Origin of the sequence: Pseudomonas sp. GM78, assembly GCF_000282475.1 — a bacterium.
GTDB lineage: Bacteria > Pseudomonadota > Gammaproteobacteria > Pseudomonadales > Pseudomonadaceae > Aquipseudomonas.
In genome coordinates this window covers 1-57,227 of record NZ_AKJF01000101.1, presented here as the reverse complement: position 1 = coordinate 57,227, position 57,227 = coordinate 1, and the positions used below count along the sequence as shown (strand labels likewise).

Sequence of the window (57,227 nt, the reverse complement as noted above, 5' to 3'; positions counted from 1 at the left end):
CCCCGCCACAACGGCGGCAGTGCACCTCTTCGCGCACCATGCCGTAGGCACGGTCCTGACGGGTGGCCACGGCCTTGTCCAGCGGCGCCCAGAAACTCGGCCAGCCGGTGTGGCTGTCGAACTTGGTCGCCGATGAGAACAGCGGCAACTGGCAACCGGCACAGAGGAACGTGCCGTCGCGGTGCTCGTTGTTCAGCGGGCTGCTGTAAGCCCGTTCAGTGCCTTCTTCGCGGAGGATTTCATACTGTTCGTCGCTGAGGATGGCGTGCCATTCTCTGTCACTGTGGGTGACCTCGAACGCCTCGGCCGCGCTGGCATCACTGATCAGCGCAGTGCCTGTGGAGAATTTCGGCAACAGGCCGATCGCCAGGGCTGCAACGCCCAGCCCGCCGCTGGCGAAGAGGAATTGCCGGCGTGAAAAGCGTGGTGAAAGCATGGCCGTCTCCAAAAATTCCAGGGGTCTTTCATGGAGCACAGCCTAGTCTTGGCCTGATCGCCAAATCCTCACGGGAAGTTAAACAATTCGTGATAACTCGGGCCGCGAAAAACCCGCACAATGCGCTCATTGCGCCAAAGGATGAGCTGGATGGAACAGACCAAACGCGTCCTCGTGGTCGAGGATGACCTGCATATCGCCGACCTGATCTGCCTGCACCTGCGTGACGAGCAGTTCGAGGTGGTGCACAGCGCCGATGGCACTGAAGGCATGCGCCTGCTGCAGCAAGGCAACTGGGATGCGCTGATCCTCGACCTGATGCTGCCCGGTGTCGACGGCCTGGAAATCTGCCGCCGCGCCCGCGCCATGGCCCGCTACACGCCGATCATCATCACCAGCGCGCGCTCCAGTGAAGTGCACCGGATTCTCGGCTTGGAGCTCGGCGCCGACGATTACCTGGCCAAGCCGTTTTCCATGCTCGAACTGGTGGCCCGGGTCAAGGCGCTGCTGCGCCGGGTGGATGCCATGGCGCGCAACCTGAAGATGGACGCCGGCAGCCTGCTCATCGACGGCCTGGCCATCGACCCGATCACCCGCGAAGTGTCCCTCGATGGCCGGCGCCTGGACCTCACGCCCCGGGAGTTCGACTTGCTGTACTTTTTCGCCCGCCAGCCAGGCAAGGTGTTTTCGCGCATGGACCTGCTCAACGCCGTGTGGGGCTACAGCCACGAAGGCTACGAGCACACCGTCAACACCCACATCAATCGCCTGCGCGCCAAGATCGAGGCCGACCCGGCGCAACCGGTGCGCATCCTCACGGTCTGGGGCCGCGGCTACAAGTTCGCCACCGGGGAGGAATCGCCGCCATGAGGCTGACCCTGACACAGCGCCTGTCACTGGTGTTCGCCGTGCTGCTGCTGGTGTGCTGCGGCACCTCGGCGTGGCTGCAGGTGCGTTCCAACCAGATGCATGAACAGGAAGTGGTGCAAGGGCTGTCCCGGGACCTGGCACAGCACATTGCCCGCGACACGGTGTTGATGGACACCCAGGGCCTGATGCCCAATGCCGTGCGTGATCTGTTCAGCAAGCTGATGCAGGTCAACCCCAGTGTCGAGGTGTACCTGCTGGACACCGAGGGCAAGATTGTCGGCAGTGCCGCGCCCGAAGGCCGGATTCGGCGCGAGCGCGTCGACCTGGCGCCGATCCAGCGCCTGCTCCGGGGCGATGCCTTGCCGATTGCCGGTGACGATCCGCGCAGTGTCGATGCGCGCAAGGTGTTCAGCGCCGCGCCACTGAAGGTCGATGGCAAGGCCGTCGGTTATCTCTATGTAGTGCTGCTGGGTGAAGACCATGATCGCCTGGCCGAGCGCGGTGCCACCAGTGCGGCGCTCAATACCGCCCTGCTGTCCATCGGCCTGGTCGCGCTGCTGTGCCTGATTGCCGGCCTCACCGCCTTTGCGCTGATCACCCGGCCATTGCGCCGCCTCACCGAAACCGTCAGCCAGTTCGACATAGATGGCGTCCCCGTGACGCCGGCCCTGCCCGTCCCCCTGGAAAAAGCCGCCAGCCACGATGAGATCGCCGTACTCGACGCCGCGTTCCGGCAGATGCAGGCGCGCCTGGGCGAACAATGGCGCTCCTTGACCCGCCAGGACCAGGAGCGTCGCGAACTGGTGGCGAACATCTCCCACGACCTGCGCACGCCGCTGGCCTCCTTACACGGCTATCTGGAAACCCTGTCGCTCAAGGACGCCACGCTGTCCCCTGCCGACCGCCGTCGCTATCTCGGCATCGCCCTGGACCAGAGCCGCAAGGTCGGTGGTCTGGCGCAGTCGCTGCTGGAACTGGTGCGGCTGGAACATGGTTTTGTTCAGCCGGTGCTGGAGCGGTTTTCCCTGACCGACCTGGCCCAGGACATTTTCCAGAAATTCGAACTGACGGCTGAGGCGCGGCAGGTAGAGTTGAAGGCCACCTTCGCCCCTAACGTATCCGCAGCCTGCGCTGATCTGGGATTGATCGAGCGGGTGCTGACCAACCTGTTCGACAACGCATTGCGCCATACGCCGCCAGGTGGCGAGATCGAACTGGGTTTGCGTCCACAAGGGTCGTTCATTGAAGTGACGGTCAGCGACAGCGGCCCCGGTATCGCGCCTGAATTGCGCGAAGGTCTGTTTTTGCGGCCATTCAATATCGGCGGTGCACGACGTGATGGCGGGCTGGGGTTGCGGATCGTGCACCGCATCCTGCAATTGCATGGGCTTGAAATTCAGTTAATCGATGTGCCGGGGCGTGGGGCGACGTTTCGGTTTTCGTTGCCGATCGATGAACAGACCGCGTCGGGATTGGCGGTTCGGTCGATGAACCTCAATACACCACGGCAAGCCTGAATGGCTGTGGTGCCTGTCAGGACCCTATCAGTTCTGCTAGTAGCCAACGCTTGAAAAAGCTCCGAAGCTAAAGGTCCGGCTTTACCGACCCTGCACGGAGCTCAGCCAATGCCCATGTCACCTCGCGAAACCCTACTGTGTCGCTACCGCTACGACCCTCTGGACCGTTCGATAGACTGGGCGCCCGACCAACAGGCCAGCATTCAGCGCTTTCACTGCAAAAATCGCCTGGCCACCGAAATCCAGGGGGCGGCGAAGTGCAGCGTCTTGCAGCATGGTGACCAGGTGTTGGCGCAGCAGCGACACACGGGGGACAAAGTCGACACTGCCTTGCTGGCGACCGATCAACAGCGTTCGGTGTTGAATGCACTCGACGCGACGCAACCCCATGCCCTCGCCTACACTCCCTACGGCCATCGCCCTCTCGGAAACGGATTGCTCAGCCTGCTCGGCTTCAACGGCGAACGGCCGGACCCGGTCACCGGGCATTATCATTTGGGCAATGGCTATCGACAGTTCAACCCGACGTTGATGCGGTTTAACAGCCCGGATAGTTGGAGTCCGTTTAGGGAGGGTGGAGTCAATGCTTATATGTACTGTGGCGCAGATCCGATAAATCGGAGCGATCCGACCGGGCATTCTTTTTTGCGTCTATTGACACAAGTATCACTGGAACTAGCAAAACCAAAAAAGCCAGCAGAAACATTAGCGCTTGCAGCTGCTGGAGCTTTAACATTTTCAGGCGCGGCAGTCGGCATTGCAGGGGGGATCACTAACAACAAGGATATGTTAACAGGTGGATTAGTCGCTGCTGGAGCCTTCTTTACTCTTTCAACTATCGCTCAGTCTGTCTTAATGACTTTTAGGATATTCACTCGTCCGCCCAAGATACCACGTCGACTTTCGCAGCCCGCCCCCCCACCACCACCGAATTATGAATCAGTTATGGAACTTGACGTCCCACCACCGAATTATAGTTCAGCTATGGAAAATTACGGCCCACCACCGAGTTATGATTCAGTTAATTCGCCCTCGCAAACACCGACAAGACAACGTTCAGAAAAGTTTCCTGGAACCCTTAACAATTCGCTGCAAGGGTACATTAGTATTCGTCGATCTACGTAGACCTGTTTAGATTACCGTTGGCAGCAATGTTTACTGCCTCGATTATCTGGGCTTGTGCCACCCGGCGGTCATCAACATCAGCCGCCGGTTTGAGTTTCAGGTGCTCTGACAAGATCGAAAGTTGCGTTGACCTCACTATCGCTTCGCGAGCATGCTCGCGATGGACTTCAACGATAACGCTGGCAGCCTGACGCCCCGCGGTGTTCTGTCGTCCATCGCGAGCAGGCTCGCTCCTACAGAGAGGCAAAAAATTGACCAGCCGCCTGTTGCTCCGTGACAACCGCGCCCCGGTCCAATAGATTAGTCGGCCTGAAAAAGCCCCCCGGGCTTTCTCGCCTCTATTCAAGTTCAAAGAAGTAGTGAAATTTCAATGTCCGATTCCAACACCGCTGAATCCGTAGTCACCTTGTCGTCCAAAGCGGAATACGAAAACTCCATCAATCTTTCACAGCATGTGCCACAGGCCAAGACCATCAGCGAGATGGTCCTGGACGCTTTCCAGTCCACCCGCGAAAGCGAGCAGATCCGCGAGCTGCGCGCCGCGATCCGCCAGGCCCACGACAGCTTCGACGATGACAAGGCCTACGAACTGATGGGTGAGCTCAAGCAGCTCAAGGACGCCGAGGCCGCCGACATCGCCGCCCTAGAAGACCTGAGCAGCAAGTTCCCGATCAGCCGCATCCTGTCCAGCTTCAAGGACGACCCGGCGTTCCAGGAAATCGTCTACGGCCTGGCCCTGAAGGTGCTGAACCAGACCCACCAGGCCATCAGCAACCCGAGCGGCGGCAAGAGCAAAGCCGCCAAGGCGAAAAAAGAACTCGAAGTGTTCACCATCAGCAAGGACGGCATCAGCGTCACCTTGCCGTTGCGCACCCCGCGCTCGCGCCTGAACGTCGACCGTGAAGCCCTGGAGTTCCTCGGTTTCACCTTCGTTGGCGAAGGCGATGAAGCGGAGCTGGAAAGCGAAACGTTCCTGGACAACAACGGCACCGAACAGGCGATCAACCGCAAGAACATCATCACCGCGCTGCAACAACAGACCGCCTTCGATGGCTTCACTATCGCCGCGCAGTAACACGCCCGCGCCCCGAATGCTTCGCTAGTTCAAGCATCCCCCAAGCCCCGCCCTCGTGCGGGGCTTTTTATTGCCTGCGATTCAGGCAAGTCCGCGACTACTGTTCCAGTATCAAAACAACATCACACTTCCCTTAACCCTTGAGCACCATGGGTCCGCCTGCGGGGAGCGTCAACTCACTGTCCAGATCAGGACCTCAGTGGTGCAATTGCTGAGGCCTGTATGAACACACTTCCCCTGTACCGTCAGTTAGCCAACCACTACCTCGACGCGATCCGCAGCGGCACCTTGAAAACCGGCGAACGCTTTCCCTCCATCCGCCTCATGATGGAGAAGCACGCCGTCAGCCTGTCGACTGCGGTGCAAGTGTGCCGGGAGCTGGAGGGCCAGGGTGTGCTGGAGGCGCGCCCGCGCTCGGGCAACTACATCCGCCAGCCCGACACCCCGCCCCGCCCCATTCCCCTGGTGGTGCCGGATGCCGGTGCGTATGTGGGCATTCACCAACAGGTGTCGTCGGTGCTCAAGGCCAGCCAGCGCGCGACCATCAAGGTCAATTTCGCCAGCCCCTACTGCGCGCCGCAACTCTACCCGCTGAAAATCCTCCAGGACCACATGGCCAAGGCGTTGCGCCAGGACCCGCAGTTGCTGGGGAGGACCGGGCCAACCTGCGGCAACCTGGCACTGCGCAACATCCTCGCCCGCCGGGCCTTGACCTGCAAAACCCAGCTGAGTGCAGAGCAGATCGTGATCACCAACGGCGCATCTGAGGCCCTGAACCTGGCCCTGCGCGCCGTCACCCAACCGGGCGATACCGTCGCTGTCGAGTCGCCGACTTTCCACGGCCTGCTGCAGATTCTCGAAAGCCTGAGCCTGCGCGTGCGGGAGGTGCCGGCGACGGCGCACTGCGGGATCAATCTGATTGCCCTGGAGCAGATACTACGCGGCCCCGAGCGGATCCACGCCTTGATTGTCATGCCCAATCTGCAAAACCCGCTAGGCAGTATCATGCCCGACTCGCACAAGGCACGACTGGTGCAGCTGTGCTCCGAACACGGCACGGTGCTGATCGAAGACGACACCTATGGCGACCTGGTGGACACCGAGCAACCGCTGTCCACGCTCAAACACTGGGACCGCAGCGATAACCTGATTTACTGCGCCTCCCTGAACAAAACCCTAGCCCCCGGCGTGCGCCTGGGCTGGATCAGCGCCGGCAGGTGGCATGACCGCGTGGAGATGCTCAAGCACAGTCAATCGAGGGGCTGCGAGACGCTGTCGCAGTTGGCGGTCAGTGCCTTCATGAAGACCCCGTCCTACGAACGTTACCTGCGGCGGCTGAGGAAGACCCTTATGCAGCAGCGCCAGCAGATCAGCAGCGCGATCCTGCAGCATTTCCCCCCAGGTACTCGCGTCACTGAGCCTCGGGGCGGCACGCTGTTATGGGTGGAACTGCCATCCGGCTACTCATCGATGGGCTTGTTCCACGAGGCGTTGAAGAGGGGGATACAGATTTTGCCTGGGGATATCTTTTCCAACACCCCAGGGTTTGCTCATTGCCTGAGAATAGGCTGTGGCACGCCATTTTCGCCGCAGATCGAGCAGGCGCTGGCAACTTTGGGTCAGTTACTCGAACAGCCCTGATCAGGTCCTGAAGCGCGGCGCGCTGCAAGCCCCTCCCTTTCAAACACGGGAGGGGCTCATTGTGAAGCGCGCCCCCATTCAGGAAGGATTCGAGTCTCCTCTCCTGCTTAATTCGCGAATCTCTTTCGTGGCGAGTTGGCCACGCGGTTGCCAGAATTTATCAGGTTCCAGAACGTAGAACCTGCCCCGTTTCGCCAGAGTCCCGAGAACTTCCTGGAGTTTGGAACGGGTGACGCCGTTTTCCACGTCTTGCCAATCGTTGAACAAGACTTCGCTTTCGTTCGTGGAATAACCGGGTGCATACGCAAGCAAGGCGCCGTTTCGAGGGGTCAGGTAGTAGCGGGCATCAGGGACGTTATCCACTCTCAACTTGTCTATGACTGCGCGAATTTCACCGTGTGCAATGAAATTGCGGTACAGAGCTTTTTCATAATGAGTGCTGAAATTATGCGGGGTGTCGTCCAGCTTGTAGATTTGCTGCACCCCCATGACCTCGTATCCGGTGGGATACTTGTTGGAGGCTGGAAGGCTGGTGTTCATGACCCCGGAAAAGAGACGGCGATAAGCCTCACCGAGCACCACGCTGGAGCCGGTATCGTTCAACGGCTGAACAGCCACAAAAGTGTGAGTGGCTTCGTTCCTCAGAATCGCCCCCAGATAGGCTTTGCCGTGATAAACCCTTCTCAGGCGCCACACCTGGCGCGCAGCATCGTCCGGGTGCAAGCACAGGGGTCCCAGTGGCAATCGTTCATTATTGGATACGTACGATGATATTTGCCGGGGCTGCCAGTTGAAGATCGCACGCCCCGTGGAGGCCCATACCGGGCTGCTGACCAACACACTGAGATAACCGGCCGCTATGACTTTGCGGATGTATTGCGCGGGGTCCCCATCCTCTTGCAGGGTTTTCACATAGGCCCTCAACCCGCTGCCAAACTGCAGATCGCTGTCCAGGCGTACGGCCTCGTATTTGAGCAAGGCGCCATCGGCGCAAGACAGGTACAGCGGCTGGAACCTGAGTGCCTGCCCCGGAATACCGACGGCCGCCAAGGCTGTCGCCAATACCGACGGCGGAACAAAACTGTAGTACACATCGTGACTCGGCAGTTCATCAGGCTGTCGCGCCGGCGCGCACACATAGAGCCCCTGCACCGTATACCCGGTGGGCAGTACTCCATTGGGAAATACCCGGTCGAACGCAAACTTCAGCTCATCAGCTACGACCGGCAAACTTGTCACGAAATGGCCGCGACGCGACGACTTCAGGATCAAGCCATAGGACATATGTTCACGCCTGCCCGCACGCTCATGGGCGTAATGCACGGCATCATCCATATGTTCAAACGTCGGGCTCAATGTCCGATCAACCAAGGCAAATCGGGCAGTCTCGGGGCTGGAGTATCCAGACGTCAGCGGCTGCCAGCCGGCATGCAGTTTCTGGACAGGGCCCCAGAGGTTGGAACTCTCCAGTACATGCACTGCTGCGGCCTTGACCAACTGAGTGACGAATTCCGTGGGGGTGGCAGCGCCATTGCGAATTCGCCGTTCGATCAAGTTGCTCCAAGGATCATGGGGGGAATCGGTGGAGGGCGCGAGTTGGTTTTCCAGCAGTGTGACGCGGGCTGTCAACTCGTTCTTGAGCGACGTAGTCAACAGATCCCGGTCCTCATCAAGCAAAGTGAAACTGATCAGTGAACCATCCGGGCCGAACAGGTACTCATGGTTCCAGAGCTGAGACGAAGCGAGCGCCGTTGACAGCACCTCGGTAGAAAGCAAGTTGCGATAAACGCCCTTCTCCAACCCCGTTAACTGGAACGGATACTCCGTGAGTGCGCGCGAGCGATAGCGGCCTACGATTGAACATCCCGGGGCTCGCAGGCCCTTGCTGAAATGTTCGTCCGGTAAAATCCAGACGGGATCGAAGTTCTCTGTCGGTACCTCCATAGGCTCGGTTGCAACGAACAAGCCGTCGATACTTCTGAGAATCAGCCCCCCGTAAATTTTGTCGCGCCGATTACCCAGCAATCGATAGGCGTACCGGACGGCATCGGCTTCGCAGATGAACGCCGGGCTCAGGGCTCGCCGGATGTTCTGTGGGTAAGGCTCCCAATCCTCCGTCAACCTGGCGGTACCCTGCTCGCCCCAGAATTCGTTGGGCACCACGACGGTCAGCCAGCTCAGGGTGGCCACCCGGGTGACAAAGTCCTTTGGCAACAACTGACCACTGGCCAGCTGCGTATGAACATCCTCGGCCGCTCCCGAGGGCTGAATCCGGGCGTCGAACAGGGTCGTTGAATCAGGTGTCTGATACTTCAGAAGCGCCTTGTCCAGGGTCGAGATGTAAACCTGCAACCCTGCAGTCGCGTCCTTGGGCTTCCTGCGTCGAGCTTCAAAAAAGGCCTTATACAGGTCGCTCGAAGAAATGAAGTGCTGCGCCAACCAGGCCTCGGTCGAACCGAGCCCCTTGGGCATCCATTGCCGCGCATGAAAAAGGCCGTTCAGGTCGAAATCCTGTGGATACTCGAAGCCTCCGGTTTCATGAGTACGGAACAGGCTCGCCAGAGAAAAGAGTGCCTGCTTGTCGCTGGCAGTCACCGTTTCGCTGACGATGTACTCCTCTTTACTTTTATGCTTGAGGATAAATCCAAAACAGGTCTGGTCCGGGCCGTGCCGCCGTACCCGCTGATGGGCATCCTTGGCGGCAGCGTCCATGCTGGCAAATATCGCCCCAAAAGCCACCTGCTCGGGCACCGCACGGTCCTTGGCCGAGGGGAAGGCTTTCCAGTATTCGGGAACCATTCCCGGCGCGCCCCACAAGTCACTCTCAACGACGACCCGCAAGCCACCCGCATCGGCCAGTTGTTTGACTACGTCTTCAGGCACCAGCGCACCGCTCGCCAGATCCTGTGCGAGCAGACTGCCCTGCGGCCCGGGCGCAACTTGCTTGAGCAGCGCACTTTCAGTCGTGGAACCACTGCAGTCATAGGCGATCAGGGAGTCTTCAGCCGTGGATAGATAGGCCAATGAAACACTATGGCGGTTCTGCACAATGGTGTGGATATCCACATCGGTGAACATCTGCGCATCAATGCATGCCTGCTGCCGAGTCCATGAGTAGCGTTGCATCTTGTCCGGGTCATACATCGACAAAGCCAGGCACGAGGCATACACGCCATAAAGAACATGCCGCTCAGGCAGTATCGCTTTCCCGGAAGCATCCACAGGGTAGATGGCGCCTGGTGTGAATCGTCCGAACTTGAAGTTGTCGAGCGGCTCGGTCACAACAAACCGCTGATCCTGACGTTGCAGGATATAGCCACTGAACTCGTAGTCGCGCTGATTGCCGATACGTTCGTGCGCATAACGAGCCGCATCATCTGCCGTGAGAAATGACGGGCTCAAGACGGGTTTCGGATGCAGCGCAAAAGGCTGCCAGTTCTGATCCACAGAGCCCGCTACATCCCAGAGCCTGCCCGTCTGAATCACCGACATCTCGCCCGCTGCTGCCACCCGTTTTACGAACGCCGAAGGCGTCAGTGTTCCCGAGAGCAAATCGGCTTGATCACCGTTGTCCGTGACGATTCCATGCGGATTAACCGCATACAACTGGTTCTCCTGTGCGGATTGGGAGAATACGTACTTCAACTGCGCGCGATCGCGGGTGCTTATGTAGAGCGCAAACCCAGTCGGTTTCCCGACTCGGGAGGTGCCGACTGCCAATGCGAAATCCGTGGGAGAAACAAAACATTCGTAAACCCACTTTTCTTCACGTGCCGAACTGGCGTCAGGCAAAGACAGGTAGCAAATACTCTGCAGGGCATAGCCCTCGGGGAGTTTGAACTTCCCGGCATCATCGACAGCGAAGGCATGCAGGGGCGAAAACAACGGCAATGCACTGTTGGCGGCATCGATGACGGCCGGATCGGTGACCACGTACTCTTCGACCTGGGAGTTCTTGAGGATAAAAGCAACTTGCCTGACCGTGGGTTTTGCCAACATCTGGTCATGGGCAAATTGCGCGGCCGTTTCTGCATCCTGAAAGACCCAGCTGAGCGCGGGGGCGACAGGTGACGCGGAGTCAAAAGGCTCATAGGCAACCCACGCCGTTGGCACTTTTCCGCGCGAGCCTCTCCAGGCCCGATTCGAAACGATGACGCTGAGCTCACCGGTCCTCACCAGTTTTTTAACCAGTTGTTCTGTCGACCCATCATACCCATCGAGCTGTTTACCGATGGTATGGTCACCCGCCAACGCGGCAGCCAAAAGATTCTTGAAGTTGAGTTCTTCCTGGGAGCGACTGCACACATATTTGATCAACGAGCCGCCAGCACCTGAATGATAGAGCGCGGGTACGGCGGTCTGTGAAGCGATGCCGGCTATGGCGCCAATCGAGGGCATGCTCACATACAAATTGATCTCATCCTCCGACCAGGAAGGGTTCAGCTCTTTGACCCGAGCCTGGGTCTGGGCATTGGCAAGGTATTGCCCCTTGTATCGATAACCGGGAAGTTCAATCAGTTTGCTCGATACACCCCCTGCATGGGGGAGCCCCCAACCCTCAAGCCATTGTTCCGATCGCACCGGCTGCGTGGCAAAAAACTTGCCGTCCGAACGCTCAAGCACATAACCCAGACAGTCATGAGTTCGCACATCACCCAACTGTTCGTGGACATGACGAGCAGCATCGTCGGCCGATAGAAAGGCCGGGCCCAGCGCTTGGTGAATACGCTCGAAAGGCCGCCAGTTCTGCTCCACAACCCCCGTTTTATCCCACACGTCGCCAGTTTCCACGACGGTCAACCTGCCGGCAGCAGCCACCTTGAGGACAAAGTCGAAAGCGCTCAAGGTTCCAGCCTTCAGTTCGTTGTGCAAGGTCGTGCCTTGTGCCGACAGCAGTGCTGTTTCGGCAGCGGATCCAGAGCATTGGTAACTCAACAGCGCGTTGCCCTTGGCCCGCATATGCAGGGTCAACCCGCGCTGGCTATCCAGCAGATAGGTGTCGGTACGCGACTGAGCGATCGCCGCCGCGAGCTCCTGCGGGGAAAAGAAGTTGTCATACAGCCAGGCTTGCCTGGGAGGCCGTTGCGCCGCGACCGGTCGAGACCGATAGTAGATGCCGTCGAGCCTGAAGTTGGAAGGCAGCTTCGGCCCGCCATTGGCACGCTGGGGGAATAGTTCGATCGGCGAAAACAACGGTGTAAGGGCGCTCAGCGGTTGGGTGGCGACATATTCATCCTTGCCTACCGCCTTGAGGATGAACCCCATGCAGCCGTCATCGGATGGGGTACCGTCAAAGCCCAGTACAGCGTCGACGGCCTTGGCCGACTGATCGAACACGCGTGTGCAGAAGGGTTGTTCCGTGGGCGTCCGGGAGGTCGTCACAGGCGTGTTCAAGGTCCATTGCGGGTGAATCTGGCCTCTGCGTCCGCCCCATACTGTGTTGGGCACAACAACGCCCAGGGTTCCCGCCTGCGCCAACTCGTGAATCGGCCCTTCAAAATTCGCGAATGAGTCAGGCGCTCGTCCCTCCCTGATGGTTTTCGCTACCTGATCCTCCGCAGCGGATCCGCTGCTCACATATTTAAGCAGGCAGTTCTCAGCCCCTGATAAATAGTGAGCCGGGGCAAAAGCCCTGTGATGGATGATGAAGTACTTGTCGGCTTCCGAATAGAAACTCATGACCACGGCAATAAAGTCATCGGAGAACGACGGGTTAGCCTCTTTTACCTTGGCAGTGTGTGCTGGATGTGAATGATAAAAGGCATAGCACTTGAAGCCGGCAGGGTGGACGAAGTTGCCTTGCGCATCCGTCGACATCATCGTTTGATGATCAAATAATACGGTATCGCCCGCGATAGGCAGGGTCGCAAAGAAGCGACCGTCTTCATGCCGAAGAATGGCGCCGCCATACTCCCGGTCCCTTTTATTGCCAATGGCCTCATGAGCAAACCGCGCCGCATCGTCCGCACTGATGAAAGGCGGGCTGAGTGCGGGCAATTTGACGGTGACATTGGCTGTACGTTTGACGCGAGCTAACGAGTTTTCCATAACGTAATCGTCCGTGAATGTAGAAGATCTCGATGTCGTCACCTCAGGCGTGGTACCTGAGAAAACACACATTCCATGATCATCAATCGTCATTCACGGCAGCGGTATATATGTATTCGCTGAAAAATATTTGTGCGCCCCCGTAGGAGCTGCCGCAGGCTGCGATCTTTTGATTCTGAAAAAACAAGATCGCAGCCTCCGGCAGCTCCTACAGAAGTTAGCGTGGAGGTTGGTGCAGGCAGATGATGTGCGGATCGTCGTTCCAGTGCGGGAAACGCTCGGCTATCAAGGGGTCGTGCCCGGGGATGACGTGGTCTGCACTATCGGCCAGGCGATCGATTTCACTGAACGCTTCGAGCGACTGCGCCAGGTCATCGATGATTGGAAACGGACTACGCTCGCGGATGTTCACCCAAAGGTGCGCAGCGTCCGACGCCAGCACGATCCAGCCCCGTTCGGTGTTCACCCGCACTACCTGGCTACCCGGTGTATGACCACCCACCGCGTGCAGTGTGACGCCAGGCAGCACCTCCACCGTGCCGTTGTGCAAACGCATCCTGCCTTCGAACAGCGGCGGCAGCGCCGACATCACATCCTCGACCTCATAGGTCTTGTTCACCGTGTGATGGGCCATCTTCGGCCCGGTGCAGAAGCGCAACTCGGCTTCCTGCAAATGCACCGTAGCCTTGGGAAACAGCCCCAGGTTGCCGGCGTGGTCCCAGTGCAGGTGCGTGAGGATCAGGTGCTCGACCTGCGCCGGATCGATGTCCAGTTGCCGCAGGGAATCTTCCGGCAGGCGATACATCTGCCGGTTGCGCCGGTCCGCCGTGGCCGGTTGAAAACAGGTGTCGACCACGATCACCTGGTGCTCGTTGCGAATGACCCAGAAGTAATAGTCCAGCGGCATCGGCGCATTCGGGTCGCCACAGCAGGCGTCGTAGAGGAAGTTCTCCCGGGCGGTGCGCTGCGCGTTGGCGCCGACACGGATGGCGAACACTTCGTACATGGGAATGGACATGGACACCTCCGGGTTCAGGCGGCTGCGGTGGCTTTGAGGGTCGGGCGAAAATCGAAGTCGATCTGCTCGCTGATGCCCAGGTCGTGTGCCAGCTTATGCAGGCCACTGTAGTCGCGCATGATCGTCGCGTTCCGGTTGCTCTCGCGGGTGTCGGCAATGATCGACGCGGCGTCCTCGACCCCGAGCTGCGTGAGGATCGCCTCCCACATCGAGTAGTCCTGGGCGATGAAGGCACTCAACGCCACCGACAGGTTGCGGGCGAAAAATTCCCGCTGGACCGGCTGCATGTTGGCGTACATCACCTTGGCCACCTCGGCCAGCACCTTGCTGTGGGCGTATTCGTCGCGGTTGTGCAGTTCGGCCACGCGACGGTTTTGCGGCTGGATGGTCTGGTCGTCCGCCAGCAGGTCGAGATAGGCATTGACGCTGATCTCGGCCACCACCGCGAAGGTGATCGCCGCCAGGTCCCGCTGCCATGGCTCGGACAACTCCTCGTGCAGGGCCTTGAGGCGCAGGTAAGTCACCGATGGCGGCAACTGCAGATCCTGCTCCAGTGCGCGATCCAGCTTGGTCCGCTCGATGGCCCGCAGGTGCATGAGGGTGTGGTAGTGCTCGTCGATCAGGGTCTGCTGCATCGCTTCGCGAAAATGCCAGTCGTCCTTGCCCAGGTACTGATTGGCGAGGACGCTCAACGCCGGGTTAACCACATGCTCCTCGGCGGTGACGGTGCGCAGGTTGTAGCCGATCCAGCCCCAGGTCACCACCTTGCTTTTGAGCTCATCACTCAAGGCCTGGAATTTCGGATGATGGAAAAACGGCACCATGCACTCCGGGTAATCCGGGCGTGCCGGGTCGAACACTTCGTTGATCTGGGCCCTGTCCGGCGAACACACCGCGGCGCGTTTGGTCCAGGCCTGATTGAGCCGTACGATCAGTTGATGATCGACCTGGGCGATCTCGATTGCTGTTTGCATGACGCGATACCTGTAGAACGCGTACCCCTGGGGGTACGCGGAAAAAAGAAGGGCGACGGAAAAATCAGGCCAGCCAGTAGCGGGTCAGGTTGCGCGCCGGGTCAGTGTATCGGCTGCGGGCATGAATCATCCGCCAGTTGTCCCAAATCAGCATGCATCCGTCGGGAATCAGCACCGGGATGTTGTGTTCGACGAAGTACGCTTCGCCAAGTACGGCAAACCGGGCCAGCGGCGAGTCGTTGTTGTTGACCTGTGATTGCTGCAAGGCTTCCTTCGACGGATTCACATCGCCGTAGTGAAACTGGTTGTAGCTGAAGCGGAAAATATCGCCCTCCTCGGTCGGTGTCAGGATGTACTCCCTGACCCGGGTTTGCGCCGGCTCGCCGGGCTTGGCCGTGGCGACGAATTCCACCGGCGTGTCGTCAAGCCACTCGCGTAGTTCCGGCTCGGATTGCTCCAGCGACTTCAAGAACGCATACCCGTCCACCAGCCCCGTGTGACCGCCACCGCAGGTCGCCTGTTTATGGCAATGCAGCGCCAGGTAACGCGGTGGCGGGCCGTACACCGGCGCTTCGGTGTGCGGGCCGATGCCGTTCATGCTCTGGGAGTACGGCAAGTCCTCGTAGCCCGGCTTGCGGGTGATGGCGAACGCTATCTGGCCATTGAACTGCGGAATGATCGGGCCGAACTCATGCAGTGTTCCTGCTACATCGTGGGCAAATTCCCCTGGGGTCAGCACAGTCCAGCCACGATTTGACAACTCTTCATGGCGATGGCCCAGCGAAACATAAGGTTTGGACGCAACAATCCCTTGGTCTGACATGGTGAGTTTCCTGGCGGTTTATCAGGCGTTTACGGTTGAGGTGTAAGCGGCAATCAATTCACTGCAGGCGCTGCCCGGTCGGTATCGCTGTTCATCAATGCTCTGTACCGGGGTGATTTCGGCGGCGGTGCCGGTAAGAAAACACTCGTCGAAGTCGCCCAGTTCCGTGGGCAGGATCGTGCGTTCGATGACCTGATAATCCAGCGCCCGGGCCAACTCGACGACGGTCTGGCGGGTAATGCCGTCGAGGAAGCAATCAGGCACCGGCGTATGCAAGGTCCGCCCCTTGGCGAAGAACACGTTGGCGCTGGTGGCTTCGGCGACATGGCCGCGCCAGTCGAGCATCAAGGCGTCGTGATAGCCGTTGTTTTCGGCGTCGTGCTTGCTCAGCGTGGCGATCTGGTAGTGCCCGGACGCCTTGGCTTCGAACGGGCTGCTGCTGGGCGGCGGACGGCGCCAGGTGGCGGTCTTCAGGCGGATGCCGGCCATGCGCGCCGCCGGGTCGAAATAGCTCGGCCATTGCCAGCAGGCGATCGCCACATGCACGCGATTGAACCGCGCCGACGTGGAAATCATCTCACTGCCGCGCCAGGCCACCGGCCGCAAATAGCCGTCGACCACATTGTTACGTTGCAGCAATTGCTGGCTGGCCGCTTCCAGCTCGTCGAGTTCGAACGGGAGGGCGAAATCCATCAACTGTGCCGAGCGATACAACCGCTCGGTGTGTTCGCGCAGTTTGAAGATCTTGCCGCTGTACACGCGCTCGCCCTCGTACACCGTGCTTGCGTAATGCAAGCCGTGGGTCAGCACATGCAGGCGCGCCTGGGACCACTCGACGAACTCGCCATCGAGCCAGATCAATCCTTCGCGCTGATCAAACGGGATACCGCTCATGTCCTTGTCTCCCCAGTCATCAAGTGTCGTCCTAGGCTGTTTGCAGCAGAACCGGTATCAACTCCGGCGCGGGTGCCAGCAAACGCTCAGGCTCGGTCTGAAAGAAAAAACCGCGTTCACCAAAGGCCGGGCGCAGCTCGTCGAACCAGGTCGCCTGCGGATCGAAGCGTGCATAGAAGGTCCGCAATACCCATTGCGGGTCCCGGGCCTGGAGGAACTGCAGCACGAAGACTTTTTCCCCGGCGACGGTCTCGATGCCGTTGATCAAGACCTTGCCGTAGAAGGTGCTCATCGACGGCCCGCGCACCGTTCGCGCCAGTCCAGACACTGTGCGGTACGCCGCCTGGAAGATCTCGAACGCCCGGGCCAGCGGCATCGCGAAGTAGTGGCTGGGGCCAGTGTCGCGCTCGACGAACATGTAATAGGGCACCGCCCCGAGCCTTACGCCTTCGGTCCAGAGGTCCGCCCAATCGGCGGGGTTTTCGTTGATATGGCGGATCACCGGCGCCTGCATGCGCAGGGTCGCGCCCGTGGAGCGAATGCGTTCGACGGCCTGCCGGGCGATGTCCTGGCGAATCTCCACCGGGTGGTTGTAGTGGCCCATGATCGACAGGTTCTTACCCGCCGCGACGATCCGCCGGAACAGTTCGAGCAACTCGTCTGCATCCTTGTCACTGACAAACCGCTGCGGCCAGTACGCCACCGACTTGGTGCCGATGCGGATGCTCTTGAGATGCGCCAGCGCCAGCAGCGGCTCGATGTACCCCGCCAGCGAGCGGGTGTTCATGATCAGTGGATCGCCACCGGTGATCAGCACGTCGGTCACTTCCGTGTGCACGCGCAGGTAGCTCAGCAGTTTCTGGGATTCCCGCGCGTTGAACTTGAGCTCCTCCTCGCCGATGAACTGCGCCCAGCGGAAACAGAAGGTGCAGTACGCATGACAGGTCTGACCGGCACCGGGGAAAAACAGCACGGTCTCGCGATACTTGTGCTGGATGCCCGGCAGGACCTTTCCATCGAGGGTCGCACCGTTGTGCGTCAGCTGCCCGGCCGGATGGGGGTTCATGCGCAGCCAGATCGCCTCGATGCGCCGCTTGATCGCAGCGGCGTCATCCTGTTCGATCAGGTGCTTGAGCGAGGCATATTCATCGGCCAGCAACATGTCCCTGTGGGGAAAGGTCATGCGGAAAATCGGATCGTCCGGGATGTTGTTCCAGTCGATCAGCGTTCCCAGCACGTATTCGTTGGTGCGAAACGGCATGACCCGGGCCACGACCGTCATGGCTTCCTGCAGCTCAGGCGTCAACCTGTGCCAATACGGTGTGTCGCGAATGGTGCGAGCGTTATAGGGTTTGTAGCGTTCGTGCTCCGACAGTCCTTGCATGGCAGCGCTCCTGGTGATTGCCCTGACAGTCGCCTTAAACAACAGCCGGTGCGATGGCCGGCGCTTTGCGCTCTATGTCCATCCATGCCCGCACACTGTCGCGATCCCACTGGCGACGGACATACGCCGCGAGTCGCGCCGGGACTTGATCGCCATTGGCGACCAGCCGGTTGAGCATGATCGCCAGGTCCGTGTCGGCAATGCTCCAGTCGCCGAAGAGGTGCTCGGCGCCCTCCTCCAGCAAGCGCTCGGCGACGAAGAACAGGCGCTCCACCGCTGCCCTGGCATCGTCGGAGAGCGGCACGTTTTTCTTGCCGAAGTACACCAGGTCAAATGGGCGCTCTTTGCGGATCACCAGCAAATCGCTGCGCAGCCAGGCCTGGAGTTGACGGGCCCGGGCACGCTGCTGGAGGTCCTGGGGGAAAAGCCTTGCATGCCCTGGCGCGAGTTCCTCCAGGTATTCAGCGATGGCGGAAGATTCCGACAGTGCGAAACCTGTATGAACTAAGGTGGGAATCTTGCAGGTCAGCGAAATATCACGATACTTCGCCTGATAGTTCTCTCTTGCCTTTAAATCCAGCGTGACAAGTTCAAATGAAAGTTGCTTCTCCTTGAGTGCCACAAACGCTGACATCGCAAAAGCGCTGACAAAATCCGCGCCAACATAGAGTTTAATCCTGTTGCTTTCCATAGAACGCTCCCTTGCACTAAGCACATTAATCCGTTGCATTCGAGGCGATCGTAGTAAGTTGACCGGGCGCTGAACAGATACAGAAATTATCCGTTTGCATCGATACAGAAAATTCGAAAATGCGAATAGCCAAGGGCTTGTCGAGGGCACGGCAGAAACGAAAAAAGGGAGTCCGCGAACGCGGACTCCCTGGTGTGAAACGGAGGGGGAATTTACAGCTGGCGGGGGATCAGGCCGACGTTGTCGGTGCAATTGGCGAGCAGCAGCGCCTGGGGCATGTTGCTGATATTGAGCATGGCCAGCGGCTCGGTGGCGCTGGTGTTGACGAAGCCGTGGCGGGACCAGGCCGGCACCAGCAGCACGTCCCCGCTGCCGACGGGCACGGCCTCGGCATCGCCCAGGGTCAAGGTGCCATTGCCGCACTGGATGATGAACAGGTGCCACCACGCATGATCATGGCCATGGAGCTGAGTACCCGGTATCAACCATTGCATGGACACGGCCATTCCGGGCGTCAACGAGCAGCCATCGAGGCTGTTGTCGTGGGCCAGCGCGACAATATCGACATCGCTGGCCTCCAGGCTCTGACGTATCCCCGTTAGTTCAACATCCGTCCAAACCCTTGGTTTAATCGGCTGACGAACCAGACTTTGGCGGAAGTCCTTATAGGAAAAGAATGCACCCTGAACGTTATTCATGTTCGGCTTCCAACTTATTCTGCAGAGTTGAGTTACTCGACCTTAGGCGAACAATTAATCGCTGTAAAGTCGAATAACTCATACTTATAACGCAGAAGGTCGCAACGCCACGATCATGTCCACTTCCACTGCCGCGTTTTTCGGCAATTGATAAACACCGACGGTCGTGCGTGTATGTTTTCCAGCATCGCCCAGTACATGACTGAACACATCCGAGGCGCCGTTGGCCACTTCGCTGAGATCGACAAAATCCGCCGTGGATTTCACATACACTGAGATCCTTATCAGCGACTTGATCTTGTCCAGCGAACCGATGGCATCGACGATCAACGCCAAGCCGCGCATCGCGCAGAGGCTGGCGGCCGCTTGTGCGTCCGCCATGTCCAGGTCCAGGCCGACCCGACCGGGGTACTGGATCTTGCCGTTCACCCGCGGCACCATGCCACTGATATACAGCTCGTCGTGGTGGCGGATCAGCGGCGCGTAATGCCCGCCTGCGCTGTTTTCACCGTAGATGTCGTAGTCGAATTCCTTCGCCAGCGCGATGAAGCGCTCGTCACAAGTCATGTGCTCAATCATTTGCCGAACCTCTTGATCAATACTGCAAAAAAACATCGATCCCTGACACTCAACACGACACCCTTGCGGAGGGCGCCAGGCTGGTGATCCCGATCCTTGATTCAATGGCCTCGGCCAGGCGCAACAGGTCATTGCTGAGCTGCGCGTAGTCTTCGTTGAACAACACGATGTGGCCGATAAACGAGAAGTTGTCTTTCACCAGGGCGCTGACCGATTCGCCGATGCGCTTGCTCACCACCGACTCCAGCAGCTCGATGCCCAGCGAACGGGCCAGGGCCTGGATGTCCGGAACATCTCGCAGGATGCCGCCCGTGGTCGCCCGCAGCAGGCGTATGCCGCAGTAGCCCCGGGGCACCGGTTCCTGGCTCTCGACCTGGCCTTCCACGGCCCAGCGGACCCAACGCTCCCACGGGTCGAAATCGACGAACGCCTGGCGCGCCAGGTCCCAGATGTGCATGCCACCGGGGCGCATGTTGGTTTCCACGGCCGAGGTGCGATGATTGGCCCGGTAGAACACTTCGTTGTGCCAGGCACCGTTGTCCTGGGAAACCAGTCCCGCCATGTGCTGGCCGGCTGCCAACAGTCGAGCCTGCACCTCAGGCGCCAACGGTGCGGGCACCACTTGCTGGATCTCGGCGCGGTAGGCACCGTCGGTGGTGGTTTTTTCGGTGATCCAGGTGCTTCCGGCGACAGAGTCCCAGCTGTATTCCCGGGCGTTCTGGATCAGCTCCTCGAGCACGATGCCACCCTCGCGGTAGAGCTTGAGCGCATGCCACGCCTCGTCGCATTCGGACGGGTGACGGATGACGCGGCAGCCGCGACTGGCACCTTCGCAGGCTGGCTTGATGAACGCCTTGCCGCCCAGCTCGATCACGCGCTGACGCAATTCCGGCAAGCTCTCGATACGGCAGGAAACCACCGGCCGGTAATCTTCGGGCGCCGTGGTGGCCGTCGCTTCGAGCTGGCGGAAAATCTGTTTGTCCAACCCTGCCCGAGCCTCGGCAGGCGAAATACCGGGCAAGCCGAAATGACTGGCCAGCGCCGCACCGAGCAGCACGCCACGGTCAGAAAACGGCAGCACGCCAATCAGCTTCCAGCGATCGGCCTTCAGGCACCCCACCACCAGCTCGAGGGAGGCCGCCACGTCCTGCTCGGCCAAGGACGTGCTGCAGACGTGATCCGCCACCTGGTCGTCATGGGGCTGGACCTGCTCGACCAGCAGGATCAGCCTGGCGTCGTACAGCGACTTGCACAGATCGCGCAGCTTCTGGATATCGTGAACCCGACTGCCGTTGTACCCCACCACTACTACGCATGAAGTCGTATTCATAAAGCCCCCGACTTGCAAAATGAAAACCGAAACTACGCTGACTCAGTCATGCAACGACGCGATCGATCGGCGGTTGAGCCAGTACCAGATCAGGATCCCCCCAGCGCCGATGACCGCCAGCACCAGCGCGTTGTAGGGCGGTGGCGCGACCCGCATGATCAACACGGTCAACCCTGCGCCGACGCCCAGGGACACTTCCTTGACGAACATGTTGTTCTGCTTGACCGAGAAGTAATCGAGGTGACTGAAAGCGCACTCGGCGATGGACAGCAGCGCCACCCAGATCAGCGCGCCGACCAGGGTGTCGACGTGGAACGCGGCAGGCGAAGACAGCACGGCAAAACCGCCGACGATGATCGCGATCACCGTCAGCACCTTGAAGCGCCCGGTGCTCTCGATCAACTTCATGACCGGTACTTGCGCGAACACCACCACGGCGCTGTTGAGGATCAGCATCAGGCCATACCAGGCGGGCAGTTCGCCGGTCTTCAGCAGGATCGCCTGGGGCAGGATCGAGAACACGCCGAACAGCTTGATGCCCATGATGACGCCGGCGATGACCCACGGCAGCTTGTTGCGCCAGCCGCTGCCATCCTGGCTGGCGGGACGGGCAACCACGGGGTCGCAGGTGAAGGTCGCGCCCATGGCGATCGGCAGGCACAACAGGACGAAACCTGCGGCGCCGAGGAAGAACAGGGTCGGGGTCAACAGCGGCGACAGCAGGATCAACCCCGCCAGCAGGCTGCCCATGTTCATGGCGACGCGGTTGTAGGCGGCGCCCTCCTTGGTCTGGGCCGCTTCGCTCTTGATCAGGTAGCCGGCAATCGCAATGCCGTAGGCAAACAACGCCGCGGCAAACATGACCACCCCCTGGTTGCTGGTGACCGCCAGCAACACCAGCCCGCCGGCGGCGCACAGCAGCGTGACGCTCAAGGAGCGGCGACCGAGGACCAACAACGTCAATGGCAACAGCAGCAACAAGGCCCGATAACCCAGGGCCAGGATGCTGTTGGTGGCGGTATCGAGCCAGACGTTGGCCTTGCCCAGCACCGCGAACAGCGACACGGCGGTGATGATCCGGATGGTGAACAACCGCAGGTTGATCACCGGCTTGGCCGCGACGACCGTTGTTTCGACACTCATGCAACACCTCACGAACCTGGCATCGATCGACCGTCATAGGTCGACCCTCCAGAAAGTCTGTAAGGCGATGGTAGAAAGAGATGCTTGTCTTGATCAGAGCAAGTTCGTATAGAATCAAACGAACTTTACTGCCAGAGAGACCAGTAAAATGCAGGCTCAGCGAGCAGTGATCGCCGCTATCGAGTTCCAGCCGGGTGTGCCGCTGGTGCAGCAGATCGTCGATCAGTTGACGGTGGCGATCAGCAAGGGCGGCCTGCCCCATGGCTCGAGGCTGCCACCGATTCGCGAACTCTCCGACCTGATGCACGTGGGCAAGTCCACGGTGGTCGACGCCCTCGACCGCTTGCGTGCCAAGGGGCTGGTGGTGTCACGCCAGGGCTCGGGGCATTACGTGCACCGTTCCAACAGCAGCGTCCAGAGCAACGCCGGCCCCGACCTGCTACCCCAGGACACACTCAGCGTGGTCCGCCGCGCAGTGCTGCTGGACAATGGCGCGCTGCGCCCGGGGGCCGGTTTCCTGCCGTCCTCATGGCTGCCTGCCGAAGAATTGCTCAAGGCCGTACGCGGCACCCTTCGCGCAACCACCCTGCGCATGGGCGAATACGGCAACGCCAGCGGTTACCTGCCACTGCGTCAGGCCTTGCGGGTGAAAATGGCGACCCTGGGCATCGAAGCGCCGGTCGAGCAGATCATCACCACCGCCAACACCGTACAGGCCATCGACATGCTGATGCGCCTGCTGGTCAAACCCGGCGACACGGTGCTGCTCGATGACCCCTGTTACTTCACGATGCACACCAACCTGGCTTGGCACGGGGCCAAGGTCATCACCATCCGCCGCGATTGCGACGGCATGGACCTTGATGCCTTGGAGCAGTTGCTGATCGCCCACCGTCCCGTGCTCTACCTGACCAACAATGCCCTGCACAACCCGACCGGGCACTCGTTCACCTCAGCGCAGGTCTACCGCTTGCTGGAGTTGAGCCATCGCTACAATTTCCACATCCTCGAAGACGACCTGTACTGCGACATGCAGCAACGCCGAACCCCGCGCCTGGCCGCGAGCGGACTGGACAACGTCTCCTACGTCTCGGGATTCTCCAAGACCCTGACCGCCAACAGCCGCGTCAGCTTCGCGGTGCTGTCACCACAACTGGCGGCGCGGATGGTGACCCTGAAAATGGCCTGCGGCGGCATGACCTCGGAAATGGCCGAACAGATCATCTGCACCATGCTCAGCGACGGCAGCTACGCCAAACACATGCGCCGCACGGTGGACCGGCTCTACGAGTCGAACAGCCGGGTGGCGGCGTGGCTGGGCGAAGCCGGGTGTTCGGTGTCTTCGCTGCCTGGCGAAGGGCTGTATATCTGGACGCGACTGCCCGATGGATTCGATGCCGAAACCCTGGCCCGCAAGGGTCTGGAAATCGACCTGGTGCTGGCGCCGGGGACCATGCTCAGCAAGGCGGCGGACGGCAATCAGTTTCTGCGCTTCAACGTGGCGCACAGTGATCATGTGCAGGTGCGGGAGCGGTTTTTCCGATTGCTGGACAAGCCGCACAAATAACCGCCCACCACCCAACCCTGTGGGAGCGGGCTTGCCCGCGATGGGGCCGTCACATCCAGCATCAATGTCGCCAGACACACCGCCATCGCGGGCAAGCCCGCTCCCACAGGGACTGCCGCGTCCAATCGCATCCCGGCCAGCACAAGGCCACGATTGTGCGATCCCATACCCACACGCTAACTTCGACCCGTCGCTGCCAATTCAGCGACCGGGCCTGAGAACCCGGGTAAGATACGGGCGCACAAGCGCCACCAATCACGATTGCCGGCGCTTTTTTTTGTGCCAGCATTTCCGTGCAATGGCGGCTGTGCGTGGGAGACCTTCGGGTCTGCCGGAATCCCGTATCTCCGGTTCTCAGCCTGCGCACAGCTGCCACCCATTCGCCTGAGAACGAACGTGGTAGCTCTCAACTCTATACGGGAGCTTCACTCATGAGCGCTATTGGTCTGTCTGCTTCAAACGTCATTCACCACCTACCAACCGAAAGGAGGTGAAGCCCAATGACCAACCCCCAAGACCTCAAAACCATCGGCCTCACCCCCTTCTCCTATCACGCCAACGAACCGCTTTTCCGCATCAACGCCGGTGTCCCGGTCACCTCCGCCCTCTCCCACGCCTCCGACCTGCTCCACCTCGCCAAACTACTGGCCTCAGACGCCGCTATGGTCCGCGACTCCGACCGACACGCCTGGGCATCGCATTTCCTGCAAGACATGAGCAAGGCAATCATCGACGACGTGGTGAAGGTGCTCGATGCACCCTGTAACAACCGCGCGTAAATGAAAAAGCCCCGCGTTTCTTTCAAAACTCGGGGCTTTTCAAGTGTCCGCCAGGCTCGATCAAACCACTGCCAGTCGATCAACCATATCCGGGAATTTCTCCACCAGCCTGATCAATAAAGCGGCCTGTGCATTGGGCTTCGACTTTTCCTGCTCCCAGTTTCTCAAGGTACTGGGGCTGGTTCGAATTCGCTTGGCAAAAACGGCCTGGGACATGTGTAACTTTTCCCGTAACGCAACGATTTCTTGCGCCCCTACCTCGGGGGCCGGAATGTCCTCCACCGTCGTATTGCGCAACGTAATCTTGCCTTCGCGTTGAGCCGCCATCTCATCAACGCCCTGCATCAATTCTGCAAACAGGTCGCGTTTTTTCATGGGGTACCTCGTTTTTTCAACTCTGTTTCTATGGCTTTCTTGAGCGCCTTTTCTTGGTCGGCGGTCAAATTCTCATCGCGAAACTATAGGCAAGTTGCGTATAGATGTACAAGATTCGATTCTTCGCTCAGACAAGTCACCATCGCAACTTTCTTGATACACCGCGTCGCGGCCATCGCGAGCAGGCTCACTCCTACAGGGATCGGCGTTGCATTCAACATTGGCGGCAACGCAGATCCCTGTAGGAGTGAGCCTGCTCGCGATGGCGGCACCCCGGACCACCAGAAAACACCCAACAAAAAGCCCCGCACTTCTCTCGAAGGCGGGGCTTTTCGGTACTGCATCTGAACCTTAAGGCGCGTACGTCAGCAGCAACTCGGTCGGCACTTTGAAGTCCAGGGACATCATCACGCTCAACGCGGTAATGGTGAAGATCGAGAACACGAACAGCTTGCGTGCCCAGACCGTGTCATCCACTGCCTTGTAGCCGGTCCAGGCCATGTACAACCAGTACATGCCCATGGCCGCGGCGACGGCGAGGTAGCTCATGCCGGCGTAGCCGCTGAAGGTCAGCATCAAGGTCGCCACGAGGAAGGCCAGGATGTAGATCAGGATGTGCTTCTTGGCCACCTGGATGCCGCGCTTCACTGGCAGCACCGGAATCGATGCGGCCAGGTAATCGTTGAAGCGGAAGATCGCGATGGCGTAGGAATGCGGCATCTGCCACAGGCTGAACATCACCAGCAGGGTCAGCGCGGCCATGTCGAAGGTGTTGCTTACCGCGACGTAGCCGATCACCGGCGGCATGGCGCCCGACAGGCTGCCCACCAGCGTGCCGTGAACCGACTTGCGCTTGAGGTACAGGCTGTAGAAGCCGACGTAGATCACGAAGCCGATGACTGCGAACAGGGCGGCCAACGGGTTGGCCACCTTGTACAACAGTGCAACGCCGGCGACACCCAGGACGGTCGCATAGATCAGGGCCAGTTTCAGGGAGATGAGGCCCTGGACCAGCACACGGTTCTTGGTGCGTTCCATCTTGATGTCGATGTCGCGGTCGATGCAGTTGTTGAACACGCAACCGGAGGCAACCACCAGGGACGTGCCGATCATGGCGGCCAGGAAGATGGCCAGATCGACATGCCCTTTGGAGGCCAGGAAAAATCCGCCTGCCACAGAAAGCACGTTACCGAAAATGATCCCCGGTTTGGTGATTTGGATAAAGTGCTTGAGGGACATGCGGACTTACCTCACTTCGCCATCATGAACGTGTGGATGCTGAACATGATCCACAGCGACAGGCCAACCAGCAGGACGATCACGATCGCGGCGAACACAAACGCAATCACGTTGTTACGCTGCGCGGCCGAACGGTCCAGGTGCAGGAAGTACACCAGGTGCACCAGCACCTGGACGATCGCGAACGCGAGGACGATCAACAGGGTGATCGACTTCGGCAGCGTCGGGTACATCACCAGACCGAATGGAATGGCGGTCAGGATCACCGACAGGATGAAACCGATGGCGTACGACTTGTAGCTGCCGTGACCGGCATCGTCGTGGCCATGAGAATGTGCATTAGCCATTTACATAGTCCCCATCAGGTAAACAACGGTGAATACGCAGATCCACACGACGTCCAGGAAGTGCCAGAACAGGCTCAGGCAGCTCAGGCGGGTCTTGTTGGTCGACGTCAGGCCATGCTTGTTGACCTGGTACATCATGATCGCCATCCAGATCAGACCGCTGGTCACGTGCAGACCGTGGGTGCCGACCAGGGTGAAGAACCCGGACAGGAAGCCGCTGCGGCTAGGGCCGTAGCCTTCGGAGATCAGCAGGTGGAACTCGTTGACCTCCATGCCGATGAAGCCCAGGCCGAACAGGAAGGTCATGGCCAACCAGCCCAGGACCTGCTTCTTGTTGCCACGGTAGAACGCCAGCATGGCGAAGCCGTAGGTGATCGAACTGAACAGCAGCAGAGCGGTTTCGCCCAGTACGTAAGGCAGTTCGAAGATGTCGTGGCCCGATGGGCCACCCGCTACGTTGTTAACCAGTACCGCGTACACCGCGAAGATCGACGCAAACAGAATGCAGTCGGTCATCAGGTAGAGCCAGAAACCGTATACGGTCATCTCGCCCGAGTCGTGGTGGTGGTCATCGTGCCCATGGTCACCATGGGCGTGTCCAACATTGGTCACTAAGTTCGACATGGTTTAAGCCTGTTCCAACGAGGTTTCAACACGGGTGGCGGTGGCCGGGATTTTCCCTGCCGCTACCAGACGCTTGTGCTGCTCGGCTTCGATGCGCTCGATCACGTCGACCGGCACCATATAGCCTTGATCATCACGGGCGGCGTGGATCGCGAAGTAGACGACAGTGCCTACCAGGCTCGCGATCGCCAGCCACCAGATGTGCCAGATCATTGCGAAACCGAACACGGTCAGCAGAGCACCCATGACCACACCGGTGGCGGTGTTGTTTGGCATGTGGATCGGCTCGTACTTGGCCGGAACCTTGTACGCAGTGCCGTTTTCCTTGGCTTCGGTGAACGGGTCGACGCAGTCGGCTTTTGGCAGAACGGCGAAGTTGTAGAACGGAGGTGGCGACGAGGTCGACCATTCCAGAGTGTGGGCATTCCACGGGTCACCGTGTTCGCACATGTTCTCTGGCTTCTTGCGGTCACGCACACTGACGTACAGCTGGATCAGTTGGCAGGCGATACCGACGGCGATCATCACCGCACCGAACATGGCGACGTACAGGTACGGCACCCACTCAGGGTTGGTAGTGGCGTTCAGACGACGGGTCATGCCCATGAAGCCCAGTGCATAGAGCGGCATGAACGCGACGAAGAAGCCCGAGATCCAGAACCAGAACGCTGCCTTGCCCCAACCTTCGTGCAGCTTGAAGCCGAACGCTTTAGGGAAGTAGAAGGCGAAACCTGCGATGTAGCCGAATACCGCGCCGCCGATGATCACGTTATGGAAGTGCGCGATCACGAACAGGCTGTTGTGCAGAACGAAGTCAGCACCCGGGATGGCCAGCAGTACGCCGGTCATGCCGCCGATGGCGAAGGTCACCATGAAGCCCAGGGTCCACAGCACCTGGCTGGTGAAACGCAGACGGCCCTGGTAGATGGTGAACAGCCAGTTGAATAGCTTCACACCCGTCGGGATGGAAATCAGCATCGTCGCCAGACCGAAGAAGGCGTTGACGCTGGCACCCGAACCCATGGTGAAGAAGTGGTGCAGCCAAACCATGAAACCCAGTACCGAGATCGCGCCCGAAGCGTAGATCATCGACTTGTGGCCAAACAGTTTCTTGCCGGTGAACGCCGAGATGACTTCCGAGAACACGCCGAACGCTGGCAGGATCAGGATGTAAACCTCAGGGTGACCCCAGGCCCAGAACAGGTTGACGTACATCATTGGATTGCCACCAAGTTCATTGGTGAAAATGTGGAAATCCATGTAACGGTCAAGCGTCAGCAGTGCCAGGGTAGCGGTCAGGATCGGGAACGAAGCCACGATCAGGACGTTGGCCCAGGTGCAGGTCCAGGTGAAGATCGGCATGTCCATCAGCTTCATGCCAGGGGTACGCATTTTCAGCACGGTGGCCAGGAAGTTGACCCCCGTCAGCGTCGTACCCAGACCCGATAGCTGTAGCGCCCAGATGTAGTAATCCATCCCCACGCCCGGGCTGTATTGCAGGCCCGACAGCGGCGGATAGGCAACCCAACCGGTCTTGGCGAATTCGCCGACGCCCAGGGACAGGTTGATCAGCACCACGCCGGAAACCAGCAGCCAGAAGCTCAGGGAGTTCAGGAACGGGAAGGCAACGTCACGCGCGCCGATCTGCAGCGGCACTGCAAGGTTCATCAGGCCGGTGAAGAATGGCATCGCCATGAAGATGATCATGATCACACCGTGGGCGGTGAAGATCTGGTCATAGTGTTCAGGTGGCAGGTAGCCAGGCGAACCCTCGGTGGCCATGGCCAGCTGGGTACGCATCATGATGGCGTCGGCAAAGCCGCGCAGCAGCATGACCATGGCGACGATGATGTACATCACGCCGATTTTCTTGTGGTCGACCGACGTCAGCCATTCGGTCCACAGATAGGTCCACTTCTTGAAGTAAGTGATACCCGCGAACAGTGCCAGACCACCGAGCGCGATCATGGCGATGGTCACCATCACGATCGGCTCGTGGAACGGCACCGCTTCCCAACTTAATTTACCAAACATCGTTTACTCCTCTGCCCCGGCAGCTGAATGCGAGTTCATGTCCGTAGCGGCCACTTCTTTCTCTTTCTTCTCGTGCTTGACCTTCGGGCCTGGTTTCATGCCTTCGTACTTGTCGACGATGATCTGGAACAGGTTCGGCGTCACCGAGGAGTAGAGCTCGACTGGGTTGTTCTGGCTCTGCTTGGAAAGGGCTGCGTATTCAGCTTGTTCAAGCTGTTTAGGTGCCTTTTTGACTTCACTTACCCAGGCGTCGAAATCTTCCTGGGAAGTTGCGATCGCTTTGAATTTCATACCGGTGAAACCGGCACCGCTGTAGTTGGCGGAGATGCCGTCCATTTCAGCGTTGCGGTCGGCGATCAGGTGCATTCTGGTCTGCATGCCCGCCATCGCGTAGATCTGGCCGCCCAGGCCCGGGATGAAGAACGAGTTCATCACGGCGTCGGAGGTGATCTTGAAGTTGATTGGCGTGTGCGCCGGGAACACGATCTTGTTGACCGTGGCAATGCCTTGTTCCGGGTAGATGAACAGCCACTTCCAGTCCAGCGCGACCACTTCGATGGTCACAGGCTTCACGTCGGATTCGATCGGACGGTACGGGTCCAGCTCGTGGGTCGACTTGTAGGTGATGTAACCCAGGGCAATGATGATCAACACCGGAACAGTCCACACCGCGATCTCGATCTTGGTGGAGTGGTTCCATTTAGGCGTGTAGGTCGCCTTGGTGTTGGATGCGCGGTATTTCCAGGCGAACAGGAAGGTCATCACGATGACCGGGATCACGACCAACAGCATCAGCAGCGTTGCGGTGATGATCAGGTTTCGCTGTTCCAGGCCGACCTGGCCCGTGGGATTGAGCAAGGTCATGTTGCAGCCTCCCAGCAACAACGTGCCGAGCAGCGGCACTAAGCCTAGTAGTCTGGGGTACCTGTTTTTACTCATCTCACGACCTCTAAAGCAGCTTGCGCAATGCAGTTGGGTTTTGATCGCCAACACTTCACCCTGCCAAGGGTTGGCATTTTTCTTGGATTGAATAAGGGCTTGCCCGTCGAGCGTCAGAGGCGTTTCGACAAATCCTGGGCCAGCGGTGAGTTCTTATTCGAATTCGTGGTCAAAGGCCTTGTTACAGCCCAATTCCATTTGGTGCGGATAGTTGGAGGCACCGACACCTGGGCGTCACATCAGGCCAAAAGGCCTCTCGACACCCTCGTGTCACTCATGCACCAATGCCTGGGTGAGCAGTGCCGGGAATTCAGTGCGGGCGATTGTAGATATGTAGCGTTTTATAAACCATGTCTTATCCCGAAATAATTTTTATCCCAGCCCGCAACAATCCTGACTCAAATCTGTAAAAGTGGCGCATCTTATCGAAATTGATTCTCAACAAAAACACCAAAAATAGTAGGGCTACCACCCGCGATACAGACAGTATCGAAGGCGCGACAACGACCCTCGCCTGCGCCCTAGCCCCGATATGACAAGGGCTCTGGCAAATCGCCAGAGCCTGTTAAAACTGCCTGCTCCCTTGTGAGCCGGCGAAAATCCGGCGGCGCTCAAACGCGCCAATTTCATTGCAGGACACCGCACCAATCCGACACACGAAAGCGCGCTGCGACACTCGCGATGTGACAACATGTCGCAGACTTGTCGCACCCCTGATTGCCGCGCATCACGGTCTTTTTACCTGACCCCTGAAATGCAAAAACGCCCCGGCCCCCTCATCGAGGACCGGGGCGTTTTGCGTGTGTCGCAATAATGCCGCCGATGGTTTCAGTGCAGCGCCTTGCGATTGCGCACCGTCAGCAACGGCACCAGCACCACCACCAGCACGAAGGCCAGCAGCGCCCACTGCGCCAGGGACAACCCGAGGATCGGTGGGTACGGCGTGGAGCAGAAACCGTCCACCTGGAAGCCCAGCGGGAAGATCTTCGCCAGCGGCAAGCCGTCGACTATCGGCTGCAGCACATCGATGCCGCAACTGACGGCCGGATAGAACTGCGTGTAGACGTGATGCCCGGCCACCCCGACGCCTGCCAAGGCACAAATGACCACCAGGGTTTCCAGCACCGTGATGCTGCGCCGGGTGCGCATGGCCGCACCAATGAAAGCGAAGAGCGCGATCAACAGCAGCGCGTAACGCTGCAGGATGCACAACGGGCACGGCGCCTCGCCCAACACCACCTGCATGTACAACGCACCGCCGATCAGCGCCAGGCAGATGATGCCCAACAGCACCAGGTAGCGCCGTTCACGGCCCAGACGCATCGTTTCCTCGCTCATCGTGTTTCCCTTTTGACTATCGATTGCCCGCCAGTTTACACGCTGGCCCTGGCCTTTGAGAGTCGGGTGCGTGCAGCGGGTATCGTGGGAATAGACGACAGGTCGGTTAAGACGGGATTAACCGTAATGACCCTGGCCCCGCGAACTCGGCCTGCAGCAGCTTCACAAACGCCTCACGTGCCGGGTGCCGCCCTGCGCTCTCGTGCCAGTAAAAAAGGTTGTCGACGCTCGTCAGTTCCGGGAATTCATATCCCTGGCAACCGGCGCTGAGACAATACTGCTCATAGATTCCACGGGGCACCAGCGAGACACCGGCGCCAGCACTGACACAGCCAACGATGGTGCCATAGCTGGCGATGCTGACAATCGGCTGCACCTGGTCATGGCGCATCAGCCACTGTTCCAGCGCGAAACGGTACGGGCATCCCGGTGGCCACATGAAAATCGCCTTGCCCTGCAGATCCGCCGCCTGACGCAAAGGCCCATGGGAGGCGGACGCGATGAGAATCAGATCTTCGCGGTACATCACTTCCCGCTGCAGTCCCGGGCGTTCAACGTTTACCGCCACGAACGCCCCATCCAGCCGCCGATGTTGGGTGTCGTCGAGTAATTGAGCCCAGGTGCCAGTGCTCAACTCCAGCATCACCTTTGGGTAAAGCTCGTGGTACTTGGCCAATAACCGAGGCAATCGCCCAGTGGCCGTGGACTCGATGGCACCAATGCGCAAAGGACCGCTCGGCGCACTGTCGGGAGCCAAGGCCCTGCGTGCTTCCTCGGCCAGGCCGAGGATTTTCGTCGTGTACTCAAGAAACACCTCCCCGGCAGGCGTGATCCGCAAGCCTCGGCCATCGCGGGAAAACAGCGCAGTGCCAAGCTCACGCTCGAGGGACTTGAGGCGTGCGGTGATATTGGACGGTACGCAATGCAGCACCTCGGCCGCACGCGCGATGCTGCCGAGATGGTGAACCGTGTTGAACATGCGCAGTTGGGACAGTTCCATAGCTCACCCAAAGTGAATACTCGAGTCAGTTTAAGTCACTTGTAGTGAATCCGGATGATTTTGATAATTCGACTGCGCGCACTTCAGTGACGTCATCACACTTTGGGCAAACAGGCACTTTTATGGATTTTATTCAGCGCATGATCCCGAGCCTCGCCGAAAGGCCTGGCGTAAAAGTCGCCCTGGCGACGTTTTTTGTGATCCTTTGCTGGGCCTATTCGCCCACAGGGATCCACATCGGGTTGGTGGCTTACGAGCCCGGTCATTTGGCGCTGATGCGCTTTCTCATCGCCTCGACGTTCATGGCCGGGGTCGCATGGGTGGCGGGTGTTTCCCTGCCGCGCCTGAAAGACCTGCCGCTGTTGGCTGTGCTGGGCTTCTTTGCTGTCACCCTGCACCACATGGCAATCAACTACGGCCAACAAGGCGTCAGTGCCGGCGCGTCCAGTGTACTTGCACAATCCACTCCGCTATTCAGCACGTTGCTGGCGCATTTCGTGTTCAAGCAGCGTGTCAACCGCTGGCAATGGGGCTGCGTACTAGGTGGCCTACTGGGTGCCGCTGTCGTGGTCAGCAGTGATCGTGGTTTGGGTGATCTGGATGCGCACGGGCTGCTGGTCCTGCTGGCGGCATTGTCCTGGAGTCTCTATTTCGCCCTGCAAAAAAGCCATGCCCATCGCTACAACGGGCTGACGATGGTGTGCTACACCATCTGGTCAGGCACCGCATTGCTACTGGTATACGCACCGGGCTTGTGGAGCGAAGTGCAGAACGCCCCGACTTCGGTCAATCTGGCGGTGCTCATCCTGGGTATATTCCCCAGCGCCCTTGCATACCTCGCCTGGGCCTACGTGCTGGCGCACAGCAATGTGAGCCGCGCGTCCATTTCGCTTTACCTGATACCGCCTACCACCATGTTGATGGCCTCGGTGGTTCTGGCTGAACGCCCTTCGATCATGGTCATTGTCGGGATGGTCATCGTGCTGGTGAGCGTACTCGCCCTCAATCTGCAGCCATCGAAAGTCTCGGCAATCAGCAGCGCAGTGGGGCTTTCGCGAGAAAGCCCCGGGAGCGATTGATCAGTCGCCGTAGATATCAGACTTGAAGTACTGCTGCGAAATTTTCTGGTACTCGCCACTGGCGCGAATCCCGTCGATTGCGTTGTTCAGCTCCGATACCAGCTCGGTGTTGCCCTTGCGTACTGCAATCCCGGCGCCCTCGCCCACGTATTTCGGGTCCTTGAGCTCCGGGCCGGCGAATGCGTAGCCCTTGCCGCGCGGCATCGACAGGAAGTCGTTGAGCGGAATGGTGTCGGCAAAGATGGCATCCAGGCGGCCGGCCGCCAGGTCCATGTAGATCTCTTCGTTGTTGCTGTAGCGCTTGACGTTGATGCCCTTGGGTTCGAAGACTTCGGTCGCGAAACGGTCGGTGGTGGTCGCTCGTTGCACGCCAACGGTCTTGCCCTTGAGACTGGCGTATTGGTCATCCACCACCGCGCCTTCCTTCATGACCAGGCGCGATGAGGTGAAGTAATACTTGTGGGTGAAATCCACCGACTTCTTGCGGTCTTCGTTGATGGTCATCGACGACAGTGCCATGTCGATTTTCTTCACTTTCAGGGAAGGAATCAGGCCGTCGAACTCGCCCTCGACCCACACGCACTTGACCTTCATCTGCGCGCACAGGGCATTGCCGATGTCGTAGTCGAAACCCGCGATCTCGCCTTTGTCGGTCTTGGAGGCGAACGGTGGGTAGGCCGCCTCGATGCCGATACGCAAGGTTTTCTCGGCGGCAAACAGACTGCTGCACGCCAACAGGCTCAGGGCCAGACCAGTGATGAGGGGGAATTTCTTCATGTTCGTTCTCTCGCGGGTTGTTGTTGGTTTGGCAAGATGGAAGAAGAGCAGAAACGGGGGAAGCCTTTTTTTGTACTTATAAATCCATACTGGACTTTTATGTATTAGGCGTCAATCGGGTAAATGCGGGGGGCGCCGGCCGATGGTCGGGTGGCACTTCTGGAGGTTTTCAGCTGAAGCGAATGGCCTCATCGCGGGCAAGCCATGCTCCTACAGATTCGATGTCGTTCAAATATTATGTGGACGACCTTGAATCTGTAGGAGCATGGCTTGCCCGCGATGGCGTATTTGAGAGCGATGCAGGAATTACTGCTTCCAGCGATCCGCCGCCGCATGATCGCTGTCACGCCCCTCAACCCAACGCGGACCGTCGCTGGTGTTTTCCTTCTTCCAGAACGGTGCACGGGTTTTCAGGTAGTCCATGACAAAGGCGCAGGCGTCGAATGCCGCCTGGCGGTGGGCGCTGGCGGCGCCGACGAAGACGATGGGTTCGCCGGGCTCCAGGGCACCGATGCGATGCAGCACCTCCAACTTGAGCAAGGGCCAGCGCTGCTCGGCCTCTATGGCGATCTTGCCGAGGGCTTTTTCGGTCATGCCCGGATAATGCTCGAGGAACATCCCGGCGACATCCAGGCCGTCATTGAAGTCGCGCACATAGCCGACAAAACTCACCACCGCCCCGACGCCGACATTGGCGTCGTGCATGGCGTTGACTTCGGCACCGGGATCGAACGCGGTCGATTGCACACGAATGGCCATGTCTCAGCCCCCGGTCACGGTGGGGAAAAACGCCACTTCATCGCCATCGCTGACCGGTTCGTCGAGCTGGCACAGGTCTTCGTTGCGCGCGCACATCAGGTTCTGCTCGCGCAGCACGTCAGCACCCTCACGTTGCGCCAGCAATGCCCGCACGTCGTCGACAGTGGCGAACTGGCCTTCGACCTTCACCGAATCCACGCCCAGCGCTTCACGATAACGGGCAAAAAACTTCACGGTGACGTTCATGATGGATCCGCCTGAAAATGACCGCTCTTGCCGCCGACCTTCTCCAGCAGGCGCACGCTTTCGATGGTCATGCCGCGATCCACGGCCTTGCACATGTCATAGATGGTCAAGGCGGCGACACTGGCAGCCGTCAGGGCTTCCATCTCGACCCCGGTCTGACCGGACAACTTGCAGCGCGCCACGATGCGCACGCTGTCGTCGCCTTCGGCACTGAGCTCGACCTTGACCCCGGTCAGCATCAACGGATGGCACAAAGGAATCAGGTCGCTGGTTTTTTTCGCCGCCTGAATGCCGGCAATGCGCGCCACGGCGAACACATCGCCCTTGGGGTGACCGCCGCTGACGATCATCTGCAGGGTTTCGGGCAGCATGCGCACCAGCGCTTGGGCCGTCGCTTCACGGAACGTCACGGCTTTTTCGGTGACGTCGACCATATTGGCGCGACCTTGGGAATCGAGATGAGTCAGCACGGGGTTACTCCTGATCAGGAGTTCCGATTGTAAACCTGCGGGTCAATTTTTCGCACGCACGATTATCGGCGTCCCCCCTGTAGGAGCTGCCGAAGGCTGCGATCTTTTGATCTTCGCCCTTAAAAAGCAAGATCAAAAGATCGCAGCCTTCGGCAGCTCCTACAGGGGAAATGTGTCGGGCATGAAAAACCGGGCGGCTTTTGGGCCGCCCGGCTTGGGTGAAGGTTACAGATGCGATTCGGCGTATTCGGCCAGGATCGAACGAGGCACCCCTTGCAGGGTGATGTGCACGCCGTTAGGGAAATCCTTGAAGCGTTCAGTCAAGTACGTCAGCCCGGAGCTGGTCGCGGACAGGTAAGGGGTGTCGATCTGTGCCAGGTTGCCCAGGCACACCACTTTGGAGCCGGCACCGGCACGGGTGATGATGGTTTTCATCTGGTGCGGTGTCAGGTTCTGGCATTCGTCGATCAGGATCAGGCTCTGCTGGAAGCTGCGGCCCCTAATGTAGTTGAGGGATTTGAACTGCAACGGCACTTTGCTGAGGATGTAGTCGACGCTGCCATGGGTGCTTTCGTCATCCATGTGCAAGGCTTCGAGGTTGTCGGTGATGGCGCCCAGCCAAGGCTCCATTTTTTCCGCTTCGGTGCCGGGCAGGAAGCCGATCTCCTGGTCCAGGCCTTGCACGCTACGGGTGGCGATGATGCGGCGGTAGCGCTTGCTGACCATGGTCTGCTCGATGGCTGCGGCCAGCGCGAGGATGGTTTTACCGGAGCCCGCTGCGCCGGACAGGTTGACCAGGTGGATGTCGGGATCGAGCAAGGCATACAGCGCCAGGCTCTGATAGATATCACGCGGCTTCAGACCCCAGGCTTCCTGGTGCAGCAGCGGTTCCTGGTGCAGGTCCAAAATCAGCAGCTTGTCTTCCTCGATCTCCTTGATCCAGCCGACGAACCCCTGCTCATCGATGATGAACTCGTTGATATGCACCGCTGGCAGATTGTCGATCAACTGTACCTGGTGCCAGGTGCGACCGTGGTCCTGACGGGTCTCGACCTTGCTCACCCGGTCCCAGAAGGAGCCGGTCATGTTGTGATAGCCATTAGGCAGCAGCGATACGTCGTCGACCAACTGGTCGGTACTGTAGTCCTCGGCCGCAATCCCGCAGGCACGGGCCTTGAGGCGCATGTTGATGTCTTTGGTGACCAGCACCACGGGCTTCTTCGGCTCGCGTGCGTGCAGGTCGATCAATTGGTTGATGATCCTGTTGTCGTTCAGATGCTCAGGCAGAACGATGTGGGGTTCGGCCTGCTTGCTCATCAGAATTGACAGCAATCCCTTGGGTCCGCTCTTGCCCCGCTGGATCGGCACGCCCTGCTCGACGTCCTCGGGTGAGGCATCGCCCAAGGTCTTGTCGATCAGCCGGATGGCCTGGCGACATTCGGCGGCAACGCTGTGATGCCCGCTCTTGAGCTTGTCGAGCTCTTCAAGCACGGTCATCGGGATCGCGACGTGGTGTTCTTCGAAGTTGAGCAGCGCGTTTGGATCGTGAATCAATACGTTGGTATCGAGTACATAAAGGATTGGCTGGTTGGAAGAAGAGCTACGTCCGTGATCATCCATACTCGGTCACCTTTGTCAGAGCCAGTGGACGCAATACCTTGGCGGTGCTGCGCCTCGAAGTGACTACCGAATACACCTGCGGGGACTCAAGTGTTCTGCCTACATGCGGGGTCTTGGGAGACGCCACCTGTGTTGCAGGTTTCGGCGGTCTGTCTTCGTAATACTCCAAAACCCATGACAGAAAAAAGCACTTTGACGCTTTTTTGAAGTTTATTTTGCAGAGTGACGAAAAGCCCTTGGCGGACTGCCATCACTTGTTTACAGTCGGAGATCAACCTGCAGCAAAATCCCCTCTAAAACCGCCGTTTACCCAATGTTTACGGGCTTTGGCCGTTTTCAGCGAAACCCTTCCTGACAGTCTTCCCAACCGATCCCGCTTTGCGCCGTTTGCGTGATCAGCCACGGCAATGCCGTTTTCACCCCGTCCTGTTTCACATTGAAATTAATTACGCCATGGCGCCACAACAGCATCAGTGTCAGCACCCGTTGCGCACTCTGGCTGCCCTTGAGCTTGCCCGCACCGTCCTGGGCATCTATGTCCCACAGGGCAACCTGCAAGCCCTGGGCCTTGAAGAAAGCGCCGGCGTCGGCGCGACGCTGGCCATCGGGCGGGCGGAACAGCGGCACGAAGTTCTCCGGCAGCTTGTTCCTGGCCAGTTCGACGCTGCGGCGTACCGAGTCCTGCCAGTCCTGCCAATGGCTGTGGGAGCGAAACTCCCAGCCTTGTACACCGATGCACTGGGTTGACCAGGTTTCTTGCACGCTGGCCACCGAGCGCTCGCCCAGACGGGCCTGGAGATCCTTGCCGAGAACGAAGAACGTGCCGCTGAGGTTGGCCTTGCGCAGGTACTCGGCAATCCAGTCGGTATTGTCCGGCACGGCATTGGCGGCGCTGTCGAACGTCAAGAGAAACAGCCGGTCATGCATCGCGTCGCCATTGCGCTCATAGTCACCGAAATGATCGACTTCACTGCTGGTTTGCGGAAACAGCGCCGCCTTGCGCAGTTGCTCGTCCAGGTACTGGCTGTGGAACAGGCGACTCGGCTCGGCCCACCTTATGTAGTAGCTGTCCTCGCTGAGCTGAAACTTGCCCGCCTGCTCGCGCAAGGTGGCCATGTCCTCGACCAGGAAACAGAAGGAGGCGTCCTGGTCGCAACTCTGCTGGGCGAAATCGTAGTTGGCCAACAGCCGCTGCCATAGGCGCTGGCGAACACGATTGACCGACTCCAGGTTGATCGTGCGCAGGCCCAGGCGTTGCGCCAGTGCCGCCTCGTCCAGGGACTCACTGGCCAGCAGCACCCGGGCGAACATGAGGATTTCGGCACGCGACGCGACATCGAACAGGGTCGGGTTGTCGAGTTTTTCCGGCCAGGTGCTGCGATCCAGCGTCGCCACGTCACCCGGCGCCGCCATGACGCCGAAGCTCAGCAGCCAGGCTATGAGCAGAAAAACGATACGCAATGGGATGTCTCCATAACAAAACCCGGGCGGCACTATATCGCGGGAAGATCAAAAGATCGCAGCCTCGCTTCGCTCGACAGCTCCTACAGTTGTGCCGGCTACATTCCAATTTCACGCCAACGCGGTCCCGTAGGAGCTGCCGAGCGAAGCGAGGCTGCGATCTTGTCCCATGACACCACCGATCACCTATCACACCCATAGCTGGAGTCAACGATGACAACCCCCTAGAATCGCCGCCACGATTAAAGGAGACGACTTCATGCTGATGGTGATTTCCCCCGCCAAGACCCTCGATTACGAAACACCGCCGGCGACCCAGCGCTTTACCCAGCCACAGTACCTCGACCACTCCCAGGAGTTGATCCAGCAACTGCGCGACCTGACGCCGGCGCAGATCAGCGAGTTGATGCACGTTTCCGACAAGATCGGCGGGCTCAACGCCGCCCGCTTCGGCAGCTGGACACCCGCCTTTACCCCGGCCAACGCCAAGCAGGCCTTGCTGGCGTTCAAGGGCGACGTCTACACCGGGCTCAATGCTCAAACCTTCAGCGAAGCCGACTTCGACTACGCCCAGCAACATTTACGCATGCTTTCCGGCCTGTATGGCCTGCTGCGCCCCCTGGACCTGATGCAACCGTACCGCCTGGAAATGGGCACCAAGCTGGCCAATGCCCGGGGCAAGGACCTGTATGCCTTCTGGGGCACGCGTATCAGTGAATGGTTGAATGAAGCCCTGGCCGATCAGGGCGATGACGTGCTGCTCAACCTGGCGTCCAACGAGTATTTCTCGGCGGTCAAGCGCAGCGCCTTGAATGCACGCATCATCAACACCGACTTCAAGGACCTGAAGAATGGTCAGTACAAGATCATCAGCTTCTACGCAAAAAAGGCCCGGGGCATGATGAGCCGCTTCGTCATCGAGGAACGCATCAACGATCCGCAAGCCCTCAAGCAGTTCGATGTGCAGGGCTATCGCTACAGCGCCGAGCAGTCTAAACCGGACAACCTGGTGTTCCTGCGCGACCACGCACCAGAGTGATGCAACGGGCGGCGCACGCCCTCTCGTGCGCCGCCATTGAAAGCCTCGAAATCCCCCGCCCTTTCCGTCATTTTTATGACGCCAAAAATCAATCTGTCAATTTTCTAACTTTAGTTTCACTCGACTTCGATCATTTTTTTCAGTAGTGGCACTGAAAATTTTTCTCCGTAGTGGCAAATAACTATCCCTTCCAATAATCCGCCTATATATAAAGGGCGAAACGGCAAGTGCTATCAATTTGAGAGCAGTGCCATCTTTGTCAATATTTCAAGAAATTTCAGATTTCGTGATGGGCGGGTCGGAACTATGTCCGAATGCACCGCTCATACCACCGGTAACGATTCTCGCCGAGGATGTACGAGATAACTTACGCAGAACAGAGATCCATGCAGCGAAGTTACAACACTAACTTTCACTGCTTTATCCCTGATTTGGACAACAACAGAACGGACAGGAGATATGCACCATTACTATCCCCTACAAGGCCAAGGCAGCGCCCCTATAAACGTGCTCACCCGGGCACCATAACGCTTGATCTACGGGCTTTCGGCCTGACATCGAGCGCGCAGGATCATTGCACGAATATCTTCTGAACAGAGGACTGGCTGCATAACAGGGCAAGTCATAACAACAAGGCCTAGTTGCGCACACCTTGAGTGCACTTATTTAGACACTCGGAACTTTCATGCCAGCACGCGGTATTGTCGCGCCTGCCAGGCTCAACTTCCGCGTGCACTATAACCGCTGAACACCATTAACTCCGGCCATCTAATGGCTTGATCAACACTGAGGTAAATGCGATGCGCATCAGCATATTTGGTTTGGGTTACGTTGGCGCAGTCTGTGCCGGTTGCCTGTCTGCACGGGGCCATGACGTCGTTGGCGTCGATGTTGCCAAAGACAAGATCGATATGATCAATGCAGGCCGTTCGCCGATCGTTGAACCAGGCCTGGGCGAACTTCTGGCCCAAGGTATCCAGACCGGTCGTCTGCGCGGTACCACCAACTTCGCCGAGGCGATTCGCGACACCGACCTGTCGATGATCTGTGTCGGTACGCCGAGCAAGAAGAACGGCGACCTGGAACTCAACTACATCGAGGCCGTGTGCCGCGAGATCGGTTTTGTCCTGCGTGACAAGACCACCCGTCACACTATCGTAGTGCGCAGCACCGTTTTGCCGGGCACTGTCGCAAACGTTGTCATCCCGATTCTCGAAGATTGCTCGGGCAAGAAGGCCGGTGTCGATTTCGGTGTGGCGGTCAACCCTGAGTTCCTGCGCGAAAGCACGGCCATCGCCGACTACGACCAACCGCCAATGACCGTCATCGGCGAGTTCGACAAGGCCTCGGGCGACGTTCTGCAATCGCTGTACGAAGAACTCGACGCGCCGATCATCCGCAAGGACATCGCCGTTGCCGAGATGATCAAGTACACCTGCAACGTGTGGCACGCCGCCAAGGTGACCTTCGCCAACGAGATCGGCAACATCGCCAAGGCCGTCGGCGTCGATGGTCGTGAAGTGATGGACGTGGTCTGCCAGGACAAGACCCTGAACCTGTCCCAGTACTACATGCGCCCGGGCTTTGCCTTCGGCGGTTCCTGCCTGCCCAAGGACGTGCGTGCCCTGACCTACCGCGCCAGCTCCCTGGACGTCGAGGCACCGCTGCTCAACTCGCTGATGCGCAGTAACGAGTCCCAGGTGCAGAACGCGTTCGACATCGTTTCCAGCCACGACAAACGCAAAGTCGCGCTGCTGGGCCTGAGTTTCAAGGCCGGCACCGATGACCTGCGCGAAAGCCCGCTGGTAGACCTCGCGGAAATGCTGATCGGCAAGGGCTACGACCTGAGCATCTACGACAGTAACGTCGAGTACGCCCGTGTCCACGGTGCGAACAAGGACTACATCGAGTCGAAAATCCCGCACGTGTCGTCCTTGCTCAATTCCGACTTCGACGCGGTGATCAACAACTCCGACGTGATCATCCTCGGCAACCGTGACGAGAAATTCCGCGCCCTGGTGCAGGACGTCCCGCACGGCAAGCAAGTGATCGACCTGGTGGGCTTCATGTCCAAGGCCACCAGCGAGGCTGGCCGCGCTGAAGGTATCTGCTGGTAACACGGAATCCCGTCTCCGACACCGCGCTTTCGCGCATGAAACACCTGTAGGAGCACAGCTTGCTGGCGATGACGTACTTGAGATCGCCATCGCCGGCAAGCCAGGCTCCTACAGGGGCGAGGGGCTCGCAAATGACTTTAGGATTCCGATTATGCACAGGCTAAAGCACGGTCTACTCCAGGCCGCCGGTTGGCTGTTCTACCTGAGTTTACTAATGGGCATCGCCATGGCGCTGCCTGTGTCCACCTTCGACTCCGAGTCGAAGGACTTCATTTTCCTGATCGGGATCGTCGGTATCTGGCGTTACTCGATGGGGGCCACGCACTTTGTGCGCGGCATGCTGTTTCTGTACGTGGTCTACCCGCACCTGCGGCGCAAAGTGCGCAAGCTGGGCAAGGCGGCGGACCCGTCCCACGTATTTTTGATGGTCACCAGTTTCCGTATCGATGCCCTGACCACCGCACAGGTCTACAGCTCGGTGATCCGCGAAGCGATCGACTGCGAGCTGCCGACCACCGTGGTCTGCTCCATCGTCGAAATGTCCGATGAACTGCTGGTCAAGAGCCTGTGGGCCCGGATGAATCCGCCTGCCCGGGTGAAGCTCGACTTCGTGCGTATCCCCGGCACCGGCAAGCGCGATGGCCTGGCCTTCGGTTTCCGCGCCATCTCCCGCCACCTGCCGGACGACCGCGCCGTGGTGGCCGTGATCGATGGCGACACCGTGCTCGGCGAAGGCGTCGTGCGCAAGACCGTGCCGTGGTTCCAACTGTTCGGCAATGTCGGTGGCCTGACCACCAACGAATTCTGCGAAGTGCGCGGCGGCTACATCATGAGCGAGTGGCACAAGCTGCGTTTCGCCCAGCGCCACATCAACATGTGCTCGATGGCCCTGTCCAAGCGCGTGCTGACCATGACCGGGCGCATGTCGGTGTTCCGCGCCACCGTGGTCACCAACCCGGAATTCATCGCCGACGTGGAAAGCGACTCGCTGCAACACTGGCGCCTGGGTCGCTTCAAGTTCCTGACCGGCGACGACAAGTCCAGCTGGTTCAGCTTGATGCGCCTGGGCTACGACACCTTCTACGTGCCTGATGCCGCGATCAACACCGTCGAGCACCCGCCAGAGAAGAGTTTCATCAAGGCCAGTCGCAAGCTGATGTTCCGCTGGTACGGCAACAACCTGCGCCAGAACTCCCGCGCCCTGGGCCTGGGGATCAAGCGCCTCGGTGCGTTCACGTCCGTGGTGCTGTTCGACCAGCGAGTGTCGATGTGGACCTCGCTGCTGGGCCTGACCGTGGCGCTGATCGCCAGCTTCAAGTACGGCACCGCGTTCATCCTGGTGTACCTGCTGTGGATCGGCATCACCCGCCTGATCCTGACCCTGTTGCTGTCCTGCTCCGGCCACCGGATCGGGCCGGCCTACCCGGCGATTCTCTATTACAACCAGATCGTTGGCGCGCTGGTGAAGATCTACGTGTTCTTCCGCCTCGACCAACAGTCCTGGACTCGCCAGCCCACTGCCCTGACCCGTGATCTCGCCAGCTTTCAACGTTGGTTCAACACCTGGTCGTCTCGGACCATGACCTTCTCCGCCGGCAGCATTTTTGTCGCCGTGCTGCTGATGATGGTCTGACCGCCCCCTTTTTGAATTAACCAGGAAATCGCCCTTATGAATACCGCCGTCAACGCCAACGTAGTGCACGAATCTGAAGCCCAGCGCCAACACGCCCGAGTGAAAATCCCGGCCAAGCTGCGTTTCTTCGGCCCTGACCGGACCCCGGTCGAAGCGCGAGTGATCGACCTTTCCGCCGGTGGCCTGGCCTTCAATGCCGGGCAACTGCCACTGAAAGTCGGCGACAAGTACAAGGCCCGCCTGCAATTCGTCATCGACAACCTCGGCCTGGCCATGGACGTCGAGTTGCAGGTGCGCTCTTGCGATCGCGAGACCGGCCGCACCGGTTGCCAGTTCCAGAACCTGGAACCGCAAGACATCTCGACCTTGCGCCATCTGATCACTTCGCACCTGGCCGGCGACATCGTCACCATCGGCGAAGTGCTGGCGACCCTGCAGCGCGACAACTTCACCAAGGCGCGCAAGATCAAGGACGGCGGTCACGGCATGAGCGCTTTCGGGCGCATGAAAGCGGTGACTTTCAGCCTGGGGATTTTCGTCGTCGGCCTGGCGGCGTTCGGGTTCATCTTCAAGTCGGTGTACGGCATGTACTTCGTCAGCCACGCCCAGGCGGGCTTGGTCAGCGTGCCAGGCGTGAACATCACCATGCCCCGCGACGGCACCGTGCAGAGCCTGGTGAAAGCCGATGGCGTTGCCGCCAAAGGCGCACCGCTGGCGACCTTCAGCACCAGCATGCTCGACGTGCTCAAGGGCCACCTGGAAGACGATCAACTGGCCCCGGCCAAGGTTGAAGAGCTGTTCGGCAAGCAAATGACCGGCACCCTGACCTCGCCTTGCGATTGCACCGTGGCCCAGCAGATGGTTGCCGACGGTCAGTACGCCAGCAAGGGTGACGTGATCTTCCAGCTGGTGCCGCGTAACACCGAAGCCAACATCGAGGCGCGTTTCTCCTATCGCCAGTTCGGCGACGTATTGCCAGGCACCGCGGTGCGCTTCCAGATCGCCGGCGAAGACAAGACCCGCACCGGCAAGATCGTCAACAGCACCAGCCTGAAAAGCGCCGACCTGTCCTCCGACATCCGCGTCCTGATCCAGCCTGACGAAGCCCTGGACAGCAGCCTCGCCGGCCGCCCGGTGGAAGTGAACAGCGACCGTGGCCCGAACCTGAACTGGCTGATCGACAAAGCCATGGCTGCTGGTCTGTAACCGGAGGACATGCCTGTGAAGACTCCACCAATACTCAGAACACCACAAACCCTGTGGGAGCTGGCTTGCCAGCGATTGGAACACCTCAATCTTTCTGAAATACCGAGTCGCCTGAATCGCTGGCAAGCCAGCTCCCACAGGGGTCATATGGTGTGCTCGCTGGCATTGGCGGTGAGCCTCGCTGGCTGCGCCGGCCTGCCCGACCAGCGCCTGGCCAACGAAGCGCTCAAGCGTGGCGACACCGCCACCGCCGCGGCGAACTACCAACAGCTGGCAGCGCTGGGCTACAGCGAAGCCCAGGTCGGCCTGGCCGACATCCAGGTCGACAGCCACGACCCGGCGCAGATGAAACAGGCCGAGGCGACTTACCGCGCCGCCGCCAGTGTTTCGCCGCGCGCCCAGGCCCGTCTCGGCCGTCTGTTGGTGGCCAAGCCGGGCTCAACGGAAGCCGAGCACAAAGAAGCCGAAGGCCTGCTGAAAAAAGCCTCCGCCGCTGGCGAAGGCAACACCCTGATCCCGTTGGCGATGCTGTACCTGCAGCACCCGCACAGCTTCCCCAACGTCGATGCGCAGAAGCAGATCAGCCAATGGCGCGCCGAAGGCAAGCCGGAAGCGGGCCTGGCGCAAGTGCTGCTGTATCGCACCCAGGGCACCTACGATCAGCACCTGGATGACGTGGAAAAGGTCTGCAAGGCCGCGCTCAACACCACCGACATCTGCTACGTCGAACTGGCCACGGTCTATCAGAAAAAGGCCCAGCCCGAGCAACAGGCCGAGCTGATCAAGCAGATGCAGGCGGCGCACAGCCGCGGCACCGTGTCGGCGCAGCGTATCGACAGCGTCGCCCGTGTACTGGCCGATGCGAGCCTGGGCCAACCCGACGAAAAAACCGCGCAGGCACTGCTTGAGCCTATCGCCCCGGGCTACCCGGCGTCCTGGGTCACCCTGGCGCAACTGATCTACGACTTCCCGGAACTGGGCGATGTCGACCAGATGATGAAGTACCTGGACAACGGCCGCGCCGCCGACCAGCCGCGCGCCGAGTTGTTGCTGGGCAAGCTCTACTACGAAGGCAAGATGGTCCCGGCGGACGCCAAGGTCGCCGAGGAACACTTCCAGAAAGCCGTCGGCCGCGAAGTCGCCGCCGATTACTACCTCGGCCAGATCTATCGCCGTGGCTACCTGGGCAAGGTCTACCCGCAGAAAGCACTGGATCACCTGTTGACTGCTGCGCGCAACGGCCAGAACAGCGCCGACTTCGCCATCGCCCAACTGTTTTCCCAAGGCAAAGGCACCAAGCCTGACCCGCTCAATGCGTATGTCTTCAGCCAACTGGCCAAGACCCAGAACACCCCGCAAGCCACCGAGCTTGCGCAAACACTCGAAGCCCAACTGCCGCCTGCGCAGCTGGCCGAGGCCCAGCGCCTGTTGAAACAGGAACAGTCCGTTCGCGGCAACTTGAGCCAGAACACGCTGCAACTGCACGCCCTGCAAGAAGAAGACGGCGAGGAATCCCTATGAAGTTGAATCCATTCATGAAGGCCGGTATCGGCCTGACGTTCGCGCTGATCTGGTCCTGCCCGACGCTGGCGGCGATGACAGAAGAAACCAAGAACTACGGCCTGGACGTGAAAATCACCGGCCAGTCCGAAGACGACCGTGACCTCGGCACCCAGAGCGGTGGCGACGTCAACGGCCTGGGCCTCGACCTGCGCCCTTGGGTCTATGGCGAGAGCGGCGCGTGGAGCGCCTTCGCCATGGGTCAGGCTGTGACGTCCACCGACATCATCGAAACCGACACCCTGCAGGAATCCGACAACGACGGCACCCAGACCACCGACAACGGTGATCGCAAGACCAAGAAAAACTACCTGGCGATGCGCGAGTTCTGGGTCGGCTACAGTGGCTTCACGCCCTACCCCGGCGAGATCCTCAAGTTGGGTCGCCAGCGCCTGCGCAACGACGACGGCCAATGGCGCGACACCAACATCGAAGCCCTGAACTGGACCTTCGACACCACCCTGTTGCGCGCCAACGCCGGTGTCGCCGAACGCTTCAGCGAGTACCGCACCGACCTGAAGGAACTGGCGCCCAAGGACAAGGACCGCCTGCACGCCTTCGCCGACGCCGAATACCAATGGACACCGGGCCACTGGGCCGGCATCCGCGGTCATCACACCCACGATGACGGCAAGCTCGACTACCCGACGCCGGGTGAACCGGGCGATTCGCTGGACAAAAAACAGAATGGCGACATCAGCTGGCTGGGCCTGCAGGCCAACAGCGATGCCTACAACTGGCGCAACACCAACACGGTCAATTACTGGGGCAGCATCACCGGCATGAGCGGCGACCGCGACACGGTCAATCCGCTGAACGCCGATGGCAGCGCACCGGCACAAGCCAAGCGCAGCGGCGATGTCGACGGCTGGGCCACTGACCTGGGCGTGCGCCTGCGCCTCGATCCGCAATGGCAAGTCGGTGCGGCCTACGCCCGTGCCAGCGCCGATTACGAACAGAACGGCCTGGAAAGCAACCGCTCGAACTACACCGGTACCCGCTCGCGGGTGCACCGTTTCGGCGAAGCCTTCCGTGGCGAAATGAACAACATGCAATCGGCCACGCTGTTCGGTTCGTGGATGCTCAACGACGAATACGACGCCAGCCTGATCTACCACAAATTCTGGCGCGTCGACGGTAACAAGCCGATCACCAGCAACGGAATCGACGCGGTGCAGAACAACACCGACGACGTGACCGGCGCGGTGCTGTCCAGCACTTCCCTGCCACTGAACAACGGTGACAAAGACCTCGGTCAGGAAATGGATCTGGTGGTCACCAAGTACTTCAAGCAAGGCCTGCTGCCGGCGGCGTTGAGCCAGAAGATCGATGAGCCTTCGGCCCTGGTGCGTTTCCGCGGTGGTGTGTTCAAGCCGGGCGATGCCTACGGCAAGGAAGTCGATTCGTACATGCACCGCGCGTTCGTCGACGTGATCTGGCGCTTCTGATGCACATTGCGAAGGGAGTCTCCCAGATGAATCATCAAGCCCGTAAAGGCTCGATCAGCCTGCTGGCCGGCGCTTTGCTGCTGGCCAGTGCGGCCGGCTTCGCCAACATAGTGCAGGCCAATGTGGAGCCGGCCGCCAAGCCGGCCACCATGGCCAAGGAACTGCAACAGGCCAAGACCTATACCGTCAGCAGCGCCCCAACCGCGCCGCTGGAACTGGCCACACCGAAACTGCCGGACACCTCGGGCTACACCGCCGAAGCCATCGCCGCGAAAATCGTGCGCAGCAAGGCCGGCAAGATCAGCGTGCGCCGGATGATGCAGGAAGACGCCCTGAAGGACTTCATCGGCGGCGACAACAAGATGGCCGAGTGGGTGGTGCGCCAGCACGGCATCCCCCAGGCGATCTTCGTCGACGACGGCTACATGAACCTCAAGGACCTGGCGAACAAGCTGCCTAAGCAGTACTTCAGCGAAACCTCGCCGGGCGTGTTCCTGGCGAAGCTGCCGATCGTGGTGGGCAACAAGGGCATCCTGGAGATCGACAAGCAGACCCAGGAATTGCGCCTGTCCCAGGAGGCCGGTTCGTTCCTGGTCAACGACGGCCAGTTGTTCGTGCGTGATACCAAGGTCACTGGCTGGAGCGAGAAGGCCAACGGCCCGGCGGCCTTCAAGTCGCCCAAGGAATTCCGCCCGTTCCTGCTGGCCTGGGGCGGCACCGAGACCTACATCGCCAACAGCAAGATGGCCAGCTTCGGCTACGCCAACAGTAAGTCCTACGGTGTGAGTATTTCCCAGTACACGCCGAACATGGCCAAGGTGCTCAAGCGCCCTGAACCGACCGGCTGGATCGTCGGTTCCGAATTCTCGGACATGTGGTACGGCTTTTACTGCTACGAAACCAGCAACTTCGTGGTCAAGGGCAACACCTACAAAGACAACATCGTCTACGGCATCGACCCGCACGACCGTTCCCACGGTCTGATCATTGCCGACAACACGGTGTTCGGGACCAAGAAGAAGCACGGGATCATCATTTCCCGTGAGGTCAACGACAGCTTCATCTTCAACAACCGCAGCTACGACAACAAGTTGTCGGGCCTGGTGATCGACCGTAACAGCGTGAACAACCTGATCGCGCACAACGAGATCTACCAGAACCACACCGACGGCATCACCCTCTACGAGAGTGCCGACAACCTGCTGTGGGGCAACAAGGTGATCAGCAACCGTCGCCACGGCATCCGTATTCGTAACAGCGTGAACATTCGCCTCTACGAAAACGTCGCCATGGCCAACGGCCTGACCGGCGTCTACGGGCACATCAAGGACCTGACCGACACCGACCGTGACATCAAGCTCGACCCGTTCGACGCCCAGGTGTCGCTGATCGTGGTCGGCGGTGAACTGGCGGCCAACGGCAGCGGCCCGCTGTCCATCGACTCGCCGTTGAGCGTCGAGCTGTATCGCGTGTCCATGCTCGCACCGACCAAATCCAGCGGCATCAGCTTCTCGGGGATTCTCGGCGAGCGCCAGGATGAAATTCTCGACCTGTTGGTGCGCCAGCAGAAAGCCGTGCTGATCGACCCCGTCGAACGCCAGACCGAAATGCGGGACTGAGGATAATTTTATGCACCCACACTTGATCAAATTACTCAGCCTGTCGGCCCTGACCGCCGGCATTCTCGCCGCCAGCGGTGGCGCGCGTGCAGATGAAGCCCAAGCGCCGAAATTCTCGGCTGAGCCGTGCTGCAGCCTGTGCCCGGCCGCCCACGACGCGAAGAACTACACCACGCGCTACCAGCAGAACTTCACCACCCTGGTGCAGGCCCAGGGCGACTGGCTGTTCCGTACCCAGGAAGACTTGCGCACCGAATTCGACACCACCCCGGCCGGCTACAAACGCATGAAGCAACTGCACGATGCGTTCAAGAGCAAAGGTGTGGAGCTGGTGGTGGTTTATCAACCGACCCGTGGCCTGGTGAACCGCAACAAGTTGAATCCGGCCGAGAAAGCCAGCTTCGATTTCGACAAGGCGCTGAAGAACTACAAGACCATGCTCGGCCGTTTCGCGCAGATGGGTTATGTGGTGCCGGACCTGTCGCCGCTGACCAACGAACAATTGCCCGACACCCTGCCGGCCCACGACTTCTACTTCCGCGGCGACCAGCACTGGACGCCATATGGCGCCCAGCGCACGGCGAAAATCGTCGCCGAAAAGGTCAAGCAGATCCCGGCCTTCGCCGACATTCCCAAGCGTGAATTCGAGACCCATAAGTCGGGTCGCATGGGCAAGACCGGAACATTGCACAACATGGCCGGTCAACTCTGTGGCACCAGCTACGCGATCCAGTACATGGATCAGTTCACCACCGAGCCGAAAGGCGAAGCGGGCGATGGCGACCTGTTCGGCGATTCCGGCAATCCGGAAATTACCCTGGTCGGCACCAGCCACAGCGGCAAGAACTACAACTTCGCCGGTTTCCTCGAAGAGGCCATCGGCGCCGACATTCTCAACGTGGCGTTCCCCGGCGGCGGCCTGGAAGGTTCGATGCTGCAGTACCTGGGCAGCGACGAGTTCCAGAAGAACCCGCCGAAGATTCTCATCTGGGAATTCTCGCCGCTCTACCGGCTCGACCAGGAAACCATCTACCGCCAGATGATGGCGCTGCTGGACAACGGTTGCGAAGGCAAGGATGCACAGATGTCCGGCAGCACCACCTTGAAACCGGGCAAGAACGAACTGATGGTCAACAGCAAAAACCTGAACCTGCAAAACGCCAGTCATCAGGTCGACATCCGCTTCGCCGACACCTCGGTGAAAACCCTGCAAGCCACCCTCTGGTACATGAACGGGCGCCACGAGGACATCAAGATCGACAAACCGGAAACCTCCGACACCGACGGGCGTTTCGCCTTCGAGTTGCGCACGGACGAAGACTGGGCCTCGCAGAATCTGCTGGCCGTCGAAATCCAGGGCCCTGATAAAGCGGGCGCCGCGCCACAGAAAGTCGAAGCCAAAGTCTGCAAACGCAACGTATTCCCGGGCGCTGGACAACGTACCGCTTCAGCCGGGCAATGAGGTCTGCTATGCGAACTCCGAAACTTGCAACACTGACGCTGTTGAGCCTGGCGATGTTCGCCGGCGCGACTCAAGCGGCCGCGCCATTGCGTCCGCCCCAGGGCTACTTCGCGCCGATCGAGAAAGTCAAAAGCGGCGACAAGAGCGAAGGCTGTGACGCGATGCCGACGCCGTACACCGGCTCGCTGCAATTTCGCAGCAAGTACGAAGGTTCGGACAAGGCCCGTTCAACGCTGAACGTGCAATCGGAAAAAGCCTTTCGCGACAGTACCGCCGACATCACCAAGATCGAGCGCGGCACCAGCAAGCGCGTGATGCAGTTCATGCGTGACGGTCGCCCGGAACAGCTTGAATGTACTTTGAATTGGCTGACGGCTTGGGCCAAGGCCGATGCGCTGATGTCCAAGGACTTCAACCACACCGGCAAATCGATGCGCAAATGGGCGTTGGGCAGCATGGCGTCTTCGTACATTCGCCTGAAATTCTCCGACTCCCGTCCGCTGGCCAACCATCAGCAGGAGTCGCAGTTGATCGAAGCCTGGTTCAGCAAGATGGCCGATCAGGTGGTCAGCGACTGGGACAACCTGCCGCTGGAAAAAACCAACAACCACTCGTACTGGGCCGCCTGGTCGGTGATGGCAACTTCGGTCGCCACCAACCGCCGCGACCTGTTCGACTGGGCCGTCAAGGAATACAAGGTCGGCGTCAACCAGGTCGACGCCCAGGGCTTCTTGCCCAACGAACTCAAGCGCCAGCAACGCGCGCTGGCCTACCACAACTATGCCCTGCCGCCGCTGGCGATGATCGCCAGTTTCGCCCAGGTCAACGGTGTGGATCTGCGCCAGGAAAACAACGGCGCGCTCAAACGCCTGGGTGACCGGGTGCTGGCCGGGGTGGAAGACCCGGATGAGTTCGAGGAAAAGAACGGTAAGAAACAGGATATGACCGACCTCAAGGTCGACTCGAAATTCGCCTGGCTCGAACCGTTCTGCACGCTCTACACCTGCTCGCCGGATGTGCTGGAGAAGAAACACGAGATGCAACCGTTCAAGACCTTCCGCCTCGGGGGTGACCTGACCAAGGTCTACGACCCGGCCAGCGAAAAAGGCAAAGGTTCCTAGAACAAACACAAACCCTGTGGGAGCGGGCTTGCCCGCGATGAGGCCGGCACATCCAGCATTGAGGGTGACTGACCCACCGCTATCGCGGGCAAGCCCGCTCCCACAGGGTCGATGCAAGGTTTGAGTTTTGTGTAATACCCCCTGGTTTTCCGTGGGGGGTTTGGGGGGGCCGTTGGCCCTTGACTGTTGGTTAAACAAGGAGAGATCGGGATGGTTTTTTCGTCCAACGTGTTCCTGTTTTTGTTCTTGCCGATCTTTCTCGGCTTGTACTATTTGAGCGGGCAACGCTATCGCAATTTGCTGCTGCTGATCGCCAGCTATGTGTTCTACGCCTGGTGGCGTGTGGACTTCCTCGCCCTGTTCGCGGCGGTCACGCTGTGGAACTACTGGATCGGCCTGAAAGTCGGTGCCGCCGGTGTGCGGACCAAACCTGCACAGCGCTGGCTGCTGCTCGGCGTGGCCGTCGACCTGTGCATCCTGGGCTACTTCAAGTACGCCAACTTCGGCGTCGACAGCATCAACGCCATGATGACTTCGGTCGGCCTTTCGCCGTTCATCCTGACCCACGTGCTGTTGCCGATCGGGATCTCGTTCTACATCTTCGAGTCCATCAGCTACATCATCGACGTCTACCGTGGCGACACCCCGGCAACGCGCAACCTGATCGATTTCGCGGCGTTCGTGGCGATCTTCCCGCACCTGATCGCCGGCCCCGTGTTGCGTTTTCGCGACCTGGCCGACCAGTTCAACAACCGCACCCACACCCTCGACAAATTCTCCGAGGGCTGCACGCGGTTCATGCAGGGTTTCATCAAGAAGGTCTTCATCGCCGACACCCTCGCGGTGGTGGCCGACCACTGCTTCGCCCTGCAAAACCCTACCACGGGTGATGCCTGGCTCGGCGCCCTCGCCTACACCGCGCAGTTGTACTTCGACTTCTCCGGCTACAGCGACATGGCCATCGGCCTGGGCTTGATGATGGGTTTCCGCTTCATGGAAAACTTCAAGCAGCCGTACATCAGCCAGTCGATCACCGAGTTCTGGCGCCGCTGGCACATCAGCCTGTCGACCTGGCTGCGTGACTACCTGTACATCACGTTGGGCGGTAACCGCAAAGGCACGCTGACCACCTACCGCAACCTGTTCCTGACCATGCTGCTCGGTGGCCTGTGGCACGGCGCGAACATCACCTACATCGTCTGGGGTGCGTGGCACGGCATGTGGCTGGCAATCGAGAAAGCCATCGGCCTGAACACCTCGCCGCGCAGCTTCAACCCGATCCGCTGGGCACTGACCTTCCTGCTGGTGGTGATGGGCTGGGTGATCTTCCGCGCGGAAAACCTGCACGTGGCCGGTCGCATGTACGGCGCCATGTTCAGCTTCGGCGACTGGTCGCTGTCGGAACTCAACCAGGCCAGCCTCACCGGCCTGCAGATCGCAACGTTGGTGGTGGCCTACGTGACCCTGGCGTTCTTCGGCCTGCGCGATTTCTACAGCAATCAGCCACCGGTCAAGACCAAGCCTGCGGTCAATGTCGATGCAGACGGCCCGGCCGCCGCAACAGCCGGCACGATCAAAGCCGTGCCTGGGGATAACCCGGCCAGCATCCACCAGCCTGGCTACACCGTCGGCGTCGAAGCCCAGGTGCAACCGGCCTACTGGACCGCTGACTGGTCGCGCTACGCAATGCGTGCCCTGGTGCTGCTGCTGTTCATCGCCTCGATTCTCAAACTCTCGGCGCAAAGCTTCTCGCCGTTCCTTTACTTCCAGTTCTGAGGGATCTGACCATGACCCGCTCATTACGCATCTTCTACATCGCCCTGTTCCTGGTGACGCTGCTGGCCCTGGGCCTGTGGTCGGTCCGCAGCTTCCTCGGCTTCAGCACCAACGCCGATGCGACGGTGCTCAACGGCCGCTGGAGCAAAGCCGTGGAGACGCATTACGACGACGAGTTCCCGATCAAGCGCCTGGGCACCAACCTCTGGGCCGCGCTGGATTTCAAACTGTTCAACGAAGGTCGTCCGGGCGTTGTGCTTGGTCGCGACCAGTGGCTGTACAGCGATGAGGAATTTCATCCGACCGTCAACGAAGAGCTGAACCTGCAGGGCAACTACGCCCTGGTCGAAGGCGTGCGCCAGACCCTGAAAGACAAAGGCGTGAAACTGGTGATGGCGGTGGTCCCGGCCAAGGTGCGTCTGTACCCGGAACACCTGGGTGAGGTGAAACCGGCCAGCATCCACGCCAATCTCTATCAGGACTTCCACAAGCGCCTGGCCGCCGACCGCATCCTTGCCCCTGATTTGCTGGGCCCCTTGCAAGCGGCCAAGCGCGACGGCAAGCAAGTGTTCCTGCGTACCGACACCCACTGGACCCCGGAAGGCGCCGAGATCGCCGCCAACCGCCTGGCCAAAACCATCGCCGACAAGTACCCGCTGAGCGGCGAGCCGCAAGATTTCGTCACCGAGCCTGCGGAAAAAATCACCCACAAGGGCGACCTGCGTCTGTTCCTGCCGCTGGACCCGCTGTTCGAAAACCTGATGCCGGCGCAAGAGCCTTTGCAGAAGCGCAACACGGTTGCCACGCAAGGCCAGCCAGCCGGTGACGACGCGCTGTTCGCCAACACCGAAGTGCCGGTTGCGCTGATCGGTACCAGCTACAGCGCCAACCCGAGCTGGAATTTTGTCGGCGCGCTGAAACAAGCCCTGCGCAGCGACGTGGTCAGTTACGCCGAAGACGGCCACGGCCCGATCCTGCCAATGCTCAGCTACCTCAAAAGCGACGCTTTCAAGAACAGCCCGCCACAGGTGCTGATCTGGGAGTTTCCGGAACGCTATCTGCCTGTGAACAACGAAATCGGCGACGCCGACCCGCAGTGGGTCGCAGAGCTTAAACAAGCCGGCGCCCGCCAACAAAACGTAGCCATTAACGCTAAATCCGAGACGCCCGACCGGGCGCAAAACTGAAAGAGAGAGGTAATTCCATGACTTTCACTACAACTCCTCGTCGTCTCGCCAAGACTTTTGCTCTCGTTGCCGGCATGAGCGTGCTGTCCATGCAGGCCTTTGCCGCGGGCGATTCCGCGCTGTACGGCCCGACCGCACCGAAAGGCTCGTCCTTCGTGCGCATCTACAACGCCAGCAACGCCGAAGTCAGCGCCACCGTCGGCAGCACCAACCTGAGCGATGTCGCGCCGTTGTCCAGCAGCGACTTCAGCTTCATGCCCGGCGGTGACTACAGCGCCAAGGTCGGCAGCCAGACCCTGCCGGTGAAACTGGCCGGTGACCACTATTACACCCTGGTCAATAACGCCAGCGGCGCGCCACAACTGATCGAAGAGCCACCGTTCAAGAACAAGCAGAAATCCCTGGTACGCGTGCAGAACCTCAGCGACAAGGCGCTGACCCTGAAAACCGCCGACGGCAAGACCGACGTGGTGCCGAACGTGGCCGCCAAGGGCCGTGGCGAGCGTGAAATCAACCCGGTGAAAGTCAGCCTGGCGCTGTACGACGGCGCAACCAAAGTCGGCGACGTGAAGCCAGTTGCCCTGGAACGCGGTGAAGCCGCGGTGCTGTACGTCACCGGCAGCGGCAGCAGCCTGTCGCCGGTCTGGGTAAAACGCCCGGTGTCGACGCGCTAACGATTTTTCCGAACTGACCCGGCTCTTCGTGGGAGCCGGCCTGCCGGCGATGCAGGCAACTCGGTTTTGCAGATGTACCGAGGTGATGCCATCGCCGGCAGGCTAGCTCCCACAAAAGCCTAACCAAACGATTTTCAAGGAGTAACAACATGATTCCGGTAATTCTGTCAGGTGGTAGTGGCTCACGTCTTTGGCCGCTTTCCCGTAAGCAGTTCCCGAAACAGTTCCTGGCCCTGACCGGCGAGCACACCCTGTTCCAGCAAACCCTGGAACGCCTGGTGTTCGAAGGCATGGACACGCCGATCGTGGTCTGCAACAAGGACCACCGCTTCATCGTCAACGAGCAGCTGGCCGCGCGCAAACTGGAAACCCAGCGCATCCTGATGGAACCATTCGGCCGCAACACCGCGCCGGCCGTAGCGCTGACCGCGATGATGCTGGTCAATGAAGGCCGTGACGAACTGATGCTGGTATTGCCGGCCGACCACGTGCTGGAAGACCAGAAAGCCCTGCAACGCGCCCTGGCCCTGGCCACCGTCGCCGCGGAAAACGGTGAGATGGTGCTGTTCGGCGTACCGGCCACCAAACCGGAAACCGGTTACGGCTACATCAAGTCGACCAACGATTCGCTGCTGCCCGAAGGCGTCAGCCGCGTTTCGCACTTTGTCGAAAAACCGGATGTCAAACGCGCCACCGAGTATGTGCAGTCCGGTGGTTACTTCTGGAACAGCGGTATGTTCCTGTTCCGTGCCAGCCGCTTCCTCGAAGAACTGAAAAAGCACGATCCGGACATCTACGACACCTGCCTGCTGACCCTGGAGCGCAGCCAGCAAGACGCCGACAGCATCACCTTCGACGAAGCCACGTTCGCCTGCTGCCCGGACAATTCCATCGACTACTCGGTGATGGAAAAAACCCAGCGCGCCTGCGTGGTGCCACTGACCGCCGGTTGGAGCGATGTCGGCTGCTGGTCGTCGCTGTGGGAAGTCAATGAAAAAGATGCCCACGGCAACGTCACCAAAGGCGACGTGGTAATCCAGGACAGCCGCAACTGCATGATCCACGGCAATGGCAAACTGGTGTCGGTGATTGGCCTGGAAAATATCGTCGTGGTCGAAACCAAGGACGCCATGATGATCGCCCACAAGGACAAGGTCCAAGGCGTGAAGCAGATGGTCAACACCCTCAACGAACAGGGCCGCAGCGAAACCCAGAACCACTGCGAAGTCTATCGTCCGTGGGGCTCCTACGACTCGGTGGACATGGGCGGGCGCTTCCAGGTCAAGCACATCTCGGTCAAACCGGGGGCATGCCTGTCGCTGCAGATGCACCACCACCGTGCCGAGCACTGGATCGTCGTCAGCGGCACCGCTGAAGTGACCTGTGATGAAAATGTGTTCCTGCTGACCGAAAACCAGTCGACCTACATTCCGATTGCCTCGGTACACCGCTTGCGCAACCCAGGCAAGATTCCACTGGAGATCA

The 57,227-nt window shown here is 59.7% G+C and carries 47 protein-coding genes; 21 read left to right on the top strand and 26 right to left on the bottom strand.

What is annotated here, in order from left to right; translation table 11 throughout:
* The coding region (gene msrB, locus PMI35_RS14190) for a peptide-methionine (R)-S-oxide reductase (protein WP_008060594.1) at positions 1–436 on the bottom strand (436 nt) is incomplete at its 3' end.
* A gap of 150 nt (positions 437–586) precedes the next feature.
* Between msrB and PMI35_RS14195 the strand changes: the two genes are divergently transcribed.
* The 5 genes from PMI35_RS14195 (at position 587) to PMI35_RS14210 (ending at position 6,664) form a co-directional block, all read left to right on the top strand.
* Positions 587–1,306 (top strand): response regulator transcription factor, encoded by a 720-nt coding sequence (locus tag PMI35_RS14195; RefSeq protein ID WP_008060591.1) that lies wholly within the window; start codon positions 587–589, stop codon positions 1,304–1,306.
* Positions 1,303–2,823, top strand: a complete 1,521-nt coding sequence (locus PMI35_RS14200) for a sensor histidine kinase (protein WP_008060589.1) — start codon at positions 1,303–1,305, stop codon at positions 2,821–2,823. The genes PMI35_RS14195 and PMI35_RS14200 overlap by 4 nt, the downstream gene beginning before the upstream one ends.
* A gap of 108 nt (positions 2,824–2,931) precedes the next feature.
* Positions 2,932–3,948 (top strand): RHS repeat-associated core domain-containing protein, encoded by a 1,017-nt coding sequence (locus tag PMI35_RS34005; RefSeq protein WP_008060587.1) that lies wholly within the window; start codon positions 2,932–2,934, stop codon positions 3,946–3,948.
* 370 nt (positions 3,949–4,318) lie between these two features.
* Positions 4,319–5,023, top strand: coding sequence for a hypothetical protein (locus PMI35_RS14205; protein WP_008060585.1), 705 nt, complete (start codon positions 4,319–4,321; stop codon positions 5,021–5,023).
* A 222-nt stretch (positions 5,024–5,245) separates the two neighbouring features.
* Positions 5,246–6,664, top strand: a complete 1,419-nt coding sequence (locus PMI35_RS14210) for an aminotransferase-like domain-containing protein (protein ID WP_008060584.1) — start codon at positions 5,246–5,248, stop codon at positions 6,662–6,664.
* A gap of 78 nt (positions 6,665–6,742) precedes the next feature.
* Here PMI35_RS14210 and PMI35_RS14215 read toward each other — a convergent pair whose 3' ends face one another.
* From PMI35_RS14215 to PMI35_RS14265, 11 genes are all read right to left on the bottom strand, one after another.
* A complete protein-coding gene (locus tag PMI35_RS14215; RefSeq protein ID WP_008060582.1) occupies positions 6,743–12,712 on the bottom strand; it encodes a DUF4329 domain-containing protein in 5,970 nt (1,989 codons plus the stop codon).
* A gap of 217 nt (positions 12,713–12,929) precedes the next feature.
* The gene (locus PMI35_RS14220) at positions 12,930–13,730 is read right to left on the bottom strand and encodes an N-acyl homoserine lactonase family protein (protein WP_008060580.1); all 801 of its coding nucleotides are present in this window, start codon (positions 13,728–13,730) and stop codon (positions 12,930–12,932) included.
* Between the two features lie 14 nt (positions 13,731–13,744).
* A complete protein-coding gene (locus tag PMI35_RS14225; protein WP_008060569.1) occupies positions 13,745–14,704 on the bottom strand; it encodes a diiron oxygenase in 960 nt (319 codons plus the stop codon).
* Between the two features lie 64 nt (positions 14,705–14,768).
* Complete coding sequence (locus PMI35_RS14230; RefSeq protein WP_008060567.1) at positions 14,769–15,527, bottom strand: TauD/TfdA family dioxygenase; 759 nt, start codon at positions 15,525–15,527, stop codon at positions 14,769–14,771.
* Between the two features lie 21 nt (positions 15,528–15,548).
* Entirely contained in the window at positions 15,549–16,421 is an 873-nt protein-coding gene (locus tag PMI35_RS14235) for a branched-chain amino acid aminotransferase (RefSeq protein ID WP_008060565.1), read from the bottom strand.
* 31 nt (positions 16,422–16,452) lie between these two features.
* Positions 16,453–17,805: a KamA family radical SAM protein gene (locus PMI35_RS14240; protein WP_008060563.1), complete on the bottom strand. Its 1,353-nt coding sequence runs from the start codon at positions 17,803–17,805 to the stop codon at positions 16,453–16,455.
* Positions 17,806–17,839: 34 nt separating this feature from the next.
* On the bottom strand, positions 17,840–18,496 hold the full coding sequence (yfcF, locus tag PMI35_RS14245) for a glutathione transferase (RefSeq protein WP_008060561.1): 657 nt from the start codon (positions 18,494–18,496) through the stop codon (positions 17,840–17,842).
* Between the two features lie 212 nt (positions 18,497–18,708).
* Complete coding sequence (locus PMI35_RS14250; protein ID WP_008060560.1) at positions 18,709–19,194, bottom strand: cupin domain-containing protein; 486 nt, start codon at positions 19,192–19,194, stop codon at positions 18,709–18,711.
* Between the two features lie 84 nt (positions 19,195–19,278).
* The gene (locus PMI35_RS14255) at positions 19,279–19,773 is read right to left on the bottom strand and encodes a RidA family protein (RefSeq protein WP_008060558.1); all 495 of its coding nucleotides are present in this window, start codon (positions 19,771–19,773) and stop codon (positions 19,279–19,281) included.
* Between the two features lie 49 nt (positions 19,774–19,822).
* On the bottom strand, positions 19,823–21,103 hold the full coding sequence (locus PMI35_RS14260) for an ATP-grasp domain-containing protein (RefSeq protein WP_008060556.1): 1,281 nt from the start codon (positions 21,101–21,103) through the stop codon (positions 19,823–19,825).
* 42 nt (positions 21,104–21,145) lie between these two features.
* Positions 21,146–22,246 carry a hypothetical protein gene (locus tag PMI35_RS14265; protein ID WP_008060555.1) on the bottom strand — a complete coding sequence of 367 codons (1,101 nt, stop codon included), beginning with the start codon at positions 22,244–22,246 and terminating at the stop codon, positions 21,146–21,148.
* A 148-nt stretch (positions 22,247–22,394) separates the two neighbouring features.
* Here PMI35_RS14265 and PMI35_RS14270 point away from each other — a divergent pair, with 148 nt between their 5' ends.
* Together PMI35_RS14270 and PMI35_RS14275 are read left to right on the top strand one after the other, a co-directional pair.
* Positions 22,395–23,813: an aminotransferase-like domain-containing protein gene (locus PMI35_RS14270; protein ID WP_008060554.1), complete on the top strand. Its 1,419-nt coding sequence runs from the start codon at positions 22,395–22,397 to the stop codon at positions 23,811–23,813.
* 500 nt (positions 23,814–24,313) lie between these two features.
* Complete coding sequence (locus PMI35_RS14275) at positions 24,314–24,592, top strand: DUF3077 domain-containing protein (RefSeq protein ID WP_008060553.1); 279 nt, start codon at positions 24,314–24,316, stop codon at positions 24,590–24,592.
* A gap of 60 nt (positions 24,593–24,652) precedes the next feature.
* Here PMI35_RS14275 and PMI35_RS14280 read toward each other — a convergent pair whose 3' ends face one another.
* The 8 genes from PMI35_RS14280 to PMI35_RS14320 all read right to left on the bottom strand — a co-directional run bounded on the left by PMI35_RS14280 (position 24,653) and on the right by PMI35_RS14320 (position 32,488).
* Positions 24,653–24,967, bottom strand: coding sequence for a helix-turn-helix domain-containing protein (locus PMI35_RS14280; RefSeq protein WP_008060552.1), 315 nt, complete (start codon positions 24,965–24,967; stop codon positions 24,653–24,655).
* Positions 24,968–25,318: 351 nt separating this feature from the next.
* Positions 25,319–26,206, bottom strand: a complete 888-nt coding sequence (gene cyoE / locus PMI35_RS14285) for a heme o synthase (RefSeq protein ID WP_008046745.1) — start codon at positions 26,204–26,206, stop codon at positions 25,319–25,321.
* An 11-nt stretch (positions 26,207–26,217) separates the two neighbouring features.
* On the bottom strand, positions 26,218–26,553 hold the full coding sequence (gene cyoD / locus PMI35_RS14290) for a cytochrome o ubiquinol oxidase subunit IV (protein ID WP_008060551.1): 336 nt from the start codon (positions 26,551–26,553) through the stop codon (positions 26,218–26,220).
* Positions 26,554–27,177, bottom strand: a complete 624-nt coding sequence (locus PMI35_RS14295) for a cytochrome o ubiquinol oxidase subunit III (RefSeq protein ID WP_008060550.1) — start codon at positions 27,175–27,177, stop codon at positions 26,554–26,556.
* A gap of 3 nt (positions 27,178–27,180) precedes the next feature.
* Positions 27,181–29,211 carry a cytochrome o ubiquinol oxidase subunit I gene (cyoB, locus tag PMI35_RS14300; protein ID WP_008060549.1) on the bottom strand — a complete coding sequence of 677 codons (2,031 nt, stop codon included), beginning with the start codon at positions 29,209–29,211 and terminating at the stop codon, positions 27,181–27,183.
* Between the two features lie 3 nt (positions 29,212–29,214).
* Complete coding sequence (cyoA, locus tag PMI35_RS14305; protein ID WP_008060547.1) at positions 29,215–30,150, bottom strand: ubiquinol oxidase subunit II; 936 nt, start codon at positions 30,148–30,150, stop codon at positions 29,215–29,217.
* Positions 30,151–30,978: 828 nt separating this feature from the next.
* On the bottom strand, positions 30,979–31,488 hold the full coding sequence (locus tag PMI35_RS14315; protein ID WP_032831667.1) for a disulfide bond formation protein B: 510 nt from the start codon (positions 31,486–31,488) through the stop codon (positions 30,979–30,981).
* Between the two features lie 106 nt (positions 31,489–31,594).
* The gene (locus PMI35_RS14320; protein WP_008060540.1) at positions 31,595–32,488 is read right to left on the bottom strand and encodes a LysR family transcriptional regulator; all 894 of its coding nucleotides are present in this window, start codon (positions 32,486–32,488) and stop codon (positions 31,595–31,597) included.
* Positions 32,489–32,610: 122 nt separating this feature from the next.
* On the opposite strand from PMI35_RS14320, the gene PMI35_RS14325 reads away from it, so the two are divergent.
* Positions 32,611–33,567: a DMT family transporter gene (locus tag PMI35_RS14325; protein WP_008060539.1), complete on the top strand. Its 957-nt coding sequence runs from the start codon at positions 32,611–32,613 to the stop codon at positions 33,565–33,567.
* Here PMI35_RS14325 and PMI35_RS14330 read toward each other — a convergent pair whose 3' ends face one another.
* The 6 genes from PMI35_RS14330 to PMI35_RS14355 form a co-directional block, all read right to left on the bottom strand.
* The gene (locus PMI35_RS14330) at positions 33,568–34,344 is read right to left on the bottom strand and encodes an ABC transporter substrate-binding protein (RefSeq protein ID WP_008060538.1); all 777 of its coding nucleotides are present in this window, start codon (positions 34,342–34,344) and stop codon (positions 33,568–33,570) included.
* A gap of 306 nt (positions 34,345–34,650) precedes the next feature.
* Entirely contained in the window at positions 34,651–35,103 is a 453-nt protein-coding gene (moaE, locus tag PMI35_RS14335; protein WP_007989960.1) for a molybdopterin synthase catalytic subunit MoaE, read from the bottom strand.
* A 3-nt stretch (positions 35,104–35,106) separates the two neighbouring features.
* Positions 35,107–35,349, bottom strand: a complete 243-nt coding sequence (moaD, locus tag PMI35_RS14340; RefSeq protein ID WP_008060537.1) for a molybdopterin converting factor subunit 1 — start codon at positions 35,347–35,349, stop codon at positions 35,107–35,109.
* Complete coding sequence (gene moaC / locus PMI35_RS14345) at positions 35,346–35,819, bottom strand: cyclic pyranopterin monophosphate synthase MoaC (protein ID WP_008060536.1); 474 nt, start codon at positions 35,817–35,819, stop codon at positions 35,346–35,348. Before moaC ends, moaD begins: the two co-directional genes overlap by 4 nt.
* A gap of 225 nt (positions 35,820–36,044) precedes the next feature.
* A complete protein-coding gene (locus PMI35_RS14350) occupies positions 36,045–37,439 on the bottom strand; it encodes a PhoH family protein (RefSeq protein ID WP_008060535.1) in 1,395 nt (464 codons plus the stop codon).
* A gap of 336 nt (positions 37,440–37,775) precedes the next feature.
* Positions 37,776–38,900, bottom strand: a complete 1,125-nt coding sequence (locus PMI35_RS14355; protein WP_008060534.1) for a polysaccharide deacetylase family protein — start codon at positions 38,898–38,900, stop codon at positions 37,776–37,778.
* A gap of 259 nt (positions 38,901–39,159) precedes the next feature.
* Between PMI35_RS14355 and yaaA the strand changes: the two genes are divergently transcribed.
* From yaaA to PMI35_RS14420, 13 genes are all read left to right on the top strand, one after another.
* Positions 39,160–39,939 carry a peroxide stress protein YaaA gene (gene yaaA, locus PMI35_RS14360; protein ID WP_008060533.1) on the top strand — a complete coding sequence of 260 codons (780 nt, stop codon included), beginning with the start codon at positions 39,160–39,162 and terminating at the stop codon, positions 39,937–39,939.
* Between the two features lie 800 nt (positions 39,940–40,739).
* Positions 40,740–42,056, top strand: a complete 1,317-nt coding sequence (locus PMI35_RS14365; RefSeq protein WP_008060530.1) for a nucleotide sugar dehydrogenase — start codon at positions 40,740–40,742, stop codon at positions 42,054–42,056.
* A 151-nt stretch (positions 42,057–42,207) separates the two neighbouring features.
* A complete protein-coding gene (gene alg8 / locus PMI35_RS14370) occupies positions 42,208–43,689 on the top strand; it encodes a mannuronan synthase (protein ID WP_008060528.1) in 1,482 nt (493 codons plus the stop codon).
* A 36-nt stretch (positions 43,690–43,725) separates the two neighbouring features.
* Positions 43,726–44,895: an alginate biosynthesis protein Alg44 gene (locus PMI35_RS14375; protein ID WP_008060526.1), complete on the top strand. Its 1,170-nt coding sequence runs from the start codon at positions 43,726–43,728 to the stop codon at positions 44,893–44,895.
* A 9-nt stretch (positions 44,896–44,904) separates the two neighbouring features.
* Entirely contained in the window at positions 44,905–46,416 is a 1,512-nt protein-coding gene (gene algK, locus PMI35_RS14380) for an alginate biosynthesis TPR repeat lipoprotein AlgK (protein ID WP_177325077.1), read from the top strand.
* A complete protein-coding gene (locus PMI35_RS14385; RefSeq protein ID WP_008060522.1) occupies positions 46,413–47,903 on the top strand; it encodes an alginate export family protein in 1,491 nt (496 codons plus the stop codon). Before algK ends, PMI35_RS14385 begins: the two co-directional genes overlap by 4 nt.
* A gap of 26 nt (positions 47,904–47,929) precedes the next feature.
* A complete protein-coding gene (gene algG, locus PMI35_RS14390) occupies positions 47,930–49,522 on the top strand; it encodes a mannuronan 5-epimerase AlgG (protein ID WP_008060520.1) in 1,593 nt (530 codons plus the stop codon).
* Positions 49,523–49,532: 10 nt separating this feature from the next.
* Complete coding sequence (locus PMI35_RS14395; protein WP_008060517.1) at positions 49,533–50,984, top strand: alginate O-acetyltransferase; 1,452 nt, start codon at positions 49,533–49,535, stop codon at positions 50,982–50,984.
* 8 nt (positions 50,985–50,992) lie between these two features.
* Positions 50,993–52,105 carry a mannuronate-specific alginate lyase gene (locus tag PMI35_RS14400; protein WP_008060515.1) on the top strand — a complete coding sequence of 371 codons (1,113 nt, stop codon included), beginning with the start codon at positions 50,993–50,995 and terminating at the stop codon, positions 52,103–52,105.
* 210 nt (positions 52,106–52,315) lie between these two features.
* Positions 52,316–53,881 (top strand): MBOAT family O-acyltransferase, encoded by a 1,566-nt coding sequence (locus PMI35_RS14405; protein WP_008060513.1) that lies wholly within the window; start codon positions 52,316–52,318, stop codon positions 53,879–53,881.
* 11 nt (positions 53,882–53,892) lie between these two features.
* Positions 53,893–55,068 (top strand): alginate O-acetyltransferase, encoded by a 1,176-nt coding sequence (locus PMI35_RS14410; protein WP_008060512.1) that lies wholly within the window; start codon positions 53,893–53,895, stop codon positions 55,066–55,068.
* 17 nt (positions 55,069–55,085) lie between these two features.
* Positions 55,086–55,742: an alginate O-acetyltransferase AlgF gene (locus PMI35_RS14415; RefSeq protein WP_008060511.1), complete on the top strand. Its 657-nt coding sequence runs from the start codon at positions 55,086–55,088 to the stop codon at positions 55,740–55,742.
* 149 nt (positions 55,743–55,891) lie between these two features.
* The coding region (locus PMI35_RS14420) for a mannose-1-phosphate guanylyltransferase/mannose-6-phosphate isomerase (protein ID WP_008060510.1) at positions 55,892–57,227 on the top strand (1,336 nt) is incomplete at its 3' end.

Coding starts and splice junctions, on each gene's coding strand:
- PMI35_RS14195 (WP_008060591.1), top strand. CDS start 587: ATGGAACAGACCAAACGCGTCCTCGTGGTCGAGGATGACCTGCATATC.
- PMI35_RS14200 (WP_008060589.1), top strand. CDS start 1,303: ATGAGGCTGACCCTGACACAGCGCCTGTCACTGGTGTTCGCCGTGCTG.
- PMI35_RS34005 (WP_008060587.1), top strand. CDS start 2,932: ATGCCCATGTCACCTCGCGAAACCCTACTGTGTCGCTACCGCTACGAC.
- PMI35_RS14205 (WP_008060585.1), top strand. CDS start 4,319: ATGTCCGATTCCAACACCGCTGAATCCGTAGTCACCTTGTCGTCCAAA.
- PMI35_RS14210 (WP_008060584.1), top strand. CDS start 5,246: ATGAACACACTTCCCCTGTACCGTCAGTTAGCCAACCACTACCTCGAC.
- PMI35_RS14215 (WP_008060582.1), bottom strand. CDS start 12,712: ATGGAAAACTCGTTAGCTCGCGTCAAACGTACAGCCAATGTCACCGTC.
- PMI35_RS14220 (WP_008060580.1), bottom strand. CDS start 13,730: ATGTCCATTCCCATGTACGAAGTGTTCGCCATCCGTGTCGGCGCCAAC.
- PMI35_RS14225 (WP_008060569.1), bottom strand. CDS start 14,704: ATGCAAACAGCAATCGAGATCGCCCAGGTCGATCATCAACTGATCGTA.
- PMI35_RS14230 (WP_008060567.1), bottom strand. CDS start 15,527: ATGTCAGACCAAGGGATTGTTGCGTCCAAACCTTATGTTTCGCTGGGC.
- PMI35_RS14235 (WP_008060565.1), bottom strand. CDS start 16,421: ATGAGCGGTATCCCGTTTGATCAGCGCGAAGGATTGATCTGGCTCGAT.
- PMI35_RS14240 (WP_008060563.1), bottom strand. CDS start 17,805: ATGCAAGGACTGTCGGAGCACGAACGCTACAAACCCTATAACGCTCGC.
- yfcF (WP_008060561.1), bottom strand. CDS start 18,496: ATGGAAAGCAACAGGATTAAACTCTATGTTGGCGCGGATTTTGTCAGC.
- PMI35_RS14250 (WP_008060560.1), bottom strand. CDS start 19,194: ATGAATAACGTTCAGGGTGCATTCTTTTCCTATAAGGACTTCCGCCAA.
- PMI35_RS14255 (WP_008060558.1), bottom strand. CDS start 19,773: ATGATTGAGCACATGACTTGTGACGAGCGCTTCATCGCGCTGGCGAAG.
- PMI35_RS14260 (WP_008060556.1), bottom strand. CDS start 21,103: ATGAATACGACTTCATGCGTAGTAGTGGTGGGGTACAACGGCAGTCGG.
- PMI35_RS14265 (WP_008060555.1), bottom strand. CDS start 22,246: ATGAGTGTCGAAACAACGGTCGTCGCGGCCAAGCCGGTGATCAACCTG.
- PMI35_RS14270 (WP_008060554.1), top strand. CDS start 22,395: ATGCAGGCTCAGCGAGCAGTGATCGCCGCTATCGAGTTCCAGCCGGGT.
- PMI35_RS14275 (WP_008060553.1), top strand. CDS start 24,314: ATGACCAACCCCCAAGACCTCAAAACCATCGGCCTCACCCCCTTCTCC.
- PMI35_RS14280 (WP_008060552.1), bottom strand. CDS start 24,967: ATGAAAAAACGCGACCTGTTTGCAGAATTGATGCAGGGCGTTGATGAG.
- cyoE (WP_008046745.1), bottom strand. CDS start 26,206: ATGTCCCTCAAGCACTTTATCCAAATCACCAAACCGGGGATCATTTTC.
- cyoD (WP_008060551.1), bottom strand. CDS start 26,553: ATGGCTAATGCACATTCTCATGGCCACGACGATGCCGGTCACGGCAGC.
- PMI35_RS14295 (WP_008060550.1), bottom strand. CDS start 27,177: ATGTCGAACTTAGTGACCAATGTTGGACACGCCCATGGTGACCATGGG.
- cyoB (WP_008060549.1), bottom strand. CDS start 29,211: ATGTTTGGTAAATTAAGTTGGGAAGCGGTGCCGTTCCACGAGCCGATC.
- cyoA (WP_008060547.1), bottom strand. CDS start 30,150: ATGAGTAAAAACAGGTACCCCAGACTACTAGGCTTAGTGCCGCTGCTC.
- PMI35_RS14315 (WP_032831667.1), bottom strand. CDS start 31,488: ATGAGCGAGGAAACGATGCGTCTGGGCCGTGAACGGCGCTACCTGGTG.
- PMI35_RS14320 (WP_008060540.1), bottom strand. CDS start 32,488: ATGGAACTGTCCCAACTGCGCATGTTCAACACGGTTCACCATCTCGGC.
- PMI35_RS14325 (WP_008060539.1), top strand. CDS start 32,611: ATGGATTTTATTCAGCGCATGATCCCGAGCCTCGCCGAAAGGCCTGGC.
- PMI35_RS14330 (WP_008060538.1), bottom strand. CDS start 34,344: ATGAAGAAATTCCCCCTCATCACTGGTCTGGCCCTGAGCCTGTTGGCG.
- moaE (WP_007989960.1), bottom strand. CDS start 35,103: ATGGCCATTCGTGTGCAATCGACCGCGTTCGATCCCGGTGCCGAAGTC.
- moaD (WP_008060537.1), bottom strand. CDS start 35,349: ATGAACGTCACCGTGAAGTTTTTTGCCCGTTATCGTGAAGCGCTGGGC.
- PMI35_RS14350 (WP_008060535.1), bottom strand. CDS start 37,439: ATGGATGATCACGGACGTAGCTCTTCTTCCAACCAGCCAATCCTTTAT.
- yaaA (WP_008060533.1), top strand. CDS start 39,160: ATGCTGATGGTGATTTCCCCCGCCAAGACCCTCGATTACGAAACACCG.
- PMI35_RS14365 (WP_008060530.1), top strand. CDS start 40,740: ATGCGCATCAGCATATTTGGTTTGGGTTACGTTGGCGCAGTCTGTGCC.
- alg8 (WP_008060528.1), top strand. CDS start 42,208: ATGCACAGGCTAAAGCACGGTCTACTCCAGGCCGCCGGTTGGCTGTTC.
- PMI35_RS14375 (WP_008060526.1), top strand. CDS start 43,726: ATGAATACCGCCGTCAACGCCAACGTAGTGCACGAATCTGAAGCCCAG.
- algK (WP_177325077.1), top strand. CDS start 44,905: ATGCCTGTGAAGACTCCACCAATACTCAGAACACCACAAACCCTGTGG.
- PMI35_RS14385 (WP_008060522.1), top strand. CDS start 46,413: ATGAAGTTGAATCCATTCATGAAGGCCGGTATCGGCCTGACGTTCGCG.
- algG (WP_008060520.1), top strand. CDS start 47,930: ATGAATCATCAAGCCCGTAAAGGCTCGATCAGCCTGCTGGCCGGCGCT.
- PMI35_RS14395 (WP_008060517.1), top strand. CDS start 49,533: ATGCACCCACACTTGATCAAATTACTCAGCCTGTCGGCCCTGACCGCC.
- PMI35_RS14400 (WP_008060515.1), top strand. CDS start 50,993: ATGCGAACTCCGAAACTTGCAACACTGACGCTGTTGAGCCTGGCGATG.
- PMI35_RS14405 (WP_008060513.1), top strand. CDS start 52,316: ATGGTTTTTTCGTCCAACGTGTTCCTGTTTTTGTTCTTGCCGATCTTT.
- PMI35_RS14410 (WP_008060512.1), top strand. CDS start 53,893: ATGACCCGCTCATTACGCATCTTCTACATCGCCCTGTTCCTGGTGACG.
- PMI35_RS14415 (WP_008060511.1), top strand. CDS start 55,086: ATGACTTTCACTACAACTCCTCGTCGTCTCGCCAAGACTTTTGCTCTC.